Here is a 56,975-nt window from a genome sequence, read left to right on the forward strand (position 1 = left end):
AAAAAGCTAGGAACCTACTATTAAGTGAAGCGGGAATAGCACATCGTAAACGTCGGTGCTGGGATGTGGAAGCCGTTTTTGGGAATATCAAGCAAAACATGGGCTTCAAGCGATTTATGCTTCGGGGAATGGAGAAAGTAACTACTGAAATAGGGTTAATCGCTATGGCGCACAACTTAAGAAAATTCAGTATAGCATAGGAAGGGGGCTTCCTTCCTTTTTTATCATTAAGAATATCTACAAAAGAAGAAGCGCTTCTCTCACAAAAACTTTTATCAATAAAAAAGGCCATCTAAATACTTTTTAGACGGCCTCTTTTTTATGCTTTAGTTCGCAGCGCCTTTTTATATATATCTTCATATAGAGGCACTACATTTTTTATATCAAATTTTTCGGCAACATCTCGAGCGCCCTGCTTAAATTTCTCCAGGATTTCTTCATTTTGAAGAATTTTTAGCGCGTTAGAAGTCATTTCTTCAATATCACCAACATTGCTTAAATAACCAGAAATTCCATCCTGATTCACTTCCGGTAAACCGCCGGTATTTGTAGAAATTACGGCAACACCATTAACCATAGCTTCCAGAGCAGAAAGTCCGAAACTTTCTTTCTCTGAAGGCAGTAAAAACAGGTCAGAAAAACATAGAATTTTGTCTATTTCATGACTTTGCCCCAGGAACATCACTTTATCTTCTATGTGGAGTTCTTCAGCTAAATCTTCTGCCATTTCTTTTTCCGGCCCCTCGCCCACCATCATTAATTTAGCGTCTATCTTCTTCTGAATTTCATAAAAGATCTTGATCACATCATCTATGCGCTTCACTTTCCTGAAATTACTGATATGCGTGATAATTTTTTCCTTTTTATCGGCCATCATTTCCCGCTGGCAATCGGTAAACTCTTTTTTATCGTATTTGCTGCAGTCTATAAAATTGGGAACAACTTCAATTTCATTTCTAATTTGAAAGAATTTTAAAGTGTCTTCCTTTAAACTCTCGGAAACCGATGTTACTACATCGCTATTATTAATACTAAAAGTTACCGCAGGTTTATAAAAAGGATGATTCCCCACTAAAGTAATATCGGTACCGTGAAGCGTAGTAACCATAGGTAAGCTTATACCTTCTTCAGCAAGCATTTTTTTTGCCATATAACCGGCATAAGCGTGTGGAATGGCATAATGTACGTGTAAAAGTTCTATATTAAATTGTTTTACCACATTCACCAACTTACTACTTAAAGCAAGCTCATAAGGCTGGTAATGGAAAAGTGGATACTCTGGTACGTGTACTTCGTGAAATCGAACATTACCGGTAAGCTGATCTAAGCGAACAGGATGGCTATATGTGACAAAATGTATCTCGTGACCGCGTTTAGCAAGAGCTAAGCCTAGCTCTGTGGCTACCACTCCACTACCACCAAAGGTAGGGTAACAAACAATGGCTATTTTCATTAAGTTTGATTTGCTCGATAATCGAGATTAAATGCTTCAAGGCTTGCCTCGAAATTAAATTATATTTTCCAATAACAATGCTTCGTGAGCTTTCTCCGAAGTTGTTTACTCACTAAGTGAGGAATTTCGACATTAAACCCGAATCTTATTTCTATTAATTAAGCCTTGCAGACTTTTCGCTGAAATTTATGTGCTAAAAATCTATAGCTTCATAAATAACTTCCTGTATTCTGGATCTAACATCTTCCCTTATCAACTTCCTATTCGTTGAATCGGGGAAAGTACGATTAGACAAAAATACATAAACAATTTCTTCTTCCGGGTCTGCCCAGGCAAAGGTGCCTGTAAAGCCGCTATGGCCAAAACTCTCCATAGAAAGACAATTGCAGGTGGGACCCGAAGTTCCCAGCTGGGGTTTGTCGAAACCAACGCCACGCCTTACATCTTGCTCACAATAATAACAAGTGTTGAATTTAGAAATAGTTTCAGCCTCTAAATATCTTTTCCCGCCATAGACGCCTTTATTAAGAAAGATGTGCATTATTTTAGCCACATCGTTGGCATTACTAAAAAGCCCCGCGTGACCTCCAATACCACCCTGTAAAGCCGCGCCCTGATCGTGAACCACACCGTGAATAAGTTGTCTACGCCACAATTTATCAATTTCGGTTGGAACAATTTGCTCTAAAGGAAATCTCGAAGTAGGTAAATAACCTGTATGTGTGGCACCAAGAGGTTTGTATATCTTCTTTTGGGTAAGATTGTGCAGGGTTTGATTGTAATATCCTTCCAGGTAATATTTGAGAATATAAAAAGGAAGGTCACTATACTTATAATCTAATTTGCGTTCTAACTCGCTATCCTTTATAATATTAAGAATAGTATCCTGCATATCATTTCTAAGATACATTTCGTTAGCAACTTTCGTATTAAATTCAGCTGAAGGTGTTTTATGGAAATATTCCTTAGAAGGCAACCTTGTTTTTCTGTCTATGGTATTTATATGGAAAGGAATCCAGGATTTTAATCTTGCATAGTGCATTAGCATATCCTGCAACCTTATATTAGCTTTATTGGAATTTTGAAAAACTGGCATCATTTCCCCAAGCTTAGTATCAAAACTTACGATTCCCTCTTCTTCCTGTTCCATTATTAAAGGTAAAGTGACGAGAATTTTGGTTAAGGATGCTAAATCGTAAATCGAGGTGTCTGAAACCGGAATTTGCTTATCGTAAGTATGGTATCCAAAGTTTTTATTGTAAACGATCTTCCCTTTTCTGGCTACAAGAATTTGAGCCCCGGGAGTCATTTTTTCGTCAATCGCTTCGGTAATAATGCTGTCTATTCTATTTAATTTATAGGAATTTAGACCAACACTTTCAGGTAATCCATAAGACAATCTTTCTAAACTATTTGTTTGATAACCGGTTCCTTCCGGGAAATTAGTGCCAATACTTACCGGAAGTTTTCCTTTGGCTTCAATTGCACCAAAAATTAATTGTGCAGCTTTTTTCTGGGCTACTGTATGATTTTGATAGTTAACTAAAATTCCCTCCAGCTCATTGAGTCCCCGTAAGTCACTTAAAGCATACGGACTTGAGAACAAACTTAAGATTGATTTATTTTTCTGTGCAATTTGATGAATCCAATGTAGTTCTGCCGGAGAAAATTTATAAGAAGCCCAGGGGCTGCTATTAGATTTGTGATATCCTAAGATCACCAAATCGTAATCGGCCAGTTTATCCTGTAGATCGTTTATACGAGCTGCAGTAATCCAATCTACTGCTGCATATTTTCTTAGCTCTTTTAAAAACGGACCTCCATCAGCGTCTCCAAAATTTACATAAGCGATCCTTTTATCATCGAGATCTTCAATTGGTAAAACACCTTTATTATTCTTAATGAGGGTTAATGCATTTTCAAAAAGCTCTTCTAGCAACACCTGATCGCGTACCGTATTAAGTTCTTCGGAAAGAAAATTTTCCTGAACCGCTTTCTGTTGCTGCAAGCCTGCTTTATATTTTGCCTGAAGAATTTTTTTAACCGAATGCGCTAATCGCGACGGACTTATAATTTCGTTTTTAAAAGCATTGACCAAAACTTCTGAAGCTACTTCAACCTTTTCCGGCATTAAAAGCATATCATTTCCCGCCAAAAAAGCTCTTAATTCAGCATCACCGGGTTCGGTGTTGTTTGTAAGGCCCTTCATATTAAGTGCGTCAGTAAAAACGAGACCTTTAAAATTCATTTTACTCTTTAAAAGATCTGTGATAACAGCTTTTGAAAGTGAAGTTGGCGTATTGCGATTTTCCTGGAGTGCCGGCACGTTTAAATGCGCTACCATCACGCTGGAGAGTCCGTGGGTAATTAAAGGATAATAAGGATACAATTCTAAATCTTCCAGTCTCTCTTTTGAAAAAGGAATAGTGGGTAAGGTTTTATGAGAATCAGCATCTGTATCTCCGTGACCGGGAAAATGTTTAGCACTAGATAAAACTCCTTCCCTATGCATTCCGCGCATAAAAGCGAGGGACTTTTCAGCTACATTTATTTTATTCTCTCCAAAACTTCTATTTCCAATAATTGGATTTTCAGGATTGGTATTAATATCTACCACCGGTGCAAAATTAATATGAACACCTAATCGTTTGGTATTCCGAGAAATCGCGGCGCCTGCATTTGCTATTAATTTATTATCCTGAATAGCACCCAGGGTCATATTCCAGGGAAGTGCAAAAGTAGAATCTAGTCGCATGGCCAGCCCCCATTCTGCATCCATTCCTATAAGCAATGGTGTTTTAGAGATTTCCTGGAACTCGTTAGTTAACTTCGCCTGTCTTAAAGGCCCGCCTTTAGAAAAGATAACCCCGCCAATATTTTCTTCAGCAATTTGCTTTTTAGCTTGTTCGGTATAGGTTTTTCCACTTTCAGAAGAAACGCTTATCATCAATAACTGCCCAACTTTTTCTTTAAGGTTCAATGAATTGTATACGCTATCTACCCATCTATTTTGTGCTTCCACATCATTGGTGAGCAAAGGATTATTTTGCGCAGCAAGATTAGGGAGAACAAAAAGTAAGCAGGTTAAAAGTAAGATTTTCGGACTAAGAATAAGTTTCATTAATTAAGGAAACGCTTGTGCCAACTTTCAGAAGCAGGAACTTCCCAATCTGAAAGAAATTCAGCTTTATTGTTTACCAGGTTATTAAAGACAATAGTTTTAGGCGAAACCGCTTTTTGTTTGGCCATTTTCCTAAAATCTGTCAAACTCTTGTAGGCTATGAATTCTCCCTGTTTATAAGAGACATTCATTTTATCTAAAAGATCTACATTAAATTCATTCTCTAATTTCTGAATAAAATGCACCGAAGCATCTATAGAGCAGCCGGTAGCGGCATTTATCTGCTGGTCTAGAGCCAGAATAATAAATCGCTTGTATTTAATGAGATAACCGGCTTGTAAGTCGGACCCGTGAGCCGTCCATTGTGTTACGAACTGGTCTAAACGGGATTGTATTTCTTCCAACTCTTCATGGGTGAAAGATCGGTTTGCCTGATATATCCAAACCCTGGAAGAATCGGGTAGATTTTCGAATGGTACTAACATAAATGCTAAAATTATATTTTCACAAAACTAGTTGATTTAGCTTATGTCTCAAATATAGTTCTGGCTTTTAACGTTTGCTATTTTTACTAAAAATTTGGATTAAAAAGCCAAAAAGCCTGAGAATAAATCTCAACCTTTTTTATTACTTAAATTTGGTATTTTATTAAAGATCGTGAGCGTTGGCAATAAGTTCTGCCACATCCATCACTTCTACACTATCCTCTTTATTTTTACCTTTTACACCATCGGTCATCATAGTGTTGCAAAATGGACAACCAGCAGCAATAACTTCGGGTTTTACTTCCATAGCCTGCTCGGTTCTTTCTATATTCACGTCTTTATTTCCAGGCTCCGGTTCTTTAAACATTTGTCCACCACCGGCACCGCAACAGAGTCCGTTAGATTTACATTTACGCATCTCTACCAGTTCTACTTCCAGCTTTCTAAGTAGATCACGTGGAGCTTCATATTCGCCATTAGCACGTCCTAAATAACAGGGATCGTGAAATGTGATACGTTTACCTTTAAATTTTCCGCCTTCAACTTTTAATTTCCCTTCATTTAAAAGGGATTTTAAAAATTGTGTATGGTGCATTACTTCGTAATTACCACCTAAAGCAGGGTATTCGTTTTTTATAGTATTAAAGCAGTGCGGGCATGCCGTTACTACTTTTTCTATTTCATAACCATTAAGAACTTCAATATTTGTAGCAGCCTGCATTTGAAAAAGGAATTCGTTTCCAGAACGCTTTGCAGGATCTCCCGTACAACTTTCTTCGGTTCCAAGAACGGCAAAATCCACTCCGGCTTCGTGTAAAAGTTTTACAAAAGCTTTAGTGATCTTTTTTGCCCTATCATCAAAACTACCGGCGCAACCAACCCAAAATAAAACTTCGGGTTTTTTACCTTCTGCCATATATTCGGCCATTGTGGGTACTTTTAATGCTTCTGCCATATCTAATTCCTTTTAATTTATTCCAAAGACTTTTGCAGTCCTGAAGTGTAAAAATATTTTCTTAAATCTTATGTGGTAATGCTTTCAGAAAAATTAATTTTCTTTTGCCCAATTCAACCTATCCTGTTGATTATAAGGCCAGGGTGCACCGTTGTTTTCAATATTCGTCATTGCAATTGCAAGCTCATTTGGAGCAGCACTTTCTTCCATTACCAGGTAACGTCGCATATCTAAAATAATAGATAAAGGGTCTATTCCTACGGGGCAGGCTTCTACACAAGCGTTGCAAGTAGTACAAGCCCAAAGCTCTTCTCTCAATATAAAATCGTCCAGCAACTGCTTGCCGTTATCTTCGTATTTTCCTTTTGTATTAATAATCTCTCCTACTTCTTCTACCCTATCTCGGGTATCCATCATTATTTTCCTTGGAGAGAGTTTTTTACCGGTTTGGTTTGCAGGGCATTCGGCAGTACATCTTCCACACTCGGTACAGGTATAAGAGTTTAATAATTGTACCTGGTTAAGATCAAAAACATCTGAAGCTCCAAACTTTTCAGGTTCTGCACCTTCCTCTTCTTCAGCAGGAGCTGCAAAAGGGTCGGCATCAGGATCCATCATTAATTTAACTTCATCGGTAACCGATTGTAGATTATTCATCTCACCCTGTGGGCGAAGTTTTGAAAAATAAACGTTCGGGAAAGCGAGTAGAATATGTAAATGCTTTGAATAATACAGATAATTTAAGAAGAAAAGAATACCCAAAATATGCAACCACCAGGCTGCTCTTTCAATAATGATAAGCGTGGCATTACTCATTCCATCAAAAATAGGCAGTAAAAACTGGCTAATAGGAAAAGCTCCGGTAATTCCAGCTTCACTTGCATAATGTGGCGCGCCATTTAATTGAAGTTGGTAATCTGTAGCATTCATTACCAGGAAAAGTACCATTAGTACCATTTCAAAATAAAGAATATAATTGGCATCATTCTTTGGCCAGCCTTTTAATTCCCTGCTTAAAAAGCGATAAATATTAAGAAGATTTCTTCTTATCCAGAAAACGATTACTCCAATTAAAACCAATAAGGCAAGAACTTCAAAGGAAGCGATTAACACATCGTAAAAACCGCCCATAAACGAAAGAATACGGTGTGTACCGAATAATCCATCTATAATAATTTCAAGAACTTCAATATTTATTATTACGAAGCCCACATAAACAATAACGTGTAAAAACCCAGAAACCGGCTTTTTAACCATTTTGCTCTGGCCAAAAGCGATCCTGGCCATTTTCGCAAACCGCTCTCCTTTATTGTCAGTACGGTCTACTTCTTTTCCTAGCTTGATGTTTCTTACTAACCTTCGAATATTTCTAATAAAAAATCCGATTCCCGCCACTAAGGCAACTAAAAATAAGACTTGGGCAATAATTTGCATAGTTGGTTATTTAGTTGAATCCTCTTCTTTGGGTTCCTGATAAGGTTCTGGATTCTTTCCGAAAACAGAAAAATGCACGTATCGTTTAGGATTCAGTTTTACGTCTTGTAGTAATTGCTCCAACTGTTTGGTAGCATTGTCCAGGTTGTTGTATACGGCATCATCATTAATTAACTTCCCTGCAGTACCTTCTTTATTATTTAATTTATCTGAAACACTTTCAAAATCAGCTACTACTTTTTCAAGGTCTTTAGTGATCTTACCAATGTCCATTTGCGTTAAGGTATCAGAAAAAGAATTAAAATTAGTAGTCATTTCATCCAGATTGGTAAATGTTCTATCTAATTTACCTGAATTTCTTCCTACAATTCCTTCCAAAGTATTTGCGGTAACTTTAAATGAAGCTACTGTGGCATTAAGATCTTTAAAGGTGTTTCTAATATTATATCGGGTACTGTCGTTTAAGATTTTATTCACGGCCGTTACCAGGGAATCGGCGCTGACTATAGTGTTTTCGACTTTTTCCTGAAGTGGTGTAAGCCTTTCATTTACCAATTCCATAATACCTTCTTCGGTATCACTCTGTAACGTGTCTCCAGATTTAGCCATCTCATTCATCTTGTAATCTGGAATAATAGCTAAAGATTTACCACCTATTATATTACCGCCATAAATTTGAGCAGTACTGTTTTTTGAGAACTGAAAGTCATTTTCTACGGTGAAACTTACTACCAGAGTTCCTTTTTGGTCTAGAAAGTTGATTTTTGTAACCTGGCCCACCTTAAGACCGTTTATAGTGACAGCTGAAGAAGGTGAAAGACCCTCTACATCATTATAAACCGCATGAAAAGTTCTACTGGAGTCCAGTAGATTTTTACCTTTTAAGAAACTATAACCAAAAATAAGTAAGAGGATAGCAATTATTGCTAGCAAGGCAGTTTTTACTTCACGTGTGAATTTCAAAAGCTATTTTTTTAAGATAAGGACAAATTTAGAAATAAAAATAGAAAAGAAGCGTTAATTCACTCTGTTTTTAACGCCTCATTAACTGTAATCTTGCTGCCATCCTTAAATGCGACGATATAACTTGATGGATATCCAGTTTGCTTAGCTTCACTGTGCAACTTAGTAATTTTAGCATAATCTGAAGTAGCTCCATAATAATATTTGTACAAACCATCTTCTCTTGATCGCTCTACATTTTGTAATCCTTTGAAATTGTATGATTTGGTTTCCAGTCGTTTGGAACCCGCCGCTAGTTGAATTTTAAAAGTAATATCCTTATAAACCTGGCTTTGAATATCAGCACTGCTTGCTGAAACTTGACCAATATCTTCCAGGCTGGAAAGATTAATGCTATTTGCGTATTTATCTATAGCTTCTACAACAGCTGCAGCCATTTTGTTTTGTCCGCTGGTACTATTTAAATAAGGCCCTTCATGATCATTGGTTAAAAATCCTGTTTCTATAAGCACACTTGGCATTACTGCCATTTTTAATACAACAAATCCGGCTTGTTTTACGCCACGGTTTTTTCTTTTTAGATCGTTGGTGAAGTTTTTCTGCACAAAATCTGCCAGAAGTATACTTTGGTTCAAATATTCTTCCTGCATTAAAGCCATTCCTATATAAGATTCTGGAGAATTCGGGTTGAACCCGTCGTAGGTTACCTCGTAATCTTCCTCTAAAAATATTACCGAGTTCTCCTTTTTGGCTACTTCAAAGTTTTCCTGGGTCTTATGCAATCCCAAAACAAAAGTCTCTGTACCATAAGCCTGGGAATTGTGAGAATTACAATGTACCGATACAAAAAGATCTGCATTGGCTTCATTAGCAATTTTAGCTCTTTGGTCTAAAGGAATAAAAACATCAGAATCTCGAGTGTAAATCACCTCTATCCCTCCTTTTCTCTCCAGGGCTTTCCCAATTTTTAAAATAATGCTAAGCGCGATTTCTTTTTCTTTAAAACCATTACCCATATTACCGGGATCTTTTCCGCCGTGACCGGCATCAAGCACAACTACAAAACGATCTCGGGGCTTATCGTTAAATGCCAGCAAACTTTGAAAGCTTGCAAGAAAAATGAAGAAAAATACGAAAAGTTTAAGTAGGTTCGTTCTCATAAAAAGGTAACGCTAAGTTTATGCTGATTATTTTAATTACTTTTTTCAGTGAATCTCAAATCTAAGCTGAAAAAATATATGTAATTTTGAAATTGCAAAAAGCAAGCCATTCTTTACAAAAATAGCACTTAGAGCATTGCAAACAAACATACCCAATATACTTTTTTGCTGTATTTTTATACTGCTTCCTTTCGTTTGTCTAAACGCTCAGGAAATAGGAAATAATAAGGAGATAAATATAGATGCCAAAGAAAGGGATTCCCTTGTTACCGTTGGTGATTCCTTACCTCTCGCCCAAACCATAAAGGCAACCGATAGTATTTTAGGAGACTCTTTGCAGGTTCCGCAAAAAGGAAATCAGCTTATTACCGATGCGGTGAAGTATCAGGCTAAAGATTATATGCGCATCAGCCAAAAGGAAAATCGCATGTTTCTCTATAATGAAGCCCAAATTATCTACGGTGATATGCAGATTAATGCCGGCTTGATCATTATAGACAATAATAAAAATGAAGTTTATGCCTACGGAATTCCCGATTCTACCGGCGCATATTCACAAAAACCGGTTTTTGTCCAGGCAAATCAAACCGTAGAACCAGATTCTATTCGCTTTAATTTTGATACTGAAAGAGCGCTGGTTTATAACTCCAGAACACAACAGGCCAATTTTAATGTTAAAGGCGAAGTTACCAAGCGGGAAAATGATTCGGTATATTTTATGCAAAATGTGCGGTTTACTACCGATGATGATTTAGAAAATCCAGATTATTACTTCTACGCCAGACGAATAAAATTTGTTCCAGACAAGAAAATTGTAGCCGGCCTTGTAAATATGTATATAGCCGATGTTCCTACGCCTTTAGGACTGCCTTTTGGTTATTTTCCGTTAACAGAAGAGGAAACTTCAGGTTTTATAATTCCCAGTTTTGGGGATAGCCAGCAGGGATATTTTCTGCAAAATGGTGGGTATTATTTTGCTATTAGCGATTATGTAGATCTACTTACCCTGGGAGATTATTATACCAATGGTAGTTATGCCGTGAGATTAGAAAGTAATTATGCAAAGCGTTATCGCTACCGCGGAAATGTTAGAGTTCGTTATGAAAATCAATATCAAAGTGAACGTGGTTTTCCTGACTATGCAGAAAGAACAGAATATAATATACAGTGGTCCCATAATCAGGATGCCAAGGCAAATCCCAATTCCAGGTTTAATGCTTCTGTAAACTTAGGTAGTAGCACTTACTATCAAAATTCTGTAAATCAAATGAATACCGGTAACTTCTTAACCAATTCTTTAAGTTCTTCGGTATCTTATAGTAAGACCTTTCCCGGAGATCCGCAGGTAAATTTAAGTATCGCTGCAAGGCATAACCAGAATACAAGAACCCAAACTATAAATATGAGTTTGCCAACTTTACAGGCAAGTATGACGCGTATTTATCCTTTTGCTCCAAAAACCGGTTCAAAAAAGGGATTAATAGAAAATATCAATTTTCAGTATAATGTAAGGGCCGAAAATCAAATAAACACTACAGATTCTTTATTCTTTAAACCAGAAATGTTTGAGGACGCTAATTATGGTGCTCAACATTCCATTCCGGTCGCGACAAACTTTAAATTATTTAATTATTTAAGTGTTAGTGCAAACGCTAATTATGAAGAGAATTGGGTTTTCAGAACATTCGAGCAATCTTATGATGAATTTAATGATGAAGTTGTAATAGATACTGTTAGTGGGTTTGACTCTTACCGCACTTATAATTTTGGGACTAGTATAGGTACTACGCTGTATGGCTTAAAGAACTTCGGGAAAGATAAGAAGATACAGGCAATTAGACACGTGATGCGCCCTTCCATAAGTTATAATGTAAACCCTGCATTTGATCAGTATTACGACACTTACGAGAGAATTAATCCGGCAAATCCTATTGAAACCAATATGGTAGATTATTCCAGGTTTAACGGGACATTATATGGTGCGCCGGGCAACAGGTTTTCAAGTTCACTTGGTTTGAGTATTAGTAATACCCTTGAGGCCAAAGTGCGATCTAAAGATAGTACCGCCACAGAACCCGAAAAGATCACCTTACTAAACAACTTTAGTATGAGTACCGCTTATAATCTTGCCGGTGAGGCCGGTGAACCCAAGCTTTCTCCTATTGCTTTAAGAGGTAGTATACCAATTATTAGAGATAAAGTAGATATAAATGTTGCGGGTAATATGGATATCTATGCTCTGGATAATAATAACCGAAGAACTAACGAACTTAATATCAATAACGGCGGGAGTTTGTTTAGGTTTACCAACGCGAACGTAAGTTTTGGCTATTCATTTTCCAGTAAGGATTTTGAAGATGAAGGCGAAGATGAAAACGAAGATGATATAGATAATGATACCTATCGTGGTGGCGGAAGACGTGATGACCTTTTTGGAAAAGGATCTGACCTGGAAGGAAAATTTTATGACGAAGAAGAAGATCCATTCGCAGATGAAGATCGCCAGGAAAGAAATGATAACTGGTATAATTATAAAATTCCGTGGGATTTAAGAATGTCCTATACCATGACTTATAATAACACGGCCCGTCAAAATGAGATCACCTCTCATTCTATTATGTTTTCGGGAGATGTAGAGCTTTCTCCTAAGTGGATGGTTGGCGCTTCATCTGGTTATGATCTAAAAGATTTAGGATTTACCTATACTCAATTAAGATTTCAGCGAGATTTGAATACCTGGAGATTAAGTTTTAACTGGGTGCCATTTAGCGAGCGTAGATCCTGGTATTTCTTTATAGGAATTAAATCGTCTATTTTAAGTGATATCAAATACGACAAGCGTAATGAACCAGACCGAAGATTATAAATTTTAAATAGTAAGATGATGAAAAAAATAATCAAAACCGACAAAGCTCCGGCTCCAATTGGACCATACAACCAGGCTGTTTTAACCGGGAATATGCTTTATATTTCAGGACAAATTGCTCTTAATCCTGAAACTAACGAGTTGGAGACAGAAGAACTTCAGAAGGAAACCACAAGAGTGATGGAAAATCTAAAAGCCATTCTCAATGAAGCTGAAATGGATTTTGAAAACGTGATAAAAACATCCATTTTTATTAGTGATATGAATAATTTCGCTAAAATAAATGAAGTTTACGGTTCTTATTTTAATGCTGAAACCGCACCTGCAAGAGAAACCGTAGAAGTGGCTAATTTGCCAAAATTTGTAAATGTAGAGATTAGCGCTATCGCTGTAAAAAGCTAATAATTGCTAAACAGGTAGGCTTCTTTTTCAAAATAATTGGAATAATAACCTTCAAATGTTTGCTGGTCCTTACCCCAATGCTCCATTTTATAAAATCCGGCGAAAAAGAATACATTAAAATCATAATGAAAGATTTTATTCATTTTCCTGAATAAGCCAGAACCTTCTTCAAATTGTTCCATAGGTTTGTTGATATAAGTATTCAAAACATTGAAATCGTTATATTGAAAAACATGAATTATCTCATGCGCTACGGTGTTATAATAAAATTCCCCTTCAGTATTCAATAAAATTGAAGTGCCTATGGCAGCGCCCCGAAAATCTCTATCACTACCCCAATAGCTGTCGCCCGAGAAAATAAATTGACCTGTTTTTAAACTTTCTTTCGGTTCAAATTTATTATAAAAAGCTGTATAGGCAGTTAAAAGCATTGCTACCGGTTGAATTCTATATTTTACCAGCAAACGATCTTTGGTGTGAAATTCTATTCGGTTAAAACCTATATTAAGGTTCCATTGTTCCCAGAAATTTCGGTTAGAAGCTGCATTCTCAATTATGGAAGTTCCTGCTGAATTCACAAATTTAGCCGGCCAGCCATAGGTGAGATTTTCTTGTTTAGCGATTCTTCCTGCAATCACTTTACTTTCAAAAACTAAGTAACCTCCAAGAGCGCCCTGTGCCATACCTTTAAATAGCACTTTGCCAAGCCTTTCCTGTGGATCTTTATTGATAACGGCACCAATTCCACTAAAAACCGAACCAATTCCTATATTAAATAAAGCCGCCTCTGTATAATTATTCTGAGAACGCAAGGATTGCGCTGACATTATAAAAACAAAGAAAGCTAATAGAATAAAACTGGACTTTATTTTCAAGAAAGAAGCTTTGGTTTTAAAAAGCCTGCATCAGCAACCTGGCACTGGCCGGGTTTGTAGCAAGTGGAATATCGTGCACATCGCATAAACGCATCAGCATAAAAATATCAGGTTCATGTGGATGTTTATCTAAAGGATCTCTAAAGAAAATTACCATATCTACTTTACCTTCAGCTATACGAGAAGCTATTTGTGCGTCCCCTCCCAATGGCCCCGAAAGTAATTTCTCAACTTCAAAACCGGCAGATTCTGTTTTTGCCCCTGTAGTTCCTGTGGCTATTAGTTTAATATTTTTGGCTTGAAGTGATTCTCTATGATTATTTAGAAATTGAACCATCTCGGCCTTCTTACCGTTATGTGCAATTATTGCGACTGTTTTCATTTTTATACAGATAAAATATCAGAAATGCGAAGCAGATCTTTATTAATAGTTGGTTTCGATTTTAAGGCTTTTTCCAGCTCGATAGCCTGTACTTCATTATTCATCATTCCCACCATGATATCACGCTGGCCATCTAAAGCAAGTTCAACTGCTTTTACGCACAACCTACTGGCCAAAACACGATCAAAACAAGTAGGACTTCCACCGCGCTGAATATGGCCTAATACGGTTACTTTTGCGTCATAATAGGGTAAATTTTCCTTAACGTAGGCTGCCAGTTCAAAAACATTTTTACCAATTTTATCCCCTTCTGAAACAATAACAATACTGGATGTTTTCCCAGATCTACGGCTACGCTCTAAAGAGTTTAACAAACGATCCAGGCCAAGATCTTCTTCAGGAATCAAAATTTCTTCTGCCCCGGCGCCTATCCCGCTATTTAAAGCAATAAAACCGGCATCGCGCCCCATCACTTCCACAAAGAACAACCTGTTATGTGAACTGGCGGTATCCCTAATTTTATCTACAGCATCAATCACCGTATTTAAAGCAGTATCATAACCTATAGTATAATGTGTTCCGAAGATATCGTTATCTATAGTTCCGGGAACTCCAATAACGGGAATGTCGTGTTCTGCACTAAATAATTGTCCGCCTCTAAAAGTACCATCACCACCAATAAGAATCATGGCGTCAACATTGGCCTCTTTTAAATGTGCGGCAGCTTTTTCCCGACCTTCTTTAGTTCGGAATTCTTTAGATCTAGCCGATTTCAGGACAGTTCCTCCTAAATTAATGATATTGCGTACACTTCGGGCATTAAGTTCAATATAATCGCCGTCTATCATTCCCTGGAAGCCCATCATAAAACCAACACATTCTACGCGATAATAAGCGCAGGCCCTAACCACAGCCCTAATTGCAGCATTCATTCCGGGAGAATCTCCGCCGGAGGTCATAACTCCAATTCGTTTTATTCTTTTTGTCATATTTTCAATTTCTTGTCTAAAATTACAAACTCAGGCGCTACCTTAAAAGAAAAAAGAAAAGTTTTAAAGGTTTTGGTTTAATTTGAGTTTTCGTCTGGAAACCTTATATAATCAGGGGCTACCGGCCGAGTTGCTGCTTTCTGTTTAGTTTCTTCGTTTAAAGCTTTAATTTCGGTGCTGGCAATTTTCCTGATCAGTTCTTTGAATGTATCAAAATCTACCGAGTAAGATAATCCAATCCCTTGGGTAAAACCAATTTCTTCGCCTATAAACTGAATATTGTTTTCCCTGTTAAAAACCTTAGCTCTCAGGGTGCCGTCTTCATTTAGAAGAAAATCTATTTCCAGGTCACCCACGATAATCGATTCGGTTACACCGCCAATTGGAACCCCAACCTGCCCGTTAATAATAACTCTATCGCTAATTTGAGTTGAAAGGGTTAATCCAAACCTATCAACAGTTTGCTGATCTGGGGTACGATCTCCCTGAACGTAATTTACACCAACCTGAAATTTACCATCCTCTCCGGCAAAAATATCGTTTACTATACTGGAGGCTCTTTCGGCAAGAGTTCCCGTAATAGCATTTTGTCTTAACCCAAATTCACTATAGAAAGCTCCCTGTGTCACAAGGAATAAAGCCTGAAGCTCCTTACTTGCGCGGTCGTCCATTCTATATTCCAATTCTGAACGCACTACAGAGCTCGCATTAGGAAATGCAATATCAAAAGTAATATCCGGTTGCTCTATTTCGCCCTGAAGATTAATAATTACTTCCACAGGAATTTTTCTGTTTATGGAAGGATTCTCCAGTAAAACCGCCGGATTAGCGTTTAATGCATAGATCGCGCTTACATCTAATTGCGCATCAGTAGGATCTCCATTCCAGTTGATGCTACCTCCAGATTCCACTTTAAAAACTTTTTGAACAAGTCCGGCATATTTAAAATTATAAACACCTTCATAAACCACGAAGTCGCCCCACATATTAAATTTTCCACTGGTATTAATTTCCAGCAATAAGTTTCCTGAACCGCGACCTCTTAGAGTACTTCCACTAGTTTGGTCTACTACTACTTCAACTTCAGCATCATTAGTAATATCAAGATCAAAAATAAGTTCAAGGCCAGTAACCTCAGGCAGTTCTATATTTTGACCGGCTTCCCGGGCGGCTTTTTCCTCCGGACTTAAGAAATGGATATATGAATTATCTCCAACCGATTCGGTATCACTTAAAGGGATTTTGAAAACCGTACCGCGCTCTGTCGTGGCGGTAACATCTATCACCAATTGATCTGTAGGGCCCGCAATACTAGCATCTCCGCTTATAAAAGCAGTCCCATAATAAAGTGCGTCTTCATCGCCTTCTGTATCCAAAACTAAAAGCCGGTTAGTATCTATATTGAGATCCAGGTTCCATTCTTTGAAATTTTCATGGCCAATACTTCCGTTAAGGGTACCACTTGTTTGGTATTTAGTATCTACAATTTCAACATCATCAAAAATAAATTCTTGCTGATTTAAATTAACTACGGCAGCATCATTAAAAGCAAGATCAACATTAAGATAAGGGATTCTTAAGCCAGCATTTTTTAAACTGATATTTCCTGAAAAATCCGGATTTTTGTAATTCCCGGCAACTTTAGCATTTCCCGATGCTGCTCCCCGAATATTGCTGATCACTTCTCCTCCCAGCGGACTAAATGCTGCCAGGTTTAAATCTTCTAGGTCTACACCCATATCAATGGTGGGTTCACTCCCACTCACATCTATATTCCCAATAGCATTTAAAGATTCGTGGCCGTTCTTTCGCAAATTGGCATTTATTGCATAATTGGTTAACGTTTCATTTCCTTCAACATTTAGCACTAGGTTACCCAACAAATTATCATTGATATCCAATGAATCTATCCTTAAGTCGGTATTTGGATAATAGGCTCCATTTTCTTGCAGTAGATCAAGCTTACCATTTAGCGTTCCGGCAAGACGAAGACTATCTACGTGCGGTGTGATTTTACCGATATCTACTTCCTCGAATTCCATTTTAAAGTCTTTATAAGTACTATCGCGCATTTCACCGCTAAGCCTAATTTCTTCGTTTTTATGGCTCATAACCAGGGAATCTATGGTGATATCCTTAAAATCAAGATCAAAAACTATCTTATTATTTTTATTTCCTTCTTCATTTAAATACCAGGTATTATTCTTAAAAGTAAGATCAGATCGCTGAATTCCCACCACGGATTTGTTGTCTTCGTTAATCGTGTGAAAGAGGTTGACATTGAAAAAATCATCATTGTTTCTTCCTCCCTGAAATTCAGATCTTATAAAAAGCGTATCTCTTTGAGTTACATTAATAAAGCTGAATTCAGAAAAGTTATAAAAGTCTGTAGAAACACTATCGGCTTCAAAATAAGTATTATAGATCGGGTTGGTGTTATCTACGTTTAAGTTCACCGTTTCCATCATATTCCCGAAAAGATCTATCCTGGGAGATCTAAAATTCACTTTAAATTCAGATTCATCTGAAGCTATTTGGCCCCGAACATATGTATTTGGCGCCAGGTTAATTTCGGGATAAAAAACCTCCACAATTTTGTTATAAATATCAAAATCGAACTCCAGGTATTGATTTTTGGTAATGGTTCTAGGTTGGTAGTTGGTATAAATACTTCCCAAGGAATTTTCTATTAAAGGTCTTATTTCCGAAAGAATAAAATCTCCTTTGATCTCTCCGCTAATTACATCAGGAGAGTTTATACTTAGGGTTCTTACAGGACCTTCAAAACTGGAGGTAATACTGAAATCATCGAAATAATAAAGATCATTCTGGTTTTGGTAAGAGGTATTCAGCAATAAAATTTCACCAAAAGCATCATCTATACTTGTGCCTTTCATATTCATAATCACATCTCCCTTAAAAATTGAAAGACTATCGCGAGACACGAAATTAAGAGCATTTAGATCGGCATACCCTACCGAAGCTTCAAAATCGTAGTTATTAATATCTTCAGAAAGGTCGGCCAAACCATTAAATTCCATTTTTAAATTAGGATCGTTAGCCATTAATAATCCGTTAAAAACAGGATTTCTAAGGTTTCCTATCACCCTAATTCCCTGGTAGGTATAGTTATTAAATTGTAATTTTGAAATTTGCCCTTTTAGCTCGGCATCAAGGGTTTCAGCATCAAATCCGGTTCCATCAATATCCAGGTTAAAACTTGTTTTTCCCAGGCTTTCGTTATTTGCAAGTTTTCCAATATTTACATCTTCAAAAATGAGTTTTCCAGTATAGGTTACGTTTTGGGAATTATTAAAGCCACGTAAAATCACATCGGCTTCAGCAGATCCTAATTGCGTATTTATCATCACATCGGCATCCAGGTTAGAACCTGTGACAATTGCATCTCCCCGCATTCTCAAATTACCAAATTCCCGCAAGGTTTCTGGAAGTTTTCCCCTTAGATCGCCGGGTAGTAGATTAACTAGATCGTAATAATTGGTAGTAAATTCAGAAAAATCTCCAGTTAATTTAAAATCTTCTCCACCCTGGGAAAAAGCACCTTGAATATTTACATCGCCTTCTACCCTGCTGCGATCCATCCCCGTTAATTGAAGATTAGGAAGATCAAAACTATTAAGCGTACCTTCAAAATCGGTATTTAATTGCATAATTTGATCGTCGCCAAATTCAGCATAAAAAGCCTGAAGATCTGTACTGGAAACAAAACTTTCGGAGAAAGTTCCTGTAATTTCTACTTTATTCACAAAATCAGAAAAATCTTCAGTTTGATAGTTAAACTCGAGATTAGCATTAACTAAAGATTGAGGCGTTTGAAGCATAAGATCGTCAAAAACCATTTGCTCGGGAGAATAAAAGAACCTGGTACTTAAATTATCTATATTCAGCCCGCGTTTTTCTTTTCCTTTTAGTCCTTCAATAATTACACTTATCTCCGGACCTTTTATTTTTAAATTTCTAGCATAAATATTTAGGCTATCCAGCACCAGAAATTCAGGGTTTTCACTATCTTCATTGATGAAGCTATAATTTCCGTCAGAAATCTCCACCCGGTCAACCAGGAGTTCAAATTGCGTTGAATCGCCGGAAGGCTTACTGCTTAACTTTTGAATAAACTGCCCCAAATTATCTCTATCTTCTCCCTTGTATTTCCGCATATTTACCTCTAATCCTTCTAAATAGGTATTTCCCAAATTAGGATTATTGCTGAGTAGATTAGAAATCCCAGGCAACGAAGTGCGCAATTCTTCAGAAAAAATTAAGGTATCTTTATGATGATCTTCAATATAAATTCCGTTAATTTTCACCCTTCCGAAGTAAGTTAAACTTACCCGGTCTATAGAAATATTAACGTTGTTTTTTTCTTTGAGAGAAGTGGTAATACGATTTGCAACTCCTGTTTGTACGGCAGGAATAGAGAAAATTATCAAAATAATGACAAAAAGCAAAAGCAGCGCAACCACTGTTCTAGTTAATATTTTCCAGAATTTTTTGATACGCTTTTATATTTTAACTTTGTACACAATATTAACAATTTCTATGCCCCTTATTTCTTAATGGCTTCACAAAATATTTACATATTAGGGATCGAATCTTCCTGCGACGATACAGCCGCAGCTGTATTACATAACGGCAAAATATTATCTAACATTATTGCTACACAGGAAGTACATCAACAATACGGTGGTGTGGTTCCAGAACTCGCTTCCAGAGCACACCAGCAAAATATAGTTCCGGTGATTCACCAGGCCATAGCCAGGGCAAATATCGATAAAAAAGATGTATCTGCAATTGCATTTACGCGCGGTCCCGGTCTTATGGGATCATTATTGGTAGGCACCTCTTTCGCTAAATCTTTATCGCTGGGATTAGGAATTCCGCTTATTGAAGTTAACCATATGCAAGCGCATATTTTAGCTCATTTTATTGAAGAGGAAAATTTTAAAAAACCAAGTTTCCCCTTCCTGGCTTTAACTATAAGTGGTGGACACACTCAAATTGTGAAGGTTTCTAATTATTTTGATATGGAAGTAATTGGCGAAACTACAGATGATGCCGTCGGCGAAGCTTTTGATAAAAGTGCTAAAATTCTAGGTCTACCCTATCCTGGCGGGCCTTTAATAGATAAATATGCAAAAGAAGGAAATCCTAAAGCATTTCCATTTCCCAACCCAAAAGTAAGCGGATTAAATTTTAGTTTTAGTGGATTTAAAACTTCGGTGCTTTACTTTGTGCAGAAACAAACCAAAGAAAATCCTGACTTTATTGCGGAAAACTTAAAAGATATTTGCGCTTCTATTCAATTTTCTATTGTTAGGATCTTAATGGATAAACTAAAGAAAGCAGTAAAGCAAACCGGAATTAATCAAATAGCCATCGCCGGCGGGGTTTCAGCAAATAGTGGTATTAGAAATGCATTAATGGATGCCGAAAAGAGATATGGCTGGAACTGCTTTATTCCTAAATTTGAATATACTACAGATAATGCTGCGATGATTGCTATCGCAGGGCATTACAAATATTTGGAAGAAGACTTTTCAGACTATTCTATTACTGCCCAGGCACGCTATAAATTTTAATCCATGCAACTTTTCTACACCCCGAATATTCAAAAAACCGACAAGCAAATCATTTTTCCCAAAGATGAAAGTCGGCATATAGCTAAGGTTTTGCGAAAAAACCAGGGTGATATTTTAAAAGTTACCAATGGAAAAGGTTCTTTATTTACGGCCGAAATAATTGAAGCAAATCCTAAACAGTGTTTAGCTAAGATCATTAAAGTTGAAGAAGAAGCTTCTAAAGCTTATCGTTTACACCTTGTAGTAGCACCAACCAAAATGAATGACAGGTACGAGTGGTTTTTAGAAAAGGCTACCGAAATCGGGATTGATGAGATAACCCCAATAATTTGTGATCACAGTGAAAGAAAAACCATTAAATTGAATCGTTACGAAAGGGTTTTACAAAGTGCGATGAAACAATCTTTACATTATAGATTACCTGTTCTTAATGAAGCGATTGATTTTTCTGAGTTTATAACTACTGAAATTGAAGGTCAAAAATTCATCGCGCATTGTGAAGAAGATATTCCACGCATTGCGTTAAAGAATGAAGCTAAAGAGAAAGAAATAATCACTATTCTTATTGGCCCGGAAGGCGATTTTTCGCCTGAAGAAATAAAACTTGCTTTAGAAAACGAATGGCGAGCGGTAAGTTTGGGAGACAGCCGCTTAAGAACTGAGACCGCTGCCATTGTTGGCTGCCATACAATCGCACTAATTAATCAGGATTAGGTTGTACGACGCTATTTTATTGATATTTTTACGCTTATGTTGAGTTTTAAAAAATATATCTTCCTATTTCTTTTTCTTGGATCTTTTCAATTCCTGGAAGCCCAGGAGATCGCGCTATTAAAATATAATGGTGGTGGCGATTGGTATGCCAACCCTACTTCCCTACCCAATCTAATCACTTTTTCAAATAACAATATCGGGACCAGTATTAAAAGTAAACCTGTTACCGTTACACCCGGGAGTTCAGATATTTTTCAATATCCTTTTGTACATATGACGGGACACGGAAATGTGATCTTTAACCAGGAAGAAGCTGAAAACCTTCGAAACTATTTATTGAGTGGAGGTTTTTTGCATATAGATGATAATTACGGCATGCAGCAATATTTAGAAAAAGAGTTAGAGAAAATATTTCCGGAGAAAAAATTGGAAGAATTACCTGCAAATCATCCTATATTTTCTACAGCTTTTAATTTTTCTTCGGGTTTGCCTAAAATTCACGAACATGATAATAAACCACCGCAAGCTTTAGGCATTTTCGATGAAAATAGATTGATTTTATTATTTACTGTAGAAAGTGATCTTGGTGATGGCTGGGAAAGTCCCGAAGTTCATAATGATCCTGAAGAAGTGCGATTAAAAGCATTAAAAATGGGAGCAAATATTTTAAAATACGTTTTCGAAAATTAATGGAACAGCTCTCGCATTTCGATGAAAAATTCAGCAAGAAGAAATTTCCTATTACCCTTGTTTTAGATAATATTACTGGGGAAGCAAATATTGGCAGCATCTTTAGGCTAGCCGATGCTTTTAACGTTGAAAAAATTATTTTTTCTGGAATTGAACCTAATCTTAAAAGCCGAAGACTTCAAAAAACTTCCAGAAATACACATAAGACCATAACATACGAATTAACCGAAGACGCGACTGATTTCCTCAAAAATGCAAAGACAAATTCTGAAATTTTTTCACTGGAAATAACTTCAGCAAGCATTCCTATTGAGAATTTTGAATATTCCGGGGAGAAAAAGAAAATTATTCTAATTCTGGGCAATGAGGCTTCAGGAATAAATAATGATTTCCTGGATACTTCTGATAAACATTTGCATATCAATATGTTTGGGCAAAATAGCAGCATGAATGTTGCTCAAGCCACAGGAATAGCGTTATATGAAATATCAAAAACAATATCGGCATTCGATAAGAAATAATATATTTACCTCGTGAATTCAAAATCAATTACTTTAGGAATCTTAAGAGCAACAGGAATAATGATTGGCATTATTCTTTTACTCTATTTTTTATATGAAATCCAATCGGTATTGGTTTATATCGCTATTGCCGCGGTAATTTCACTTGTAGGACGCCCGGTGGTTATCCTTTTAAGGCAACGATTAAAAATTCCCAATCAACTCTCGGTAGTATTAGTACTTATTCTGGTTCTTTCCATATTCGCGGGCATTATATTGGTATTTGTTCCAATCGTTATTGAGCAAAGTCAGTATTTAAGCCGAATAGATATGGATGCTTTTAGAAGCGATCTTAATGAGCTTAATAACCAGGTAAACAATTACCTGGGAGTAGAAGAAATCAATTTAATTGAAGGCTTAAAGCAAAGTGAGTTCATTAGAAACTTTGATATTAGCGCAGTTCCCACACTGCTTAACAATGTTTTCAGCATTTTAGGAGCTACATTAATAGCAATTTTTTCTATACTTTTTATATCCTTTTTTCTCTTAAAAGACAGTAAACTAATGCTAAATAGCATTTTGGTTTTTGCCAACCGTGGAGATGAACAGAAGTTTCAGCGGGTCTTTAATAAAATTAAAATTCTATTATCCAGATATTTTGTTGGGCTAACATTGCAGATTACGGTTTTATTCGTGCTTTACGCTATTCTGCTGAGTGTTTTTGAGATCAATAATCCTATAGCGATCGCTTTTATTTGTGCCTTCCTAAATCTGGTTCCTTATTTGGGGCCACTTTTTGCCGGGATTCTAATGGCACTGTTCGTGATCTCGAGCAACCTGGGAGCAGATTTTCAACTGATTATTTTACCGAAACTAGGCTATATAATGCTGGGTTATGCCATTTGCCAGCTTATAGATAATATGATCTCACAACCAATGATCTTTGGTGCCAGCGTAAAGTCGCATCCGCTGGAGATTTTTCTAATTATTCTAATTGCAGGAATTATTTTTGGCATTACTGGAATGGTTGTAGCAGTTCCTTTTTACACCGCCCTAAAAGTGATCGCTAAAGAATCTTTAAGCGAATACAAGATCGTAAAACGACTTACACGAGACCTTTAAACCATTATTTTGAATAAAGCCTTATTAGATCCCGAAGTCCAGGAATTTTTAAGGAAGAACCTGAAAATGTCTCCAGCTGAAGTAGCGCTTCGCGGAAGCCCTTTTCCCGGTATTTCTTCTTCAGAGTTGGCACAACAGTTAACCGGATTACAAAAGGCTAAAAAGAAACTGCCTAGCTGGTTTGAGAAGGAAAAAATTTATTATTCTCCAAAAGTTAACTTAGAACAAACTTCCTCTGAAACTACAGCAAAATATAAAGCTTCACTCGTAAAGGGAGAAAAATTAATAGACTTAACCGGCGGACTGGGTATAGATGATTATTATTTTGCCCAAAACTTTAAAGAAGTAGTTCATTGCGAATTAAATGCTGAATTATCTGAAATTTCTGCGCATAATCTAAAGCAATTAGGCTGTGAAAATGTTAGTTTTAAGAATCAAAACAGCATTGATTTCCTTAAAGATTCCAATAGACAATACGATTGTATTTATGCTGATCCCTCCAGACGTGATGGTTCTGGGGGAAAAGTCTTTAAACTGGCAGATTGTTTACCAAACATTCCCGAAAACCTGGAATTACTTTTTTGTAAATCAGATACAATTCTAATCAAAACCTCTCCACTACTCGATTTGCAGGCTGGAATATCCGAATTAAAATTTGTAACCGAAATACATATTGTAGCAGTTAATAATGAAGTAAAGGAATTATTGTGGTTTTTGAAGAAAGAAGAGTCTGTTTCACCCAAGATTAAAACCTTGAATTTTACAAAAAATGAGGTTGAAAAATTTGATGGGGTTTTTAATAATAATCCTTCTGATGTAAATTATTCGGTTCCAAAAAAATTCCTTTTTGAACCCAATTCAGCAATTATGAAAAGTGGATTGTTCGAAGAAGTTGCTGTTCAAACTCAAACTTCAAAACTTCATCCAAACTCTCATTTGTACACCTCAGAGAAAGAAGTTGTTTTTCCCGGCAGAAAATTTAAAATTATTGAGGTACAGGAATATAAGCCAGGTGTTTTAAAGAAAAAAATTAAGAATTATAAAGCCAATATTAGCGTTAGAAATTTTCCTGAAAGTGTAGCCGTGCTAAGGAAAAAATTTAAAATAAAAGATGGCGGTAAAAATTATTTATTTTTTACCACCAATATAAATAACGAAAAAATCGTACTGTTTTGTGAGAAGATTTAGGCTTTATCCTGAAGTCTGTCTTTCACGAATTCTACCTTTGTTTTACCGTGAGGTGTTGGTTTACCTGCTTCATCTAAGGTCACCATAATTACTTTGTCTATAGTAATTATCGTAGAACGGGTCATTTTGTTTCTAACCTCACATTTTAGCGTTAAGGAAGTAGTCCCAAATTTTAATACTTCAATTCCTATCTCTACAATATCACCCTGTTTAGCTGAATATTGAAAATTAATCTCACTCATGTATTTAGTGACACATTTCGAATTTTCTAGTTGAATAATACTATATAGGGCACATTCTTCGTCTATCCAGGCCAATAATTTACCGCCAAACAAGGTGCCATTGGGATTTAAATCTTCGGGCTTGATCCATTTTCTGGTATGAAATCTCATCTTTTTCTTTTAAAATTAACCATTAAAAATGGGCTGGTAAAAGCTTTTTAAAGATTTACCAAACCCATAAAATTTAGATAAGTTATTTTTATTATCCCTAAAAATAAGGCATTAGAATTGTAAAATCTTATAAGTAGTTTTTTGCAGCTTCAATGATTTCGGCGTGATCAAAAGCAAGTTTAGGTAAATCGTCTATACTTACCCAGGATGCTTCTGCCGCATCATCGCCGGCACTAAGGTCTTCTTCACAAAAGATTCTACTTACAAAAGCTATAGAAATGGTTCTTCCCCTAGGGTCTCGTCCCGGGGCCCCAAAAGCTCTCACTTGTTCCATAGTTTCCACCGCTACTCCGGTTTCTTCTTTAAGTTCTCGCTTGGCCGCTGTTATCAAATCTTCAGATTCGTTTATAAAACCTCCTGGCAATGCCCATTGGCCTTCAAAAGGATCATTTTTTCTCTTTATAAGCAAAACCTTAAATTCACTGTTAGCATTACAAAAAACTACACTATCTACGGTTACTGCTACTTCTTGCTGTTTCATTTTATTTTAAAGTTTTAGGTATTTGTATATCTGTTTTAAATCTTTTATTGAATTTTTCTATAAAATATGCCGAAAGTAAAGGAGAGGCTTCTTCAACATTTTGATGTATAAAAAAGTAAACATTCTCCAGGCCTTCTTTATGCCATTCTTCCAATTTACCCAACCAATCGTCCAGCCTCGTATAATCTGAGCTGTGATTAGCACCATTATACCTGATAAAAGCGGTAGGATTACTCAATCTCATATGAATAAGATCACGTCTTCCGGCGGTATCGGTAATTATATGTGCAACATCTCGTTTCTTTAGTACATCATAAAATTCGTTAGCCATTGATTCATCGGCATACCAATTTTCGTGTCTTACTTCTGCAGAAAGCGGAATTTCTTTTGGCCAATGCTCGAAAAAACCATCTAGTCTTTCTAAAAATTTGGGAGCAAAATTTTCTGGCATTTGCAAGAAAACCGTTCCTAATTTTTCTCTTAGCTGAAGCAGGTTTTTTATAAAATCATCTGTTAATTCCTCGGTTTCATTTAAACGTTTTAAATGACTAATAAGCCTTGGCACTTTTGGGAAGAACTTAAAATCGTTATCAGCTTTTTCATACCATTTTTTAAACTGCTCTTCCTCGTACATCCTATAAAAAGATCCGTTGAACTCTATGCTATTAAATTGCGAAGAGTAATATTTCAACTCATCTTTTGTACCTCGCGGATAGAAATTCTTGAGATCTTTTCTATTCCATTTAGCGCAACCTATTCTTACATCTTTAAATCCTCCATTATCTCCTTTATCATTAAGAACTTTAATGGTATCGGGATGCGTTTTAGGTAGGTTAAAGTCTATGTTTTCGGGATGTTCTACTTTTCCAAACTTCATTCTAAACTAATATTTGTTAAAGTAAACCGTTTTTCTATTGGTAAATTCCCTGATCCCGTGATGCGATAATTCTCTTCCGTAACCAGAAATCTTAGTGCCGCCAAAAGGTAGTCTGGGGTCACTCTTAACAAGTTCGTTCACGAAAACGGCTCCATCTTCAAATTTGGGAACCATCTTAAGGGCAAATTTTTCATCTTCTGTAAAAATAGAAACACCAAGACCAAAATTGGAAGAATTAACAAGATCTACCGCTTCCTGGTCATCTTTAAATTCGGTTACAGAGATCGCAGGGCCAAAAGTCTCTTCATCAAAAATTGGCATTCCTTCTTTAGCTCCTGTTATAATAGTTGGTTCAAAGTAAGTCCCATCGCGTTTTCCGCCAAGGATAATTTTTGCACCTTTTTTTACAGAATCTTTGATCTGGTCTTCCAGATCTTCGGCCAGACTTTCTTTAGCCATGACGCCAATAAAAGTCTCCTTATCCATAGGGTCGCCACTTTTCAGTTCGCGAACCTGCCTGGTGAATTCATCCAGAAATTCTTCAGCGATATCTTTATGTAATAGTAAACGTTTCCCGGCAATACAGCTTTGTCCTGTATTTTGAAAACGAGCTTGCACGCAGGTTTTAACGCTTTCAGTAATATTAGCATCCTTAAATATTACCAGGGCATTACTTCCTCCAAGCTCTAAAACCGATTTCTTTATTTCTTCACCGGCAATAGAAGCTACACTGCTTCCGGCACGGCCGCTACCGGTTAAGGTTACGGCTTTTACATATGTGTGACGTATTATATTTTGAACTTTTTTACTTCCAATTACCAGGTTTTGAAAACAATCCTTTGGAAAACCTGCCCTTTCAAATACTTTTTGAATATTATTGGCAGAAAGCATCACATTACTAGCGTGTTTTAGAATTCCAATATTCCCGGCCATAAGTGCCGGCGCCGCAAACCTAAATACCTGCCAGAATGGATAATTCCACGGCATCACCGCCAAAACAACTCCTAAAGGCTCATAAGCTACATAAGAGTTTTTAGCATCGGTTTTTATCTTTTCATTTTCTAATTGAGATTCTGCATTCTCAGCGTAATATTCACAAACCCAGGCACATTTTTCAATTTCTGCAACAGCCTGGGTAATAGGTTTCCCCATTTCTTTGGTAATAGCTTCTGCATATTCCTGAGAATTATCCTTAAGCTCTTTTGCAGCTTTCATCATTAAATTACTGCGCTCAGCAAATGAAGTTTCCTTCCAGGATTTAAACCTGGAATGAGCTTTTTGTATGCATTTTTCAACTTCGGTATCACTTAATTCGTGATGGTTAGAAATTTCCTCTCCTGTATATGGATTCCTTGAAATTATCATTGGCTAATTAATGTTTTAGAATTTGGTTGATCTAGGCGTTCATTTAAAGATAAAAAGAAGAATAGGCTTAGGCAGGCCGATTAAGACGATTTTAACGTGCAGAAATGTTTATAACTAGTTTACAAGTCTTTAAAGAGGCCCGACTTTTGAGGTTTAAAGTTTATTAAATTTAAGAAAACACAGTTCTTATGATACCACGTGACCTTCAATTAGTAGAACTTAGGCCAGAAATTCCTTCGGCCAGAGTTTCAGAAAACATGAGTTTAGACGAACAATTTCAGAACAGAACTTTACGGCCAATCGCCAAACTTCAGGATGAATTGTTACTGGAAGTCTTTAGAAATTACACCAAAAAACACAAGAACAAATTCTATGAACTAAAGCTTGAAAAACGCTTTATTTATATTGAAAACGCAATTCAAAAGGATATAAAATTCAGAAATAGTTTAAAGGGTATTATAATAGGACAATTCACTTTAGAGGAATATGCGACCTATATTGAGAATTCTTCGGCCTTAAATAAACGTATGATGAATATTGTAAAAGAGCGGTTACAAAGCAATATTCAGCTTCTAGAAGAGGAAGTAGCGTACTAGAAGTCCGATTAAGATCGTGATCGCAAAACTCATTAATGTACCTATAAGTACGTATTCGGTTTGCTTTCTGGCGCTGGCATCGGTTTTATCGCTGAAGCGTAGAATAGATTTTGCTGCGATCAGAAAACCTATTGCCGAAAAATTTTGAGTGAGAATAAAGGTTAAAACCAAAATTCTTTCAAAAATACCTATATATCTTCCTGCTGCTTCCAGGCTGTGGCTTTCGCCATTGGGTTCAATTTCATTATGCCAGCGGCTGGTAGCTTTCCCAATTAGAAAACCGGTTGGAAAAATAACCAGTAGGTATCCCATGAAAATTGCAAGAATCTGTTGTGAGGAAAATATTTCAGCAATAAAAGGAATCAATTCTGAAAAGCCTTCAATAAGATAAAGCCAAACCAAAATTATGATAAGGATGTGCCATAATTGATCTAATAAAAACAGTTTTAAAGTATCTTTTTTATGCTGAAGTTTCCATAGATCGATAAAAAAATGACTTAAACTTATTGCAATGGGTATATACCATAAATGCCATTGCTGGAGGAATAGATAAGTTAGAAAACCTGCTAAAAATGAGTGAAAATATAAAAACCAGGAGCTTGCTTTTTTCTCTCTTTTTTGTTTTACCAGTTTGGTAGGTTGCAGCACAAAATCGGTTAAAATATGTGCCACGAGAAGTTGAAGCAGGATTAAGGTAGTTTCTTCCATAATTAAAAGCTCTGGGCAGTTACATTTTCAAAACGTTTCAGTAGGACAGAAATTGCTTCCCAGCCACAAGCCTTTTTTCGCTGATTCACCGCCGACTGACTTATGTTAAGTATTTTGGCAATCTCTGTTTCTTTCATTCCTTTTAAAAGAAAATAAACCACTTCTGCTGAAGCCTGGCTCCATTTTTCCAGTACTGCATCTAATAGAAATAAGCTTGCCTCAAATTCAGAATTCAAGCTATCCAGAGGTGTTTTTAAACGAATTTTCCTGGAATCGTTTTTCATCTCGTCTAAAGTTCTTCCCGATAACTGAAAAGCCTGCCCGTTAGATTCGGCTATAGAATCTCCTTTATAATCGAAATTGCCAATTCCAATAGCAATTTTCACATCGGCCAAACTACTTAAAGTTTTTTGATCCTTCGACTTTACTTTATTAATAAGGCTCTTTATTCGTAAAGCTATTTTTAATGAATCCTGAAAGTTTGAAATTACACCCTGAAAACTATCACCGCGATAAATTTCAAAATCAATTTCATTTTCGGCATAATCCTGCTGCAATTTTTCAAATTCTGAATTTAGATTTTTTAAAATTTCATCTAAAAACGATTCTGAATAATTGGAAGAATCCACTAAATCGGCTGTGATTACGGCTATCATATTTCAAATATAATAAAAATATTAGTCTGTAAGCTTATATTAACTTTTTATAAGCTTATAGACTTATATTTTAGCGTTATAAGCTCAGAGACTTATATATAGATTAACCGGTCTTATTAAACTTTTGCTAAATGTTCTTGTAGACTGTTTAGGTTATTTAATTTTAAAAAAAATCAACAAAAAAAATAATATGTTAAGTAATAAAAAAGAACTCTATTTAAACTGTTTAGATGCTGTAAATGAGCAAATAGAACGATATCAAAAAGAAATGGACCTCATAAAAGAATCTATGGAAGCCAACGATGTGAAAACAGATTATGATGAGGATAATAAAGGTGAATTACTAAGCGATTTCGAAAAAAATGCCAGTCGTTTGAGTGATGCCCGTGAGATGAAAGAAAGTTTAAGCCGCATAGATCCAGATCATTATAGCGATAAAATTAGTTTTGGTAGCGTTGTAGAAACCAGCGGGAACTATTATTTTATCTCAGTTCCTATTGGTGAAATTTCTATGGAAGATGGAAGTAGCGTGTATGCAATATCTACTGAAGCTCCAATTTACCAGGAAATGGAAGGAAAAGAAGAAGGAGATACCTTTAGCTTTAATGATGAAGAAGTGAAAATTACCGCAGTAGGTTAAAAACCTATTCCGGATATTCTACCCTGAGGTGAAAAATGTTCTTAAGCTTACGTTTAAGAATCTTTTTCACCACTTGTATTTCTTTAAAAGTAATATTAGCATTTAAAAATTGCTCTTCCTTCATTTGCTTATCGATAATCTTCTCTACAAAATTATCTATCACTCCCGCTGTTGGTTCTTTTAAACTTTTACTGGCGGCTTCCACACTATCACACATCATTAATATTGCCGTTTCTTTGCTGAAAGGAATAGGGCCAGGATACCTGAAATCATCTGCTACTGCGTTATCATTTTGCTCTTTCTCTTTCATATAAAAGAAGTAAACCGTGGTGGTCCCGTGATGTGTTCTAATAAAATCTATAACCCTATCTGGAAGATTATGTTTTTTAGCGATTTCAATTCCGTTAATCACGTGATCGGTAATAATTTGAGCACTTTCTCTTGGTGCCAACTCATCATGTGAATTCACCGCTGAAGTTTGATTTTCAGAAAAATATGTTGGGTTTTTCATTTTACCGATATCGTGGTAAAGTGCTCCTACCCTAACTAACATGGCATTCGCATTAATTTCATTGGCGGCAGCTTCAGCCAGGTTAGCTACGTTTAAAGAATGATGAAATGTTCCCGGTGCTTTTTCTGAAAGTTCTTTCAGTAATTTTGAATTGGTATCTGAGAGTTCCAGCAAAGACATATCTGAAACCATCCCGAAGATCTTTTCATAGATATAAATCAAAGGCTGCACAAATAGTGTGGCCAATCCTCCAAGCAGGAAGGTTAGTAAGACTTCACCTTCCACATCAGCGATATTTCCCTCCTGAATAACAGTGAAAGCAAAATATGAAATAATATAAACCAGTGTTATTTGCCCTACAGACACAAAAAGATTTGCCCTCTTATAAAGTTCAGAAACCGTTAGAATAGTGACAATTCCTGCAATAATTTGCAGAAACATATACTCGTAACTGTTAGGTACAATAAACCCTAATAACAGCACCGTAATTACGTGAGTGAACATTCCTAAACGAGCATCAAAAAAGGCTTTTAAAGTAAGTGGCAAAATACACAGTGGCACTACATAAACGTAATCTATATTGAAATTAACTACCAGTTTGGTGAGCAACACCATAAAGAGAATATTGAAGAAGATAAATGTTACCTTAACATTATTCTCAAAGATTTCTTGTCGATATTTTCTAATGAATAAAAGTAGCATTAAAAGCGCCAGTGCCACTAATACACTATATCCAACTATAATCCACTTATAATTACTTTCACTCCAAACCTGAGATTCATATTCATTTTTAAGCGACCTAAGAATATTATATTTATTGCCTTCTACCACTTCTCCCCGAGCTATAACTCTACTTCCCTGCTCAATATTACCACGGGTATAGGAAATATTATCTAATTTACTTTGAAGTTCTCTTTGGGTAAATTCGCTATCAAAACTTACGTTAGGCTCTATTAGGTTGAAAAACACTTCCAATAATTCATTCTCTATATATGAAAGATTAGACTGCTCGATTTCGGTATTTAAGAAGTTTCTTACTTCATCCTGCTTAAGAATATTCTTATAAGAGATTTCAAAGGCTTCATTTCCCTTTCTTAAATAAACAAGCTGATTATCTTCTACGCGATTATTGGCCTGTAATAAACCAAATTCATAAACTTCCTCAAGGGTTTCATTCACAAACCCAATAATTTGTATTTCCCTGTTACGTAAAAGACTATCAGGGAATACTTCATATACCACATCGGGTACTTCAGCTTTTACCTGTTTCGGAATTTCCTGGTTATACTGAAAATAAGGAGTGTGATTATTTCGAATTTGCTGCCTTTCCTGCTGAATTTCTTCTTCAGATTTTAATATAGCGAAATCAAACGGCGCATAAAGATTTTCATACTGCCACGGCTTTCCTTTAGGAATTTCATATTTAAAATTACCACCTCTAGGAAGCAGGTAAACAATTAGCACTGCTGTAAGCGCAAATAAAAATACCTTGTAAAATAATGCCTGATTCTTATACAGGTTATTTACGAATTTCTTCATATAAATCGTGCTATTGCTCAAATGTACTAAAAAATAGCGGCCAAAGGAGCACTCTTGTTAAGTTCCTTATAAAATCACTAAATTCGCAAAAGAAGAAATAACTAAAACATAAATGATGAATAACGAAGTAGTAATTGTAAGCGCCGCAAGGACTCCAATTGGAAGTTTTTTGGGTAGCCTATCTACCGTAGAAGCTACCGATCTTGGTGCTGTTGCCATCAAAGGAGCTCTAAATAAAATTAATTTAAAGCCTGAACTTGTACAGGAAGTATTAATGGGAAATGTAGTGCAGGCCGGTGTTGGCCAGGCACCTGCAAGACAGGCAGCTTTAAAAGCCGGAATTCCAGATACTGTTCCCTGTACAACCGTAAATAAAGTATGTGCCAGCGGGATGAAAGCCGTAATGCAGGGTGCACAATCTATTATGCTGGGACAAAATTCTATAGTTGTTGCCGGTGGAATGGAAAATATGAGTTTAATTCCGCATTATTTATACCATAGAAAAGGACAAAAATTTGGTCCTGCCAAAATGGAAGATGGGATGCAAAAAGATGGTTTGGTAGATGCTTACGACCATAATGCCATGGGTGTCTGTGCCGATCTTTGTGCTACCGAACATCAATTCTCCAGAGAAGATCAGGATGCGTTTGCCATTAAATCTTACGAACGTTCTGCCCAGGCCTGGGCCGACGGAAAATTTGATAATGAAGTTGTTCCGGTTGAAGTTCCACAGCGAAAAGGAGATCCTTTAGTAGTAAAAGAAGACGAGGAATTCAAGAATGTGAGAATGGATAAAATAACCTCACTTCGTCCCGCGTTTAGTAAAGACGGAACGGTAACCGCTGCAAATGCTTCTACCATTAACGATGGAGCTGGTGCTGTGGTTTTAATGAGCCGTGAAAAAGCTGAAGAATTAGGCGTAGAGATTTTAGCTAGCATTAAAGGTTTTGCCGATGCCGCCCAGGAACCAAAATGGTTTACAACTGCTCCAGCCAAAGCTTTACCTTTAGCGCTTAAAAATGCAGGTGTTGCTCAAAACGATATAGATTTCTTTGAATTCAACGAAGCTTTCTCTGTGGTTGGCCTCGCGAATATGAAGATTTTAGGAATTAGCGACGAGATCACCAATGTTCACGGTGGCGCCGTTTCTCTTGGTCACCCACTGGGTTGCAGCGGAGTAAGAATTCTTATTACTTTATTAAATGTATTGCAGCAAAATAATGCTAAATTAGGTGCGGCCGCAATTTGTAATGGCGGTGGCGGTGCATCTGCAATGGTAATAGAGCGAAACTCTTAATTTTATATTTTTTATTGAATGCAATACGGAATTTGCCCCCTAAGCATTGTGCCACTTCGCGAAACCACATCTAATAATAGCGAAATGGTCTCTCAGGTTCTTTATGGAGAACATTTTAAAATACTTGAAGAACGTGCTCAATGGAGCAGGATTCGTGTTGCATTCGATAATTTTGAGGCCTGGATCTCAAATAAACAATTACTTAAAATTCCCGAAGAAACTTACTTCCAATTAGACCGGGCTACACCAAAATATTCTGCAGACCTTTTTGATTTTGTGACCGATCATAACGGGCATCTTATTACTATTCCTATTGGTGCTTCGCTTAATGCCACCGGCTTATTGAACCATCATTTTGAGGGACATTCGGTTTCGGGAGAGAAACCTAAGATGGAAATTGTAAAAACTGCCCTACTTTATTTAAACAGTCCGTATGCCTGGGGCGGGAAATCGCCGCTGGGAATTGATTGTAGCGGACTTACACAAATGGTCTATAAGCTAAACGGCTACCAATTAAATAGAAATTCAGCCGATCAGGCGAAACAAGGCGAACCGCTTAGTTTTATTGAAGAAAGCGAAGCCGGAGATCTAGCCTTTTTTGATGATAAAGAAGGAATAATAGATCACGTGGGTATTATGATGAATGATAACTACATTATTCACGTAGATGGGAAAGTTAGAATTGATCGCATTGATCATTCAGGAATTTTTAATGCCGAATTAAAAAGACATACCCACCAATTACGAGTAATAAAGAAGATTATTTAAGCTTTACCGAAAATCGTGGAAAAGTTTTGGTTTCCTGCTTTCTTGAGGAAACTTCATTTTTTCAATTTTTTCTACGGAAGTTTTTTCTAAGCTAACTTTCACTTTCAATCCAGCTTGCAAATGCTCCTGAAGCTTACTAGTTTCAGCAAAATCATTCGGAATCCTTATCAGGATTTCATCAGTTTGATTTTCATTTAAACTTGCTTCAATAACAAATATTTTCAGGGATTGAAAAGCCGTAAGTAAATTGATGATTTGCTGCGGATAAAGGGTAGTTCCTCTCAACTTAATCATTTGCTTTTTACGCCCAACCGGTGTGCTAATTCTAATTGACTTTCTACCACAATCACAATTTTCCCCGTAAAACTTTACCATATCTCCGGTTGCAAATCTCACTAAAGGCATTGTTTGGGTTTGTAAAGGCGTAACCACTAATTCCCCAATTTCACCGGGTTCTACCGGGTTTTGATTTTCATCTAAAACTTCGGGAAAAATTAAATCGGGCAAGCTATGATTTCCCTTATGGAATTCACACTCGGTAAAAGCGGTACCCATTTCGGTACTGGCGTAGGTAGAAAATAACTCTATATCCCAAAGTTCTTTAATTTTTTGTCCTAAAGAATTCAGACTGAAATCTGGGTTTCGCAAAGGTTCGCCAATACAAACAGCAACTTTAATCGAAGAGCTTTTATAATCAATTCCATTTTGCCTGGCAAAATCGATCATTTTCAATAAAAAGGAAGGAACTGCAACTAGAATATCAGGTTGAAAGCGCTCTATAGATTCCCACTGCAATCCGGGCAGACCGCTGCCGGTTCTTACAATCCCGGCTCCCAGTTTTCGTAATCCTAAAAAGTAAGCCATCCCGGCCATAAATCTGCGATCTAAAGTCGTAGTAAGTTGCACCACGCTAGATTTCCTGACTCCTACCATTTCAAAAGACTGACGTTCATTTTCTGCCAGCCGATCTAAGTCGGAGTCATTTAAGGCAAAACTAACAGGATTGCCTAAAGTTCCTGAAGTAGTCACATAATCTATAATTTCATCTTTTCTAACCGCAATAAATTCTTGATTATAATTTTGCAAATCCTCTTTGGTAGTAATCGGGATTTTTCTGTATTCTTCATAAGACTGAATTACTTCAATATCAATTTTACAATCTGTAAAACGCTTTTTATAAAATGGAGAGTTTGCCGCAGCGTAACTTAGCTGTTTTTTCAGCACTTCCTCATTCTTATTTATATCGTAGAAATTAGTCATTTAGATTTTGCGGTAAGATTTTTTAATCATTTTATCTAAGTATCCTTCGTCCGGTAAAGTGGTCACTTCCCTCCTTTTCGCCTGCTTATAATTGATCACAGCTTTTTTAAATTCTTTTTGCTGAAAATAGTAATCACCGGCAATTTTATAAACTTCCCAGAAATGAGGATTTAGATATTTTAATTGCTTAATTTCATCTTCTGAAATCTTCTTTTCTTTAGAAGTAGCTTCAGAGATTTTCCGACTTAGTTTTCGATATTTTTCGTAATCTTTATAAGCTTCGGTATTTACAAAAGGATCTTCAGCGATAGTTTCATCAGTCATAACACTGCATGATACATTACCAGCGTCAAACTTTTTAAATACAATATCGAGGTCGTAAGCAACAAAAGCACCCAGCTGATATTGATTTGCAGAAACCCAAACCTTTCTTTCTTCAGGTTTAAAAATGATCCCGTGGTGGGCGAGCAGTTGATTTATAGCCATTTCATTGCCCATTCCCAGCTTAGCACCTTCCAAACCTTCTTTATTCCTTAATATTTCAGCTGCTTTTTTTGGGTTTAATTTCTCTTTTTCAGAAAGCAATTCCTGCATTTTATCAAATCTATATTGCGTATGACTTTCCTCAATGGCTTTTAAATTTCGGTTATCTTCCGCGTAAGCTTCGCTTTGAAAATGGTTGCTGCATACTAATTCATTCGAATTTTCAACCTCGTAAACTCCAAAATTCCCCGGGGCCACTTCAATAAGAATAGCTTTATGTTCTGAAGCACTTCCCACCATAATAGATTCTGAAACAAAAACTTCACGCTTTTTAGCAATGGCTATGGCCTCTGTAGTTGAAGACGCATATTGGAGTATTTCGCGAGCAACTAAACTAATTGGAGTTTTGGCTTGAAGCGGAATTTTACTTTTTCCGGCGTTTATGGTGACACTGATGCCCTTTTCATTCAAACCACTCACAGAACCAATCATCCCTGCCCAGGTGTACATCATAAACTTATGTCCTTTATCAGGATTAACAAAAGCAGCAATCTTCTCTTCCGCAAATTCATCGCCCGCATAAAAATCGAAATTCCTGCCTAAAAGTAATTGCCCATCTTCTGTTTTATTGTCCCAGGCTGCAAAAGAAGTACATCCCACCAGCATCAAATCCTGCAAGGCGTGACCAATATCGTGTGCTCCGTGAAAATAAAGCATTCTAACATAGACCGGAGCGAATTCATTATGCTTTTCTAATCCAAAAAGCGAAGTACCGTAAATTTCTTGCTTATATTCTTCCGGAACGTGCAAATACATTTTACGATTAAACCAGGCTACGGTTTTTTTGAGGAAATTACGGTATCCGGTGCCGGGAACAAGTTCATAGATCTTGTCCATAAAGGCAGTTTCCTGCTTATGCATCAATTCCCGGGTTAAGCTTCCACTTATTACACCGCGCTCCAAAGCATCACCTTCAATATATAATTCCCAAATACCATACTTATTTTTGTACAGTGAATTTTTGCCAATCCTATAATGAGTATCACTGAGCTTAGTTCTTGTAGTATCTATATTTTCTATTCCGGAAATATCGGGACGATCCTGCATGGATCGCTTTATTCCGCAGGAATTTAGGAGAAATAAGACTCCAATAAAAACTGATACTTTTACAAAAAACAATTTCACTTAATCCATTCTTTTTAAAACCAGGATATCATTTTGACGATATGCAATTTCAAAGTTATAGTCTATTAGCCACCTGCTCTCATACACCGAAGTTAAAATAATTACTTTCTCTGCGTTTTTCTTTATCGCATCTTTTAGGTTTTGAGCAATTGCTGCTTCCGGTTTTTTAGCAATTATAAACACGGAAATATCCTTAAATTCTGACGGAAAATCTTTCTGAAATTGCAAATTTTCAGAATTAGCGCTGAAAGTATTTTTTGAAATCTCTAAATTTTCTCCATTCGGATCAAAAACCCTAAAATGAGTATTTTGATTTTTCAGAAATAAGAACACAGGTAAAAGTCCTAAGTAAGTGTTCTGCAAAAACACTTTTTCATTTGGTTCTATAAATCTAGAAATTACTAGAAACCGTTCCCTATTGATGGAAAACCCCTTTTTTGCTTTTTTATAAACAGATTTATATCGATAATTCGATAAAACTTTCTGTTGAAAATATAGCTTTTCTTTTGAACCCTTGCTTTTAAAAATAGAAGTGAAACTGAATGCTGGCTTTCCATTTCTTTTTCTATTGAAGAACAAGATCTGGAATATTTTTGTTTGCAGCACAAATGCTACGATCATCGCTGTTAAAACCCCAATTACTGAAACAATGGAAACCGATTGCAACGCTGGATGCTTAGCAAAAACAAGTGCCCCAATTCCCAGTAAAGTAGTTAAAACCGATAGTAAAATAGAGGCTTGATAGGTTTGTAAAGCTGGTTTACCGGTCTCATATTCCTTAAGGCAGGCATTGGTTATAAAAATGCTATAATCTAAGCCCAGGCCAAAAATAAAGGTGGAAATAATAATGTTGAGAACATTAAATTGTATGCTAAAGATCGCCATAATTCCCAATGCAATAATCCAGGTGATGGCAATAGGTAAAAGCGTAAGTAAACATAGCAGTAAACTACGGTAGAAGAACAGTAAAACAAAGAAAACCGCAAGGACTGAAAATAAAATAAGTCGGTTAAATTCGTTTTTTAAATTCCCCAGAAAGTCCTGGTTCATTTGTTTTCTATCTATTGCTATTATATTTTTATCTTTTTCCAGTTCTTGTAATACCTCTGGTTGAGTTTCATCAAAACTAACGGTACTCGTCACACTAGCAAACCCCGGACTTCTATTTATAAAATTATCTAAATAAAGTGTATTGACATTGCGATAATCATCAAGGAAAATTCCGCTGAAATCTTTATTCAATTGCTCATAAAAACGTGTAAAACTTTTTTCCTTAAAGCCAAGTTCAGTCGATTCTCTCAGAAGATTTTCCTTTAGATTTTCCCTTTTAGATCGGGTCCAGAAATCTTCCCAATTTTCGATTTTTTCGTTCTGGGTTTGGGTAGAAAGCACTACCCCACCAATACTACTGAAGCTTTTGATCTTATTTTCATTTTTCAGTAGCCGTAATTCCTGGTAGAGCTCGTTGTTTTGTTCCAGGGCTTCCTCAATATCTTTTCCGTAGGAAACCAGGTAAGTAGTGTTGGCAGCTTTTCCGGAGATATTCTTAATATTTTCCTCAGCTTGTTTTACATTTTCCGGTTCGTAATTAAGTTGAGAAAGATCTTCGTTAAATTTAACTGAATTAAAAAAGAAGAGTCCACCTATAAATAGTAAGATCACTCCACCAACTAGAAACATATTCTGATAAAACCGCTTTGCAGCAATTTTATCTAACCAGTTAGATTTTATTCCCTTGGGATCTTGTGGTACTTTGTAAAACTGCGGAATTAAAATTAGTGCAAAAATAGATGCAGTTACCACACTCACGGCGGCAAAAATCCCCAAGTCGTTTAAAGCTTCACTTTTTAGAAATAAAAGGCATAAAAAAGCGATAGCCGTGGTAAAACTGCTCATTAAAATAGGTCTGGCCACATCTTTATAAAGCGATTCCACATTAGCATTATTCCTGAAATGAGTAAGAATATGCAGAGCGTAATCCAGGCTAATTCCTAAAAGAATAGCACCAATTCCCAAAGAAATTGCTGAAACCGAAGATTTTGTAATATATAAAATGCTAATTGCCGTTAAAGCGCCCAACAAACTGGGAATAAAGAGCAATAAAGGAACGTAGAACTTCCGGTAAAAAAGGATTAGCAAAATAAACAGAATACTAAATGCAATACTTAGCGTTATTTGAATATCCTTTTTAATTTGATTTGCATTAGCAATAGCATACAAAACCCCACCAAAATACTGAGCATTAACTTTCGAATTTTGATTTAAACCCGAAACAATTTGCTCCAATTCATTAATAAAAACTTCATTGTTTTTAGTTTCTGAAGATGAATATTTGGGTGTAATAAACAATAATAGATGTTGTTCATCTTTAGTGATCAAATAATTGTTATAGATCTTAAAGTTATCATCAACCTGTAACTCGCGAAGCTTCTGTAAGCCAAGGTTAGTTATTGAAAGTGGATCTTTAAATATAAATTGCTTGGTAACAAATCCGGTTGGAGAAACCAGGGTTTTATACGATTTTTCCAGCCGGTCTCGAATACTGTCAACCGCCAGCCGGTCTTCTATTTCAGCGTAATCTTTGTTATTCAGAAATAAAGGTAAGTTTTGGTACACGAAATCGTAGACTTCAAGAATTCCTTCTTCAGGTACTTTTCCCTGAATTTTAGTAAAATATTCCGGTATTTGAGTATGAAGGGAATCGGTAAATCGATTTGCATACTGGGTAAGTGCTTCGGGATTTTTTTCTTCCGAAGAAATAGCAATAATGAGTTTATCGGAAAACTCGGTATGATCCAGAACCTTCCTTAAAACATCCTGTTTTTCTCCAGTTGGAATCAGTTTGGTAACATCTTCTTCTAACTGAATTTGAGTAGCAAAATATCCACCGGCAACTACAAATAGTGCCAGGAACAAAAAACCAACTGCTTTCTGTTTTCGGAAAAAATAATAAAGCCTGAGAAAAAGAGTGTGCATTTAAGGTTTTACCACCTGTTTTTGGTTTGTCACCGAAAATAAGAAATAAAAGACAATCCACAGCAGCAGAGCTGCAATTCCTGCAAGGGCAAAACTTCCAATTATATATTGCCAAAGCCCAAGGAAAATATCGGCAGTAGAATCAAAATCTTCCGGTCTTAATTCCCAGGCTAAACCGCGCCCTATAAGCAAAGAACCTGCCTGATAACTCGCATAAATTATAAAAGGAATAAGTGGTGGGATACTGATATTACTAAAGAGAAAAGCTACTACTTTGTTGAGTTTAAACAAAGCCGCAAGACTAAAAACTAATAGAGTATGTAGCCCCCAAAACGGCAAGATACCTACAAAAACACCCAGTGCTATTGCCGCTGCTTTTTTATGAGCAGGCTCCTGACTTTTAATTATATTTTCTTTCCAAAACCGTTTATAACCTTTCTTCCTAAAATCCTGGTAAGTATCGCGAGGATGGATATAGAAAAAACTAACCAAAACAAACCAAATATAAAGTATGGTTATCCTGGTAATATCCCAAAACGGTCTAAAATGCGTCACCCGGTTTTCTTCATAAAAAACCTTAATAGGTACGTTTCTAACTTTTACTTTTCTCCAGGCAGACTTTACAATAATCTCAATTTCCAATTCAAATTTATTGGTATAAAGTTTTATTTGATTAACAACTTTTAAAGGATAAAGCCTGTAGCCACTTTGGGTATCGGTAAGTTGGGTACCGGTAACCACTAAAAACCAAAAATTAGAAAATTTATTTCCGGTGGTACTTTTACCTGGTATCCCATCCTGGCCCATATTGCGGTCTCCTACCAGTAAAATTTCAGAATCGGCACTTTTTTCTTCTAAATGCGTAAGAAAAATATCCAGATCATCGGGATAGTGTTGCCCGTCTGAATCTATAGTAATAGCATATTCATAACCTAGATCTTCAGCTAGCTTAAAGCCATGTTTTAAAGCCTCTCCCTTACCTTTATTTTCTTCGAAGTGATGAATGTTTATTTCGTGAAAATCCTTGAGAATTGTTTCCGTAGTATCTGTAGAACCATCGTTAATTACCAAAAGGTTGGAGGTGTATAACAGTAGATCCTGCAACACACTGCCCAGCGTCTTTTCGTTGTTGTAGGTAGGAATTAGAATACAACAATTTAAAGCTTCAAATCTGGATTGATATATAGGTTTTTGGTTCAAATTAAAATGGCTTTAATTGCAAAAGTAAAATTAAAAAGGAAAGCACAATATCTTAAATGACTAAGATTCTAACTTTTTATAAAAAGAATTGATTTTCAATGAGATACCTTCCGAATTCCTGGCAATTCCCTTAAGTTTTATTTCTCCGTCTAATTCGTCAATTTCAGATTCCAGGTTTAATAAAGCATTTTTATTAGGGTCTACTACTGCCATAAACTTTACATTAGAACCTTTTTTAAACTGCAGTTTACAATCACACCTACGCTCCGCCTCTTCTTTGAATAAGTGCATTAAAATTACTCCGGGAGTTACCGGCCTGCCGGGAAAATGCCCTTCGTAAATAGCGTGATCTTTATTAATTTGGAGTTGTGTAAAATATTTTCCCTCTTCCCGCGAAGAATTTAATACTGAATAAAAATCCTTTAATAACATAGCTTGGTTGGTTGTTAGTGTTTTACTCGATAATCGAGATTAGATGCTCCGAGGCTTGCCTCGAAATCAGATTATATTTTCCAATAACAATTGCTTCGTGAGCTTGCTCCGAAGTTTTTTACTAAATTAAACAGAAAATTCAGGATTTTTAGTCTTTATAGTAAGTTTTAAGGTTGAAATACAGAAGACGGAATTTCTTTATTCCATTGGATTTGGCTAAACTCAATAACTGTAGCATCGCCTGACTCTTCCATTAAACTTACTTTTTCTACTAAATTTTCAGCATTAAATTGCATGTGTATTTCAGCAAACATTTGTCTTAAATGCTCATCCTTAGGAATAATAACCGCAATTATATTATCATTCTCTTTAATATATGAAAAATCAAAATTTTCATTATCCTGAAGTAATTTGCCATTAATGGTTCCTGTTATTAATTTAGCTATTTTGCTAAAAAGTTTACTAGAAGCGGTATTTCTAACACTTTTATCGCCGGCGTCATTAATATGCAATTCCCCCTCTATTAAAATAATTACATAATCTTGCGGCTCAGTATATTTCCATTTTAGTTTTTCAGGATTTTGATAGTATAATTTCCCCCGGCTCACAGTTTCGTCTGCAATCATCTCCATACTCTTGGTCTGGATGAAATTGGCTTGTAAAGTTTCAAGCTCGTTTGCTTTAGCCGTCATTTTTTCCTGGAATTGAGCAACTTCCTCTTTAGAAAGATCTTGCTGGGCAGCCAGGTTAAGGCTAAAAATGAAAAGTAAGAGACTAAGAATACGCATTGATTTCCAATAATTTATCAGGTCTAACAACCTCGTAATGATTATTTTTCAAAAATAACAACAACTGTTCCAGTATGTTGACGGTTTTAGCATTATTATCGTGCAAAAGAATTACCGCGCCGGGTTTAATTCTTTTCTTAATTCTATTTAAAATAATTTCTTCGGAAGAAACAACTGCATCAAAAGACCTGATGCTCCAACCTACAGATTTCAAACCGGTTTTTTGAAGCGCCTTTTGTGTTTTTGGACTTACTATTCCGAAAGGTGGTCTAAATAGCTTCATTTTTATTCCTGCGGTTTCTTCCGCAATTCTATTACATTCTTCAATTTCCCAAACAATCCTGGAAACACTTAAAGCTCCCATTTTTCTAGTGTGAGTGTAGGTGTGGTTACCAACAAAGTGACCTTTTTTAATAATTTCTTTAAAGATATCTGGATATTTTTCAATCCTTTTTCCAATGCAAAAAAAGCCAGCCTTTGCATTATATTTTTCCAGAACTTTAAGTACTTCCAAAGTATTTTCCACCGGCCCATCGTCGAAAGTAATGGCGATCTCATTTTCCTTGATCTTTCGATTTTCGCTAAAAGATTTTACGAAAAAATTAAAACGCACATTGGTAGAAACTGTGAGTAAAAATAGGATGTAAAAAACTATAAAAGCCAGCACATACATAAATGATGCGAGCCCAAAAAAAGCTAATACCAGGCCTGCAAACAGCAAGAGAATGATAATCGTGTTTATAATTCTAAACCGCACTTAGTAAAATTAAACTGTGATCTCTCCCAAGATACTGATTGTAAATTAAAATATTCTTCAGTTTTTTTGGGGTTGAACTATTTAGGTTCATAATAGAAGGAATTCTGCCGTTTTTTAAAATTTTACAAGCTGAGTAAAGCGCAAATCCCGAAACCGTATCATAATCCCCTACCAAATGTTTATAAGCTAATTGTGTGGTGTTTTTAAATAGATTTTGCTGAAGATTCTTATAATAATGATCATACCTGTTATCGCCATTATTTCCAAAAATCACTGCATCTATTGCAGCAGCATTTATATTATTTTTAATCAGGAAAATTTCAACTTCTTCATTAATTTTCTCCGGCTGAATTGAATTTTTTATAGAAACGTCTTTAAATTCAGCATAGGAATTATTGTTTTTTTCTGTTGAAAGTGTAAAAAAATGTGAGCCTTCTGAAGTGATTGTTCCAGGGGAATCCTCTTTCAATAAATCCAGGTTATGAATATCTACGGATTTTAATTGTCCATCTAAACTTTTAAACTGTGTGATTTTTTCTGAAAGCTCATCTACGCCACCAACCAAAACCGATTTATTTTCTGAAGTTTCTAAAAGCTGCATTTCTGCATCTAGAAAAGCACTTTCTAAAGAAGCTGAATTTTGTGTATAAGTTACATTGTAATTTTTACAGCCTAAATTTAAAGCAATTTGACCTCCAATCGTGTTGTGCGTAGATTGTATAAATGAAGTGGGCGACAACAATTCTTCGTCCTGGTCTAATAAATTTTCCAGAAACCTCTCGGTGTCCTGCTTGCAACCTTCTCCGGTTCCGGTAATAATAGCATCGGGAATTTCAATCTTTGCCTCGCTTAAAGCTACTTTTGCGGAAGTAATTCCCATTTTTATAGCTTTAGACATTCGTCTCAAGGCCATAGGTTTTATAAACTCCTTATAATTTGGTGAAATTGCCGGGAAAATAGTTTTATGATAGGAAACCGGATTTGCCTCAGAATCTAAATTTTGAGCCGAAATACTACTAATCCCGTTAATATAAATTTTAGCCTTCATCTTTAGCAAAAATTAAAGAGGTGCAATTACCGCCGAATCCGAAGGAATTTGATAGAATAAAATCCAATTTCTTTTCTTTTAATTCGGTAACCGGCTCCAATCCTGTTTCGTTCATTGTCCGGGAGAAATTAAGATTTGGAAATATTTGTTGCTTGTTTAAGCTTAGCAAACTATAAACCGCTTCTAAGGCACCGGCTGCGGCCAGGGTATGCCCGGTAAAGGTCTTGGTAGAACTGAAATCGGGTACATTCTCACCAAAAAGTCTTTGTAGCGCCCTACTTTCCGAAAGGTCATTATTTTTAGTAGCAGTACCGTGGGCGTTGATATAATCTATTTTTCCTGTTTTAAGTTTGGCAATTTTCAGCGCTTCTTGCATCGCTAAAAGTGCGCCTTCCCCATTTTCTGAAGACGCTGTTTGGTGAAAGGCATCATTGGCATTTCCATAACCCATAATTCTGCCTAAAACAGGTTTTCCTTTTAATTCTTCTTCGGCTTCTAAAATCAGATAAGCAGCACCTTCTCCCAGGTTCAGCCCGTTGCGATTTTCATCAAAAGACCGGCAATGTTTATCAGAGAGGATCATCAAAGAATTAAATCCGTTCAGGGTGAATTTTGTAAGGCAATCTGTGCCGCCCACAATAACACGTTTTAATTTTCCCGTTTTAATCATCCTGGCACCCATCATAATTGCGTTTGCCCCAGATGAACAGGCGGTACTTATTGTGCTAACAAAACCAGTGATTCCGAAATGTCCAGCTATTTTTTCAGTAGTGAATCCGGGATGCTGAGAGCGTATAAAACGATTATTTTCGGTTTTACCTTCAGTAAATTCTTTAAAATGATTTTCAGTCGCATCAATACCTCCTACGCTGGTTCCAGAGATAAAACCGGTTTCAGCATCAATTTTAACCTTTGACTGTTCCAGGGCTTCCTTTATTGCTATACTACCCAGTAAAGCAGCACGGGTAAAACTATGACCTTTAGGTAGCTCTGAGGCTTCGGTAAGTGATTTGTTAGAAAATTTTATTTCTCCAACCGGGATATTTTTATGGGTGGTATTAAGAATTTCAGGAAAACTAATACCGCTTTCCTTAGATAAGAGTGATCTATAATTCGCCTCGGTATTGTTGCCAATAGCAGAAATAATTCCCATTCCGGTTACGGCAACACCTCTATTCATAATTTATTTGGTACGGTTCGCTTCTATAAATTCTGCCATTTTATTAATGGAAACAAAAATTTCCCTGCTCTGGGCAGGATCAGTCAGTTTTATACCGTAATCTTTTTCCAAAAGCACAATAAGTTCCAGCGCATCTATAGAATCCAGCCCTAAACCGTCACCAAAAAGCGGTTCGTCGTTTCCTATATCAGCCGGCTCCATATCCTCCAGGTTAAGTTGCTCGATGATACTTTCTTTAAGTTCGGTTTGTAGGTTAATCATTTTCAGCAAAATATAAATTTTTAAGGCTTTCTTCGGAAAAAGGAATATTTATTTCCGAGGAAATGAGGCACAAAAATACATCATATTCGCCATTTTCCAAGTTTAACCAGCCGCAAAGCACCTCTGAAGTCTTTCCTGAAGTCAATAAACTTTCGGAATAGTTCTTAAGTAATTCAGCATTAAAACTTTCCGCTATAAAAAAAGCATTTTCGCTTTGTAGTTTAAATTTTATACTAATCTCGCCTAAAATAATATTAGGTAGTGTATAAACAAATAGCGCAGGGGAAGCAAAGGTTTTTGTACTCTCTTGAAATTGCCTGTCGGTTTCCAGGCTTGATGAATTATTGGAAAAGATTAGCGCAGTATCAGTTGAAAAACTATTTTCTCTAAAAAGAATTTCGGTCCCTAAAATCCCTAATTTAGATAAGCCGTCCATTTTATGAAATTTCGGGTATTTCAGTTCTAAAAAATCGTAAACCGATTTAAGGAAAACATCCAGATTTTTTTCAGAAGAATTAAAAATCTCATTTTTGGAATTTGAGATCTTTCCATCTTTTATTTTAACCCAATCTTTTATGGAGAAATCCTTTTGCATTTATTCCTTTTTTAAAACCAAAGCGAGGTTACAACCACCAAAACCAGATGCGGTTTTTAGCCCATAATTAATTTCCTTCTCCTCATTTTGCTGGATTATATTCAAGGATTTAGAAACTCCTAATTCTCCAAAATTTTTAGAACTATACAAGTAATTTTTCAGCATAGAATGTTTAGTGATAATACTCTCTATTAAAGCTGAAGCGCCCAAAGTGTGACCGTAATAGCCTTTTAAACTGTGAAGCGGTGTATCTTGTAAAGCACTCCTGTGAAAAGCAATACTTTCCATTTCATCGTTATAGATAGTGGCGGTGCCGTGAGCCGATAAAAAATCTATTTCTGCTGCGGAAATTGAGGTTTCTTTTAGCGCTTTTTGAATGCTTTGATACAAACCTTCACCAGTTCTGGAAGGCCCCGAAATATGGTTTGCATCATTTACTGTGGCATCTCCAATTAGAGCTATATTTCCTGAACTTTCAGGTTTATCAATACTCACAAGCATAGCCGCTGCGGCTTCGCCTAAACTAATTCCGTTGCGATCGTTAGAAAAGGGCTTGCAAGCCTCCTGGCTTAAAGCCTGGAAAGAATTAAAACCTGAAACAACGAAATCGCTAACCAGATCGCCTCCAACCACAAATGCATTTTTAATTTTCCCTATACTTCCTAATCTTCTCGCCACAGCAAGTCCCAGGCCACCAGAAATGCAGGCATTAGAAACAATAATAGGTGTTTGAGCAAAGCCGAAAAAATCGGCAATCACTTTTCCGAGTTCGCTTAGCTTTATTCGGATTTCGGGAAAGTTGCCGGGATCTTTTAGAAGGTTTATATTTCCTTTAGTAGTGGTGACCACCAGGGCGGTTTCAGCCAAATTCAAGTTTGGATTTTTATTTAAAACCTGCTGTACCGCCAGCAGCATCATTTTTTCAAGCTTGGTATATTTTTTAGGGTTTCCAATTGCTTTAAAATCATCATTTAATGGGGATTCATCAATAATTCCGGCGTAAAAAGAATTTTCGGTGATCTCAGGTTTTTGTTGACGTTTTAAACCTGATCTTCCTTCTCGAATCGCCTTTATATTTTCTTCGGTAGAAAATCCAAGTGGAGAAATAATAGCATCGTCTAACAGGTAGAGCTTCTTCATTAAAGCAACTTCATTTTCTTTTTCCAATCTAAGAAAAACGGCGGATTATTCAAGACTAATTCCCGCTTTTCATCCAGAAATACCTGTGTTGTTTCCCCGGTACAGATCAAATCTTCACCCTTAAAAATTTTGTAAGAAAAATTGATTTTTGCAGTTTCAGAATTTTTAAAAGTGGTTTCTACCCTAAATGAATCACTATATTTTAAAGGTAATTTATGTTCGCAAACAGATTTTACAATAGGTGTGGAAAAACCTTCTGCTTTTGCATCGAGGTAAGAAATACCGTGTTCCCTACCGAAATCTTCCCTGCCTTCCTCAAAATATTTCAGGTAATTCCCGTGCCAAACAATTTGCAACGGGTCACATTCGTGAAAACGAACTTTAAGTTTTGTAATGGTAGTTAGGGATTTCTCCAGCATAATAGCATAATTAATCTACGGTTACCGTTTTCATTTCAGAAGTGGCTAAAAGATTTCCTTCTTCATCAAAAGTACGTGCGCCAACAGAAGTTACGTTCATAAACTCCTGGAGAATTTCCACATAAGTCATGAGTTTGATTCCGGCTTTTGGTAGTTCCATAATCTCTACAGCCTTAATTGCGCCAATAAACCCTGTTTTTGGTTTATCAAGTCCGCTTAAAAATCCCTGGTAACCACGCCATAGCGACATACTTTGCGCCATGTGCTCTATTATGCCTGGTTCAGAAAAGATATCGTTTTCAACTAAAATATTATCTGCCGGAATAGTAAATCCCGTGGTTCCTTTCTTTTCGTTATACTCCAGCAAACTGTCTACCATTACAAATGGCGGCTTTTGAGGAATTAACTGAAGTATTCTATCTAATTCTAAAATTGGTTCTTTTAATAAATTTTCTTCCATAAACAGATTTTAGCTGAAATCGTTCCAATAATCGTAATAATTATACCACTGATGCGGGTATTTTTTTAGCATCTTTTCAAGGTTTTCAAGATAAGCTTTTAATAAATTTTTCGCCTCATTTTTCTCAGGATTATAAGGCCTGGCATAAAAATGATAGTGAAAATTCTGCTCTCTCATAATGTGAACAAACAACACTGGGATTTTATTACGAGCAGCCAATTTAAATGGGCCCTGTGGAAACTTAACCGGTTTTCCCATAAAATCTTGAGTATAGGTTTTGGCTTGTTCAGTATAACGATCTGCAGCAAAAACAAGGAGTTCGTTATTTTGAAGCGCGTTGTTCATTTCAAAAATATGGGAAAGATCTTCTTTTAAAACAATGAGTTTTATAGCTGATTTTCCCGTAACCGATTCCAGGTAATTTTTGATCTCTTCGTGTTCCAGATCGGTTACTACAAGATTTACAATAGTATGATCATGTTTTTTGTCAAAGAAATGTTTAGCAAGATTGAAATTACCGATATGTGCGGTAAGCAAAATCCCGCCTTTATTCTGTTTCAGTAAGTTTTGAATATGCTGAATTCCGTCAAATTCAAAAGTATATTTATGTTTTAATCCGGAGGCAATGGCCACCCGATCTAATTGAATTCTTCCAAAGGTAAAATAGCTCTTATAAACATTTAAGGCAGATTTCAGCCTGGAATAGCCAAGATGCTTTCGGAATAAAAAATATACACTTTTGGTAGAATTAAAAGCGAAAAACACAAAATAAAGCGCCACAAAAAGAAGAACAAAATAGGACGCATAAAGGCCGAAAGTTTTTAGGATAAAAATATAAATCCTCATTCCCAAAACGCTGCCCCTGGATTTACCTTTCCACTTTGCCATTTAAGAATAGAGTCCGCCGTTAATATTTATAACTTCTCCGGTAATGTAGGAAGCCTTTTTAGAAGCCAGGAAACTCACTAAATCCGCTACTTCTTCTGCTTCGCCAAAACGATTTAATGGGATCAATTTTTTAAGCTCTTTTTCATCAAAATCAGCTGTCATATCTGAAGTTATAAAACCGGGTGCTACAGCATTTACAGTAACTTTTCTTTTACCAATTTCCTGTGCCAGTGCTTTAGTGGCTGAAATTAATGCGCCTTTTGCAGCCGAATAATTTACCTGTCCGGCATTACCTTTTAAGCCCGAAAGCGATACAATATTTATAATTCTACCGTAGCGCTTTTTCAGCATATTTTTTAATAAAGCTTGGGTAACATTATAAAAACCATTTAAACTGGTATCGATTACCGAATGCCAATCTTCTGGTTTCATCCACATAAAAAGTCCGTCGCGAGTTATTCCAGCATTATTTACAATGATTTCAATTTCTGCATCAGGATTAGCTTTACTGAATTCCTCCAAAGCTTTCGTGGTATTTTCAGCATCAGCAACATCAAATTGAAGCAATTCACATTGTACATTTTCAGCCTCAACAAGCTCTTTTGTGGCATTAGCAGCCTCGATATTAGAATGGAAATTCAACAAGATATTATATTGTAATTCCCTTGCTAATTTAATAGCAATAGCTTTTCCAATTCCGCGGGAAGCACCTGTAACGAGTGCGTATTTCATTGAGTTCTTGTTTTCTGGTTAAGATTGAAAAAAGCTCGCAAAAGCAGTTAGTTTTTATTTATAAACATCGTTATTTTTAAGGTATTCTTTTACTTCAGCATTAGTTTTATAAAGTGGAGAATCTTCTTTTATTTCAGGAATTATCTGGTTCATTTCTTCTAAAACCTGCCTGGTTTTATTCGATAATTTTTCGTCGAAATTCAAATAGCGCAAAGCCTGGACAATAGTAATTAGTTCTACTGAAAGCACTTCAAAAGCATTATCAATAACGGTTTTCGTAATATTTGCCGCATTGGTGCCCATACTCACAATATCCTGATTATCGTTATTATTGGGAATACTGTGAATATACATAGGGTTTGACAAGGTCTGGTTTTCTGCCGTGGTAGAAACCGCGGTAAATTGGGCTCCCTGCATTCCAAAATTAAGCCCTAATTTTCCCAAATTCACAAAAGGAGGTAAAATATCGTTGAGCTTATTATTTAGCAAATAATTGAGTTGGCGTTCAGCAAGCATAGATAGTTTGGTAACCACGAGTTTTAATTTATCCATCTCCAGGGCTACATAATCGCCATGGAAATTCCCACCGTGATAAACATGTTCGTTTTCCACATCTATAATGGGATTATCGTTGGCAGAATTCACCTCCTCGATAAGGATTTTGGCAGTATGTTCTATAGTATCGTAAACCGGGCCTAAAATTTGCGGCACACAGCGTAAACTATAATATTCCTGGACTTTTTCTTTAAAATACGTGTTTTTATCGGCCTTATCATTATATAAATGTTCGTTACGGTCGCGAGTGAGTTTACTGTCTTTTAAATGATCTCGCATTCTTTCTGCAATCTTTTGCTGGCCGTGGTGTTGCTTTGCTGCATTGAGTTCTTCAGATAAGTGATCATCATAAGCCTGCACAATTTCATTAATCGCTGCAGAACAAAAAACCGACCAGTTCAACAATCGTTTAGCATAAATAATATTCACAATCCCAATGCCGGTCATTGCTGAAGTACCATTCATTAAAGCCAGTCCTTCCCTGATTTCAATTTCTATCGGACTAATATTTTCTTCGGAAAAAACTTCTTTGGTTTCACGGCGTTTACCTTTATAAAAAACCTCGCCTTCACCGATTAAAACCAATGCCAAATGCGCTAGCTGAACCAGATCTCCTGAAGCTCCTACCCCACCGTGTTCAAAAATAAGTGGTGTAATATTTTTATTGATAAGTTGCTGCATTACTTCGGACACAGATCTATGTACACCAGATTTTCCCAGGGAAAGTGTATTTAATCGGGCCAGCATTAAAGCTTTTACATAAAGCGGCTCCATAGGTTTACCCGCGCCCGAGGCATGACTTCTTATTAAGTTATACTGAAGCTGAATGCGATCTTTATCTTTGATCTTATACTGGGCCATTGGCCCAAAACCGGTATTTACGCCATAAATAACCTTATTCTTGGAAAACTCCTTTAGAAACTTAAAACTAGCATCAATTTTTTCTAGGTTTTTTGAAGTAGGCTGAATTTCAGTATTTTCAAACAAAACCTTATGAAAATCATCGAGGCTAAGGGTATTATTGATTTGGAGCATAGACCGCGTAATTGTTAAGAATCTTAACAAATGTACTATATTTAGGCCGTATTTTAAATTGAAGATTTTAGATTTAGAACGAATATTCATAGTAAACGCAAGTTTGCTAAGCCCAAAAAATGAAACAGCTTAATACACAGATCTTAATTATTGGCGCCGGCCCTTCTGGAATGGTCGCAGCCGGGTATTTGCAAAAACAAGGTGTAGATTGTTTAGTTGTGGAGAAAAGTTCATTTCCGCGCTTTAGTATTGGTGAGAGCCTATTACCAAAAAGCATGGAAAACTTTAAGGAAGCAGGATTATTAGAGGCTATTAAAGCAGAAGGATTTCAAAAGAAATATGGTGCCAGATTTATAAAAGAAGATAAAGTTGGCGAATTTGATTTTTCTGAAAAATTTGGAGAAGGCTGGAATTGGACCTGGCAGGTTCCAAGAGCTGATTTTGACCTTGTTTTAGCGAATGAAATTCAGCGAAAAGGCGTAAAAATCTTTTTTGATGCTGAAGTCAAAAATGTGAATTTTGAAGAAAATAGGTCTTTGACTGAAGTTGTGATAAATTCAAAAGAAAAAATTGAAATACAAGCTGAATTTATAATTGACGCCAGTGGAAACGGTCGCGTCTTGGCAAAGCAATTAAGTTTAAACGCTACTCCAAAAATCACAGGAAATTCTTCCATATTTACACATATCAAAGAAACAAATCGACCAAAAGGCAAAGAAGGTGAACTTATTACCTTTGAAGTTTTAGATACCAAAACCTGGTTCTGGTATTTTCCTTTTTCTAACGGAAATTCCAGCCTTGGTTTTGTAAGTGAAAATGAGTGGTTTGAAGGTTTCAGTAAAAATAATTCGGTTGCTTTTAAAGAAATGTTGAACAAACTGAAGTATTATAAGAACCGGTTTGACGCATACCCTTTTTTATTTGAACCGGTTAAGATGCCAAATATCTCCCGAAATGTAACAAAGATCTATGGCGAAGGATTTGCATTGACTGGAAACAGTGCAGAATTTCTTGACCCTATTTTCTCTTCTGGAGTTGCCTTTGCCACCGAATCTGGATTAAAGGCCGCTAAATTGGCTAAACTTGAAGTAGAGGGTGAAAAAGTTGATTGGGAGAAAGATTATGGAGAATATATGCAAGCCGGAATTTCTGTATTCAGCAGTTATGTAAAAGAATGGTATACCGGGAATTTACAGAAATTATTTTTTCACGAGAATCCCAGGACTGAAATTAAGGAACAAATTTGTGCGGTTCTGGCGGGATATGTTTGGGATAAAAACAATCCTTTTGTGAAAAATCACCAACGAATTATAGGAAATATAGCCCATATGATAGATCAGGAAGAAATAAATATTTAGAAAATTTTAAGCTTAAATTTCTGATGTCAAAGCGATTAAAAAAAACGGTGAATTTTATTCTGTTCTTTAGCCTAAAAAAGTTTGGAAGGTAAGTAAGTAAAAGTTAAATTTGCAACCGCAAAATTGTTTGCGCGTTCTTTAAAATTGGAGAGGTGGCAGAGTGGTAATGCAGCAGCCTGCTAAGCTGTCATCCTTTTTGGATGCCCGGGTTCGAATCCCGGTCTCTCCGCAAGATTTTTTAGTCTGCGGATTTTTATTCTCCTTTTCTTATGGAAAAGATAGGGATAATCTTCCTCCGTCTCCCGGATTGCTTTTTAAAGAGTATTTTGGATCGGAAAAGGCTAAAATTTCCGTTAATAGTTTATGCTATTAATTTTGGGATTTATTTCTGGCTTTTGCCAAATTAAATCTTCCCAATTATCGCGCCGAGCGCGATTAAAAAATTACTCGGGGTGTAGCGTAGCCCGGTTATCGCGCCTGCTTTGGGAGCAGGAGGCCGCAGGTTCGAATCCTGCCACCCCGACTAAATACAAGCCTTTCATTTAAAAATGAGAGGCTTTTTTTATGAGCTAGATTTGCATTAATATCCAGCTCGCCTTTACTTTCTCATTTCTAATATAAAATATACTTGAACTAATCGGTTATAAGTTTTTTTTTATCTTTCCCTAACTTCGGCTTAATTTTGCACCTATAATAGCAACTATGGATTTTAGAATTGATCCCGATACCTGGTTTGTTTTTAGCACGCTATTTATAAGCGGTCTGGGCCTGTTTATAGCCGGGTTTATAGTTATTCCATATCTCCTTCGGAAAAAACAAATTGAACGTCTTCAATTTAAGTTCGTGAGAAATAATCACCGCTACGAAGAAGTAGTAAAGAACATTTCTCATCGCAAAGAAATATTCCTGGAAAACAACAATAGGAAGTTGAAATCAGATTTAAGTTCTTCTTTACGAAAAATAGCAAAATCTAATAATAACGAGTTAGACGTAATTACTTTCTTCTCCGACTTTGAAAAAGTTTATCCTGATTTCACAACTTCACTTCAAAAAATAAATCCGAATATTACGGCAAATGAATTAAAGTTGTGTGCGCTATTACGGCTAAATCTAAGCGCCAAAGAAGTCAGCAAAATATTAAACATCACTCCTGAAAGTGTAAATAAAGCACGCTACAGATTAAGAAAAAAGATTGGTCTCAAACCAAAAGAAGACCTGGATATATTTCTCATAAATATATGATATTCAATATTTAATATCGACGTCCATTCTTTGTCCATTGGCATTATTATGATTTTTATCGAACTCATTACTATGTTTGTTCAAAACAAAAAAGATGAGATTTTTCGAAATTATTTTACTGCTAATTGTTACTGTATATCCTATTTTGGTATTACTTAAATTCCGAGTTCCAGGGAAGAAAATTTTCGCCGTTGTTCCAGGAATTATTTTCCTATTCCATTTAATATTTGAAGGATTAAGATGGCAAATGTTTCCGGGGTATTTATTGCTAATTGGAGTGATTATTCTTCTTTTAAAACAACCAACTTGGAAGAAATCAGGTTTATTATTGAAGGTTTTTATTTTAACCGGCACGGGCGTTATTTTGGTTTTAGGCTGGGTTTTACCCATCATCTTACCGGTTTTCGAGTTGCCTACTCCTACCGGAAATTTTAAAATTGGAGCGAGAGATATTCATATAAAAACTAACCAGCCAGAATTAATAACTTCAGCGAAAGAAGATAAAAGAGAATTAATGGTTAAAGTCTGGTATCCGGCACAGATTGAAAATGAAAATTTAGAAAAATATCTTGACAAAGGAAACAGACTGGGTTTTGCCGCTAAATACGGTTTGCCCGGCTGGACAATGAATTATTTAGACTTTATAAAACCTCACACGTATATAGGTCCAAAAGTTGCACAAGGGAAATTTCCGGTTTTAATTTTTTCTCACGGTTACTATTCGAAAGCCTATGGCTACTATGCGCTTATTGAAGAAATTGTGAGCCAGGGATATATTGTTTTAAATATTAATCATACTTATGAAAGTACGGGCTCAGTATTCCCCAATGGTAACGTAAAGCTTTATAATACAACATACGATAGCTTAAATAATAATCAGCAAATGGCTGAAATGGCCTGGAATGCTACTCAAGAATTCAAACAGGCTGAAAACGATAAAGAAGAATTTAAGGCTGTTGAAAATTTATTCCAGGATTATATTGCTGCTGAAGGTATAAAAAGATGGAGTAAGGATATTTCTTCGGTAATAGATCATTTAGAAAATAAAGATGATTTCTCTTTTTTAAATAATCATATAATTAATTCAAGGATTGGTGCTTTTGGCCATTCCCACGGAGGAGCTGCGGCGGGAGAAGTTTTAATTGAAGATGAACGGGTAAAAGCGGCAATAAATATTGATGGGACCCAATGGGGTTCTATGGTAAATAATTCTTTAGATAAACCTTTTGCCTTAATTTCTTCAGATTGGCCAGACGAACAACCAAATTTTAATAAACATGCATTTCATATGGGCAGCTCTGCCGATTTCTATAATATTAAAATTGAAAATTCTGGGCATTCAAGTTTTATGGACATTCCATTAATGGTTAGTCTTTCAGCTGTAAATGAGGCGGGAAATATAGATCCCTTTAAAGCATATAAAGCCACAAGCTCAATTGTACAAAACTTTTTTGATCAATACCTTAAAGAAAAATCAAACGACATTCTTGAAATTGAAGAGCAGTACCAGGAAGTTTCGATAAAAAAGGGATTCTAAATATATTTCCTAAAAAGGTTTTATTATTATAGATAATTTTTTTTGTTTCCCGGAATGGATAATAGCAACAAAATATTGACCAATAGCACCGAAATTTTATAGGTATTTTAAGACAGGTTTTAGGGACTCTTTCGTAATTTAAGCATTATGAAAAATAATGGTATTACATACTTAATTCTAACCAGTATTTTATTGGTTATCATTACCATACTTGTATACTTTAATACCAATTTCCCATTGGTTTTCTATTTAACCTTCTTCGGACAATGTTTATTGGTATATAGTGTTTATAGAATTCTTACCGATAATTACAAAACAGAAAGAACCTTGAAGAACCCCCATTTGTTAGGACAGCTTAGCTGCTAAATTAAGTTCTATTTTTTATTTTTTAAGCAGCATTTCTTTCTTGTTTTAAATATCGGTTGATAGGTATTTCATTTTCTATTCCCTGGTGCCTTCTCCTATGGTTGTAAAAATCAAAGTAGTCCCGGAGTTGCCTGTATAAACCTACCCCGGATTCCGGAGGATTGAGATAGATGTTTTCGTATTTCACACTTCTCCATAAGCGTTCTATAAAAACATTATCGATAGCTCTTCCTTTACCATCCATACTTAACTTAATATCCCGAGAGCGTATGCTACCCGTAAAGATCTC

General features: G+C 36.2%; 52 protein-coding genes and 2 tRNA genes. 18 read left to right on the forward strand and 36 right to left on the reverse strand.

Annotated elements, in window-relative coordinates:
- The coding region (locus B5440_RS13240; RefSeq protein ID WP_143533311.1) for a transposase at positions 1–200 on the forward strand (200 nt) is incomplete at its 5' end.
- A gap of 119 nt (positions 201–319) precedes the next feature.
- Here the strand turns inward: B5440_RS13240 and bshA are convergent.
- From bshA to B5440_RS13275, 7 genes are all read right to left on the reverse strand, one after another.
- Positions 320–1,453, reverse strand: a complete 1,134-nt coding sequence (gene bshA, locus B5440_RS13245) for an N-acetyl-alpha-D-glucosaminyl L-malate synthase BshA (protein WP_070054325.1) — start codon at positions 1,451–1,453, stop codon at positions 320–322.
- 193 nt (positions 1,454–1,646) lie between these two features.
- Positions 1,647–4,574, reverse strand: coding sequence for a serine hydrolase domain-containing protein (locus B5440_RS13250; protein WP_070054324.1), 2,928 nt, complete (start codon positions 4,572–4,574; stop codon positions 1,647–1,649).
- A complete protein-coding gene (locus tag B5440_RS13255; protein WP_070054323.1) occupies positions 4,574–5,059 on the reverse strand; it encodes an ABC transporter ATPase in 486 nt (161 codons plus the stop codon). The genes B5440_RS13250 and B5440_RS13255 overlap by 1 nt, the downstream gene beginning before the upstream one ends.
- Before the next feature lie 163 nt (positions 5,060–5,222).
- Entirely contained in the window at positions 5,223–6,014 is a 792-nt protein-coding gene (locus B5440_RS13260) for a (Fe-S)-binding protein (RefSeq protein WP_070054322.1), read from the reverse strand.
- Between the two features lie 93 nt (positions 6,015–6,107).
- The gene (locus B5440_RS13265) at positions 6,108–7,448 is read right to left on the reverse strand and encodes a 4Fe-4S dicluster domain-containing protein (protein WP_070054321.1); all 1,341 of its coding nucleotides are present in this window, start codon (positions 7,446–7,448) and stop codon (positions 6,108–6,110) included.
- 6 nt (positions 7,449–7,454) lie between these two features.
- Positions 7,455–8,411: an MlaD family protein gene (locus B5440_RS13270; protein WP_070054320.1), complete on the reverse strand. Its 957-nt coding sequence runs from the start codon at positions 8,409–8,411 to the stop codon at positions 7,455–7,457.
- Between the two features lie 59 nt (positions 8,412–8,470).
- The gene (locus B5440_RS13275; protein ID WP_070054319.1) at positions 8,471–9,571 is read right to left on the reverse strand and encodes an N-acetylmuramoyl-L-alanine amidase family protein; all 1,101 of its coding nucleotides are present in this window, start codon (positions 9,569–9,571) and stop codon (positions 8,471–8,473) included.
- A gap of 136 nt (positions 9,572–9,707) precedes the next feature.
- Here B5440_RS13275 and B5440_RS13280 point away from each other — a divergent pair, with 136 nt between their 5' ends.
- Together B5440_RS13280 and B5440_RS13285 are read left to right on the forward strand one after the other, a co-directional pair.
- Positions 9,708–12,437: a putative LPS assembly protein LptD gene (locus tag B5440_RS13280; protein WP_070054318.1), complete on the forward strand. Its 2,730-nt coding sequence runs from the start codon at positions 9,708–9,710 to the stop codon at positions 12,435–12,437.
- A gap of 18 nt (positions 12,438–12,455) precedes the next feature.
- On the forward strand, positions 12,456–12,839 hold the full coding sequence (locus B5440_RS13285; protein ID WP_070054317.1) for a Rid family detoxifying hydrolase: 384 nt from the start codon (positions 12,456–12,458) through the stop codon (positions 12,837–12,839).
- Here B5440_RS13285 and B5440_RS13290 read toward each other — a convergent pair.
- The 4 genes from B5440_RS13290 to B5440_RS13305 all read right to left on the reverse strand — a co-directional run bounded on the left by B5440_RS13290 (position 12,836) and on the right by B5440_RS13305 (position 19,536).
- Positions 12,836–13,666: a hypothetical protein gene (locus B5440_RS13290; RefSeq protein ID WP_070054316.1), complete on the reverse strand. Its 831-nt coding sequence runs from the start codon at positions 13,664–13,666 to the stop codon at positions 12,836–12,838. The two genes, B5440_RS13285 and B5440_RS13290, sit on opposite strands and share 4 nt — an antisense overlap.
- 64 nt (positions 13,667–13,730) lie before the next feature.
- Positions 13,731–14,096 carry a methylglyoxal synthase gene (locus B5440_RS13295; RefSeq protein ID WP_057483150.1) on the reverse strand — a complete coding sequence of 122 codons (366 nt, stop codon included), beginning with the start codon at positions 14,094–14,096 and terminating at the stop codon, positions 13,731–13,733.
- A gap of 2 nt (positions 14,097–14,098) precedes the next feature.
- Entirely contained in the window at positions 14,099–15,085 is a 987-nt protein-coding gene (gene pfkA / locus B5440_RS13300) for a 6-phosphofructokinase (RefSeq protein ID WP_070054315.1), read from the reverse strand.
- Positions 15,086–15,162: 77 nt separating this feature from the next.
- On the reverse strand, positions 15,163–19,536 hold the full coding sequence (locus B5440_RS13305) for a translocation/assembly module TamB domain-containing protein (RefSeq protein WP_233425377.1): 4,374 nt from the start codon (positions 19,534–19,536) through the stop codon (positions 15,163–15,165).
- A 126-nt stretch (positions 19,537–19,662) separates the two neighbouring features.
- Here B5440_RS13305 and tsaD point away from each other — a divergent pair, with 126 nt between their 5' ends.
- The 6 genes from tsaD to B5440_RS13335 are packed head-to-tail and all read left to right on the forward strand — an operon-like array spanning position 19,663 to position 24,899.
- Positions 19,663–20,685, forward strand: a complete 1,023-nt coding sequence (tsaD, locus tag B5440_RS13310; protein ID WP_070054314.1) for a tRNA (adenosine(37)-N6)-threonylcarbamoyltransferase complex transferase subunit TsaD — start codon at positions 19,663–19,665, stop codon at positions 20,683–20,685.
- A 3-nt stretch (positions 20,686–20,688) separates the two neighbouring features.
- Positions 20,689–21,399, forward strand: coding sequence for a 16S rRNA (uracil(1498)-N(3))-methyltransferase (locus tag B5440_RS13315; protein ID WP_070054313.1), 711 nt, complete (start codon positions 20,689–20,691; stop codon positions 21,397–21,399).
- Between the two features lie 36 nt (positions 21,400–21,435).
- Positions 21,436–22,089: a DUF4159 domain-containing protein gene (locus tag B5440_RS13320; RefSeq protein WP_070054312.1), complete on the forward strand. Its 654-nt coding sequence runs from the start codon at positions 21,436–21,438 to the stop codon at positions 22,087–22,089.
- Entirely contained in the window at positions 22,089–22,610 is a 522-nt protein-coding gene (locus tag B5440_RS13325) for a TrmH family RNA methyltransferase (RefSeq protein WP_070054311.1), read from the forward strand. Before B5440_RS13320 ends, B5440_RS13325 begins: the two co-directional genes overlap by 1 nt.
- A 60-nt stretch (positions 22,611–22,670) precedes the next feature.
- Positions 22,671–23,711: an AI-2E family transporter gene (locus B5440_RS13330; RefSeq protein WP_394330412.1), complete on the forward strand. Its 1,041-nt coding sequence runs from the start codon at positions 22,671–22,673 to the stop codon at positions 23,709–23,711.
- 9 nt (positions 23,712–23,720) lie between these two features.
- The gene (locus B5440_RS13335) at positions 23,721–24,899 is read left to right on the forward strand and encodes a class I SAM-dependent methyltransferase (RefSeq protein WP_070054309.1); all 1,179 of its coding nucleotides are present in this window, start codon (positions 23,721–23,723) and stop codon (positions 24,897–24,899) included.
- Here B5440_RS13335 and B5440_RS13340 read toward each other — a convergent pair.
- The 4 genes from B5440_RS13340 to B5440_RS13355 form a co-directional block, all read right to left on the reverse strand.
- Positions 24,896–25,291, reverse strand: a complete 396-nt coding sequence (locus tag B5440_RS13340) for an acyl-CoA thioesterase (RefSeq protein WP_070054308.1) — start codon at positions 25,289–25,291, stop codon at positions 24,896–24,898. The two genes, B5440_RS13335 and B5440_RS13340, sit on opposite strands and share 4 nt — an antisense overlap.
- A 127-nt stretch (positions 25,292–25,418) precedes the next feature.
- Positions 25,419–25,832 (reverse strand): NUDIX domain-containing protein, encoded by a 414-nt coding sequence (locus B5440_RS13345; RefSeq protein WP_070054307.1) that lies wholly within the window; start codon positions 25,830–25,832, stop codon positions 25,419–25,421.
- Position 25,833: 1 nt separating this feature from the next.
- Positions 25,834–26,709: a DUF72 domain-containing protein gene (locus B5440_RS13350; protein ID WP_070054306.1), complete on the reverse strand. Its 876-nt coding sequence runs from the start codon at positions 26,707–26,709 to the stop codon at positions 25,834–25,836.
- Between the two features lie 6 nt (positions 26,710–26,715).
- Positions 26,716–28,074, reverse strand: coding sequence for an NAD-dependent succinate-semialdehyde dehydrogenase (locus B5440_RS13355; RefSeq protein WP_070054305.1), 1,359 nt, complete (start codon positions 28,072–28,074; stop codon positions 26,716–26,718).
- 188 nt (positions 28,075–28,262) lie between these two features.
- Here B5440_RS13355 and B5440_RS13360 point away from each other — a divergent pair, with 188 nt between their 5' ends.
- The gene (locus B5440_RS13360) at positions 28,263–28,670 is read left to right on the forward strand and encodes a glyoxalase (protein ID WP_070054304.1); all 408 of its coding nucleotides are present in this window, start codon (positions 28,263–28,265) and stop codon (positions 28,668–28,670) included.
- On the opposite strand, the gene B5440_RS13365 is transcribed toward B5440_RS13360, so the two are convergent.
- A complete protein-coding gene (locus B5440_RS13365) occupies positions 28,647–29,378 on the reverse strand; it encodes a DUF3307 domain-containing protein (RefSeq protein ID WP_070054303.1) in 732 nt (243 codons plus the stop codon). The two genes, B5440_RS13360 and B5440_RS13365, sit on opposite strands and share 24 nt — an antisense overlap.
- 2 nt (positions 29,379–29,380) lie before the next feature.
- A complete protein-coding gene (locus B5440_RS13370; RefSeq protein WP_070054302.1) occupies positions 29,381–30,034 on the reverse strand; it encodes a hypothetical protein in 654 nt (217 codons plus the stop codon).
- 190 nt (positions 30,035–30,224) lie between these two features.
- On the opposite strand from B5440_RS13370, the gene B5440_RS13375 reads away from it, so the two are divergent.
- On the forward strand, positions 30,225–30,674 hold the full coding sequence (locus B5440_RS13375) for a transcription elongation factor (protein ID WP_070054328.1): 450 nt from the start codon (positions 30,225–30,227) through the stop codon (positions 30,672–30,674).
- A gap of 4 nt (positions 30,675–30,678) precedes the next feature.
- On the opposite strand, the gene B5440_RS13380 is transcribed toward B5440_RS13375, so the two are convergent.
- Entirely contained in the window at positions 30,679–32,724 is a 2,046-nt protein-coding gene (locus B5440_RS13380) for an HD family phosphohydrolase (RefSeq protein ID WP_070054301.1), read from the reverse strand.
- 115 nt (positions 32,725–32,839) lie between these two features.
- On the opposite strand from B5440_RS13380, the gene B5440_RS13385 reads away from it, so the two are divergent.
- A complete protein-coding gene (locus tag B5440_RS13385) occupies positions 32,840–34,021 on the forward strand; it encodes an acetyl-CoA C-acyltransferase (protein ID WP_070054300.1) in 1,182 nt (393 codons plus the stop codon).
- 18 nt (positions 34,022–34,039) lie between these two features.
- Positions 34,040–34,789 (forward strand): C40 family peptidase, encoded by a 750-nt coding sequence (locus B5440_RS13390; protein WP_070054299.1) that lies wholly within the window; start codon positions 34,040–34,042, stop codon positions 34,787–34,789.
- Between the two features lie 3 nt (positions 34,790–34,792).
- Here B5440_RS13390 and B5440_RS13395 read toward each other — a convergent pair whose 3' ends face one another.
- From B5440_RS13395 to B5440_RS13470, 17 genes are all read right to left on the reverse strand, one after another.
- Entirely contained in the window at positions 34,793–36,049 is a 1,257-nt protein-coding gene (locus tag B5440_RS13395; RefSeq protein WP_070054298.1) for a flexirubin biosynthesis putative acyl-CoA ligase FlxY, read from the reverse strand.
- The gene (locus tag B5440_RS15515; RefSeq protein ID WP_070054297.1) at positions 36,050–37,717 is read right to left on the reverse strand and encodes a C45 family autoproteolytic acyltransferase/hydrolase; all 1,668 of its coding nucleotides are present in this window, start codon (positions 37,715–37,717) and stop codon (positions 36,050–36,052) included.
- A complete protein-coding gene (locus tag B5440_RS15520) occupies positions 37,718–40,633 on the reverse strand; it encodes an MMPL family transporter (protein ID WP_234996391.1) in 2,916 nt (971 codons plus the stop codon).
- 60 nt (positions 40,634–40,693) lie between these two features.
- Positions 40,694–41,893, reverse strand: a complete 1,200-nt coding sequence (locus tag B5440_RS13405; RefSeq protein ID WP_070054295.1) for a DUF2062 domain-containing protein — start codon at positions 41,891–41,893, stop codon at positions 40,694–40,696.
- A gap of 60 nt (positions 41,894–41,953) precedes the next feature.
- Positions 41,954–42,325, reverse strand: a complete 372-nt coding sequence (locus B5440_RS13410; RefSeq protein WP_070054294.1) for an ApeI family dehydratase — start codon at positions 42,323–42,325, stop codon at positions 41,954–41,956.
- A gap of 167 nt (positions 42,326–42,492) precedes the next feature.
- Complete coding sequence (locus tag B5440_RS13415; protein WP_070054327.1) at positions 42,493–43,113, reverse strand: flexirubin biosynthesis/transport protein LolA2; 621 nt, start codon at positions 43,111–43,113, stop codon at positions 42,493–42,495.
- The gene (locus B5440_RS13420; RefSeq protein ID WP_070054293.1) at positions 43,100–43,870 is read right to left on the reverse strand and encodes a polysaccharide deacetylase family protein; all 771 of its coding nucleotides are present in this window, start codon (positions 43,868–43,870) and stop codon (positions 43,100–43,102) included. Before B5440_RS13420 ends, B5440_RS13415 begins: the two co-directional genes overlap by 14 nt.
- A complete protein-coding gene (locus B5440_RS13425) occupies positions 43,860–44,918 on the reverse strand; it encodes a beta-ketoacyl synthase chain length factor (protein ID WP_070054292.1) in 1,059 nt (352 codons plus the stop codon). Before B5440_RS13425 ends, B5440_RS13420 begins: the two co-directional genes overlap by 11 nt.
- Positions 44,908–46,098, reverse strand: a complete 1,191-nt coding sequence (locus B5440_RS13430; protein WP_070054291.1) for a beta-ketoacyl-[acyl-carrier-protein] synthase family protein — start codon at positions 46,096–46,098, stop codon at positions 44,908–44,910. Before B5440_RS13430 ends, B5440_RS13425 begins: the two co-directional genes overlap by 11 nt.
- A 3-nt stretch (positions 46,099–46,101) precedes the next feature.
- Entirely contained in the window at positions 46,102–46,359 is a 258-nt protein-coding gene (locus B5440_RS13435; protein WP_070054290.1) for a phosphopantetheine-binding protein, read from the reverse strand.
- Positions 46,352–46,954, reverse strand: coding sequence for a hypothetical protein (locus B5440_RS13440; RefSeq protein WP_070054289.1), 603 nt, complete (start codon positions 46,952–46,954; stop codon positions 46,352–46,354). Before B5440_RS13440 ends, B5440_RS13435 begins: the two co-directional genes overlap by 8 nt.
- On the reverse strand, positions 46,955–48,094 hold the full coding sequence (locus B5440_RS13445) for a beta-ketoacyl synthase N-terminal-like domain-containing protein (RefSeq protein ID WP_070054326.1): 1,140 nt from the start codon (positions 48,092–48,094) through the stop codon (positions 46,955–46,957).
- Positions 48,094–48,513: an acyl-CoA thioesterase gene (locus B5440_RS13450; protein ID WP_070054288.1), complete on the reverse strand. Its 420-nt coding sequence runs from the start codon at positions 48,511–48,513 to the stop codon at positions 48,094–48,096. Before B5440_RS13450 ends, B5440_RS13445 begins: the two co-directional genes overlap by 1 nt.
- A gap of 10 nt (positions 48,514–48,523) precedes the next feature.
- Positions 48,524–48,973 (reverse strand): hotdog family protein, encoded by a 450-nt coding sequence (locus B5440_RS13455; protein ID WP_070054287.1) that lies wholly within the window; start codon positions 48,971–48,973, stop codon positions 48,524–48,526.
- A 9-nt stretch (positions 48,974–48,982) separates the two neighbouring features.
- Positions 48,983–49,861 (reverse strand): LpxL/LpxP family acyltransferase, encoded by an 879-nt coding sequence (locus B5440_RS13460; RefSeq protein WP_070054286.1) that lies wholly within the window; start codon positions 49,859–49,861, stop codon positions 48,983–48,985.
- Positions 49,862–50,593, reverse strand: coding sequence for a flexirubin biosynthesis SDR family reductase FlxB (fabG, locus tag B5440_RS13465; protein WP_070054285.1), 732 nt, complete (start codon positions 50,591–50,593; stop codon positions 49,862–49,864).
- 54 nt (positions 50,594–50,647) lie between these two features.
- Complete coding sequence (locus tag B5440_RS13470) at positions 50,648–52,183, reverse strand: flexirubin biosynthesis tyrosine ammonia-lyase FlxA (protein WP_070054284.1); 1,536 nt, start codon at positions 52,181–52,183, stop codon at positions 50,648–50,650.
- Positions 52,184–52,302: 119 nt separating this feature from the next.
- Here B5440_RS13470 and B5440_RS13475 point away from each other — a divergent pair, with 119 nt between their 5' ends.
- The 5 genes from B5440_RS13475 (at position 52,303) to B5440_RS13495 (ending at position 56,320) form a co-directional block, all read left to right on the forward strand.
- Positions 52,303–53,541 (forward strand): NAD(P)/FAD-dependent oxidoreductase, encoded by a 1,239-nt coding sequence (locus B5440_RS13475; protein WP_070054283.1) that lies wholly within the window; start codon positions 52,303–52,305, stop codon positions 53,539–53,541.
- Between the two features lie 146 nt (positions 53,542–53,687).
- Positions 53,688–53,770: transfer RNA gene (locus tag B5440_RS13480), tRNA-Ser, on the forward strand.
- Positions 53,771–53,989: 219 nt separating this feature from the next.
- Positions 53,990–54,064: transfer RNA gene (locus tag B5440_RS13485), tRNA-Pro, on the forward strand.
- Between the two features lie 179 nt (positions 54,065–54,243).
- Complete coding sequence (locus B5440_RS13490; protein WP_070054282.1) at positions 54,244–54,783, forward strand: helix-turn-helix transcriptional regulator; 540 nt, start codon at positions 54,244–54,246, stop codon at positions 54,781–54,783.
- Positions 54,784–54,877: 94 nt separating this feature from the next.
- Positions 54,878–56,320: an alpha/beta hydrolase family protein gene (locus B5440_RS13495; protein WP_070054281.1), complete on the forward strand. Its 1,443-nt coding sequence runs from the start codon at positions 54,878–54,880 to the stop codon at positions 56,318–56,320.
- Positions 56,321–56,708: 388 nt separating this feature from the next.
- Here B5440_RS13495 and B5440_RS13505 read toward each other — a convergent pair.
- Positions 56,709–56,975, reverse strand: a 267-nt coding sequence (locus B5440_RS13505) for an integrase core domain-containing protein (protein ID WP_143533308.1), incomplete at its 5' end; no start/stop codon positions are given.

Origin of the sequence: Salegentibacter salarius, assembly GCF_900168265.1 — a bacterium.
In the GTDB taxonomy this organism is placed as follows: Bacteria; Bacteroidota; Bacteroidia; order Flavobacteriales; family Flavobacteriaceae; genus Salegentibacter; species Salegentibacter salarius.

Bases quoted from the DNA above. Each gene is read 5' to 3' on its own strand.
- B5440_RS13360 (WP_070054304.1), top strand. From the start codon at position 28,263: ATGATACCACGTGACCTTCAATTAGTAGAACTTAGGCCAGAAATTCCT.
- B5440_RS13415 (WP_070054327.1), bottom strand. From the start codon at position 43,113: ATGCGTATTCTTAGTCTCTTACTTTTCATTTTTAGCCTTAACCTGGCT.
- B5440_RS13330 (WP_394330412.1), top strand. From the start codon at position 22,671: ATGATTGGCATTATTCTTTTACTCTATTTTTTATATGAAATCCAATCG.
- B5440_RS13495 (WP_070054281.1), top strand. From the start codon at position 54,878: ATGAGATTTTTCGAAATTATTTTACTGCTAATTGTTACTGTATATCCT.
- B5440_RS13395 (WP_070054298.1), bottom strand. From the start codon at position 36,049: ATGACTAATTTCTACGATATAAATAAGAATGAGGAAGTGCTGAAAAAA.
- B5440_RS13445 (WP_070054326.1), bottom strand. From the start codon at position 48,094: ATGAAGAAGCTCTACCTGTTAGACGATGCTATTATTTCTCCACTTGGA.
- B5440_RS13470 (WP_070054284.1), bottom strand. From the start codon at position 52,183: ATGCTCCAAATCAATAATACCCTTAGCCTCGATGATTTTCATAAGGTT.
- B5440_RS13430 (WP_070054291.1), bottom strand. From the start codon at position 46,098: ATGAATAGAGGTGTTGCCGTAACCGGAATGGGAATTATTTCTGCTATT.
- fabG (WP_070054285.1), bottom strand. From the start codon at position 50,593: ATGAAATACGCACTCGTTACAGGTGCTTCCCGCGGAATTGGAAAAGCT.
- B5440_RS13440 (WP_070054289.1), bottom strand. From the start codon at position 46,954: ATGCAAAAGGATTTCTCCATAAAAGATTGGGTTAAAATAAAAGATGGA.
- B5440_RS13320 (WP_070054312.1), top strand. From the start codon at position 21,436: ATGTTGAGTTTTAAAAAATATATCTTCCTATTTCTTTTTCTTGGATCT.
- tsaD (WP_070054314.1), top strand. From the start codon at position 19,663: ATGGCTTCACAAAATATTTACATATTAGGGATCGAATCTTCCTGCGAC.
- B5440_RS13295 (WP_057483150.1), bottom strand. From the start codon at position 14,096: ATGAAAACAGTCGCAATAATTGCACATAACGGTAAGAAGGCCGAGATG.
- bshA (WP_070054325.1), bottom strand. From the start codon at position 1,453: ATGAAAATAGCCATTGTTTGTTACCCTACCTTTGGTGGTAGTGGAGTG.
- B5440_RS13290 (WP_070054316.1), bottom strand. From the start codon at position 13,666: ATGTCAGCGCAATCCTTGCGTTCTCAGAATAATTATACAGAGGCGGCT.
- B5440_RS13260 (WP_070054322.1), bottom strand. From the start codon at position 6,014: ATGGCAGAAGCATTAAAAGTACCCACAATGGCCGAATATATGGCAGAA.
- B5440_RS13255 (WP_070054323.1), bottom strand. From the start codon at position 5,059: ATGTTAGTACCATTCGAAAATCTACCCGATTCTTCCAGGGTTTGGATA.
- B5440_RS13350 (WP_070054306.1), bottom strand. From the start codon at position 26,709: ATGAAGTTTGGAAAAGTAGAACATCCCGAAAACATAGACTTTAACCTA.
- B5440_RS13370 (WP_070054302.1), bottom strand. From the start codon at position 30,034: ATGATAGCCGTAATCACAGCCGATTTAGTGGATTCTTCCAATTATTCA.
- B5440_RS13285 (WP_070054317.1), top strand. From the start codon at position 12,456: ATGAAAAAAATAATCAAAACCGACAAAGCTCCGGCTCCAATTGGACCA.
- B5440_RS13375 (WP_070054328.1), top strand. From the start codon at position 30,225: ATGTTAAGTAATAAAAAAGAACTCTATTTAAACTGTTTAGATGCTGTA.
- B5440_RS13490 (WP_070054282.1), top strand. From the start codon at position 54,244: ATGGATTTTAGAATTGATCCCGATACCTGGTTTGTTTTTAGCACGCTA.
- B5440_RS13475 (WP_070054283.1), top strand. From the start codon at position 52,303: ATGAAACAGCTTAATACACAGATCTTAATTATTGGCGCCGGCCCTTCT.
- B5440_RS13425 (WP_070054292.1), bottom strand. From the start codon at position 44,918: ATGAAGGCTAAAATTTATATTAACGGGATTAGTAGTATTTCGGCTCAA.
- B5440_RS13325 (WP_070054311.1), top strand. From the start codon at position 22,089: ATGGAACAGCTCTCGCATTTCGATGAAAAATTCAGCAAGAAGAAATTT.
- B5440_RS13340 (WP_070054308.1), bottom strand. From the start codon at position 25,291: ATGAGATTTCATACCAGAAAATGGATCAAGCCCGAAGATTTAAATCCC.
- B5440_RS13410 (WP_070054294.1), bottom strand. From the start codon at position 42,325: ATGTTATTAAAGGATTTTTATTCAGTATTAAATTCTTCGCGGGAAGAG.
- B5440_RS13315 (WP_070054313.1), top strand. From the start codon at position 20,689: ATGCAACTTTTCTACACCCCGAATATTCAAAAAACCGACAAGCAAATC.
- B5440_RS13435 (WP_070054290.1), bottom strand. From the start codon at position 46,359: ATGATTAACCTACAAACCGAACTTAAAGAAAGTATCATCGAGCAACTT.
- pfkA (WP_070054315.1), bottom strand. From the start codon at position 15,085: ATGACAAAAAGAATAAAACGAATTGGAGTTATGACCTCCGGCGGAGAT.
- B5440_RS13380 (WP_070054301.1), bottom strand. From the start codon at position 32,724: ATGAAGAAATTCGTAAATAACCTGTATAAGAATCAGGCATTATTTTAC.
- B5440_RS13355 (WP_070054305.1), bottom strand. From the start codon at position 28,074: ATGATAATTTCAAGGAATCCATATACAGGAGAGGAAATTTCTAACCAT.
- B5440_RS13250 (WP_070054324.1), bottom strand. From the start codon at position 4,574: ATGAAACTTATTCTTAGTCCGAAAATCTTACTTTTAACCTGCTTACTT.
- B5440_RS13265 (WP_070054321.1), bottom strand. From the start codon at position 7,448: ATGCAAATTATTGCCCAAGTCTTATTTTTAGTTGCCTTAGTGGCGGGA.
- B5440_RS13460 (WP_070054286.1), bottom strand. From the start codon at position 49,861: ATGGCAAAGTGGAAAGGTAAATCCAGGGGCAGCGTTTTGGGAATGAGG.
- B5440_RS13455 (WP_070054287.1), bottom strand. From the start codon at position 48,973: ATGGAAGAAAATTTATTAAAAGAACCAATTTTAGAATTAGATAGAATA.
- B5440_RS13390 (WP_070054299.1), top strand. From the start codon at position 34,040: ATGCAATACGGAATTTGCCCCCTAAGCATTGTGCCACTTCGCGAAACC.
- B5440_RS13275 (WP_070054319.1), bottom strand. From the start codon at position 9,571: ATGAGAACGAACCTACTTAAACTTTTCGTATTTTTCTTCATTTTTCTT.
- B5440_RS13450 (WP_070054288.1), bottom strand. From the start codon at position 48,513: ATGCTGGAGAAATCCCTAACTACCATTACAAAACTTAAAGTTCGTTTT.
- B5440_RS13345 (WP_070054307.1), bottom strand. From the start codon at position 25,832: ATGAAACAGCAAGAAGTAGCAGTAACCGTAGATAGTGTAGTTTTTTGT.
- B5440_RS13365 (WP_070054303.1), bottom strand. From the start codon at position 29,378: ATGGAAGAAACTACCTTAATCCTGCTTCAACTTCTCGTGGCACATATT.
- B5440_RS13385 (WP_070054300.1), top strand. From the start codon at position 32,840: ATGAATAACGAAGTAGTAATTGTAAGCGCCGCAAGGACTCCAATTGGA.